Source organism: Sphingomonas sp., assembly GCF_036388215.1.
GTDB lineage: Bacteria > Pseudomonadota > Alphaproteobacteria > Sphingomonadales > Sphingomonadaceae > Sphingomonas.
Window position 1 is genome coordinate 57672 of the sequence record NZ_DASVSH010000016.1, and the last position, 57260, is coordinate 114931.

The 57260-nt window shown below is 65.1% G+C and carries 52 protein-coding genes and 1 tRNA gene (2 of these 53 cut by a window edge); 19 read left to right on the forward strand and 34 right to left on the reverse strand.

Annotated elements, in window-relative coordinates; genetic code table 11:
• The 3 genes from VF617_RS06995 to VF617_RS07005 all read right to left on the reverse strand — a co-directional run.
• Positions 1–782, reverse strand: the 5' portion of a protein-coding gene (locus VF617_RS06995) for a rhamnogalacturonan acetylesterase (RefSeq protein ID WP_331014154.1). Its footprint begins 4 nt before the window's first position; the window shows 782 of its 786 coding nt (coding positions 1–782); the start codon lies at positions 780–782; its stop codon lies beyond the left edge, outside the window.
• A gap of 37 nt (positions 783–819) precedes the next feature.
• Positions 820–1635, reverse strand: coding sequence for an IclR family transcriptional regulator (locus VF617_RS07000; protein WP_331014155.1), 816 nt, complete (start codon positions 1633–1635; stop codon positions 820–822).
• A 135-nt stretch (positions 1636–1770) separates the two neighbouring features.
• Positions 1771–4161, reverse strand: coding sequence for a glycoside hydrolase family 2 TIM barrel-domain containing protein (locus tag VF617_RS07005; protein ID WP_331014156.1), 2391 nt, complete (start codon positions 4159–4161; stop codon positions 1771–1773).
• 137 nt (positions 4162–4298) lie between these two features.
• On the opposite strand from VF617_RS07005, the gene VF617_RS07010 reads away from it, so the two are divergent.
• Positions 4299–6191 (forward strand): rhamnogalacturonan lyase, encoded by a 1893-nt coding sequence (locus tag VF617_RS07010; RefSeq protein WP_331014157.1) that lies wholly within the window; start codon positions 4299–4301, stop codon positions 6189–6191.
• A 289-nt stretch (positions 6192–6480) separates the two neighbouring features.
• Here the strand turns inward: VF617_RS07010 and VF617_RS07015 are convergent, their stop codons facing one another.
• Positions 6481–7365, reverse strand: a complete 885-nt coding sequence (locus VF617_RS07015) for an SMP-30/gluconolactonase/LRE family protein (protein ID WP_331014158.1) — start codon at positions 7363–7365, stop codon at positions 6481–6483.
• Positions 7366–7451: 86 nt separating this feature from the next.
• Between VF617_RS07015 and VF617_RS07020 the strand changes: the two genes are divergently transcribed.
• Entirely contained in the window at positions 7452–8201 is a 750-nt protein-coding gene (locus VF617_RS07020) for an SDR family NAD(P)-dependent oxidoreductase (protein WP_331014159.1), read from the forward strand.
• Here the strand turns inward: VF617_RS07020 and VF617_RS07025 are convergent.
• Positions 8198–9133 (reverse strand): Gfo/Idh/MocA family protein, encoded by a 936-nt coding sequence (locus VF617_RS07025; RefSeq protein ID WP_331014160.1) that lies wholly within the window; start codon positions 9131–9133, stop codon positions 8198–8200. The genes VF617_RS07020 and VF617_RS07025 overlap by 4 nt on opposite strands.
• A 119-nt stretch (positions 9134–9252) precedes the next feature.
• Here VF617_RS07025 and VF617_RS07030 point away from each other — a divergent pair, with 119 nt between their 5' ends.
• Positions 9253–11055, forward strand: coding sequence for an IlvD/Edd family dehydratase (locus tag VF617_RS07030; RefSeq protein WP_331014161.1), 1803 nt, complete (start codon positions 9253–9255; stop codon positions 11053–11055).
• 15 nt (positions 11056–11070) lie between these two features.
• Here VF617_RS07030 and VF617_RS07035 read toward each other — a convergent pair whose 3' ends face one another.
• Positions 11071–11805: a FadR/GntR family transcriptional regulator gene (locus VF617_RS07035; RefSeq protein ID WP_331014162.1), complete on the reverse strand. Its 735-nt coding sequence runs from the start codon at positions 11803–11805 to the stop codon at positions 11071–11073.
• Positions 11806–11974: 169 nt separating this feature from the next.
• On the opposite strand from VF617_RS07035, the gene VF617_RS07040 reads away from it, so the two are divergent.
• Genes VF617_RS07040 through VF617_RS07050 form a run of 3 tightly spaced genes read left to right on the forward strand, consistent with a single transcriptional unit; the run spans position 11975 to position 15098 of the window.
• Complete coding sequence (locus VF617_RS07040) at positions 11975–13609, forward strand: sodium/sugar symporter (RefSeq protein WP_331014163.1); 1635 nt, start codon at positions 11975–11977, stop codon at positions 13607–13609.
• Positions 13600–14469, forward strand: a complete 870-nt coding sequence (locus VF617_RS07045; protein WP_331014322.1) for a 2-dehydro-3-deoxygalactonokinase — start codon at positions 13600–13602, stop codon at positions 14467–14469. Before VF617_RS07040 ends, VF617_RS07045 begins: the two co-directional genes overlap by 10 nt.
• Positions 14466–15098 (forward strand): 2-dehydro-3-deoxy-6-phosphogalactonate aldolase, encoded by a 633-nt coding sequence (locus VF617_RS07050; protein ID WP_331014164.1) that lies wholly within the window; start codon positions 14466–14468, stop codon positions 15096–15098. Before VF617_RS07045 ends, VF617_RS07050 begins: the two co-directional genes overlap by 4 nt.
• On the opposite strand, the gene VF617_RS07055 is transcribed toward VF617_RS07050, so the two are convergent.
• The 4 genes from VF617_RS07055 to VF617_RS07070 form a co-directional block, all read right to left on the reverse strand.
• Complete coding sequence (locus VF617_RS07055; protein WP_331014165.1) at positions 15095–17374, reverse strand: glycoside hydrolase family 88 protein; 2280 nt, start codon at positions 17372–17374, stop codon at positions 15095–15097. The genes VF617_RS07050 and VF617_RS07055 overlap by 4 nt on opposite strands.
• Before the next feature lie 38 nt (positions 17375–17412).
• Complete coding sequence (locus VF617_RS07060; RefSeq protein WP_331014166.1) at positions 17413–18768, reverse strand: glycoside hydrolase family 88 protein; 1356 nt, start codon at positions 18766–18768, stop codon at positions 17413–17415.
• Positions 18769–18914: 146 nt separating this feature from the next.
• Positions 18915–20240: an oligogalacturonate lyase family protein gene (locus VF617_RS07065; RefSeq protein WP_331014167.1), complete on the reverse strand. Its 1326-nt coding sequence runs from the start codon at positions 20238–20240 to the stop codon at positions 18915–18917.
• A gap of 254 nt (positions 20241–20494) precedes the next feature.
• Positions 20495–21322, reverse strand: coding sequence for an outer membrane protein (locus VF617_RS07070; protein ID WP_331014168.1), 828 nt, complete (start codon positions 21320–21322; stop codon positions 20495–20497).
• Positions 21323–21512: 190 nt separating this feature from the next.
• Between VF617_RS07070 and parE the strand changes: the two genes are divergently transcribed.
• The gene (parE, locus tag VF617_RS07075) at positions 21513–23495 is read left to right on the forward strand and encodes a DNA topoisomerase IV subunit B (protein WP_331014169.1); all 1983 of its coding nucleotides are present in this window, start codon (positions 21513–21515) and stop codon (positions 23493–23495) included.
• A 49-nt stretch (positions 23496–23544) separates the two neighbouring features.
• Positions 23545–24870: a serine hydrolase gene (locus VF617_RS07080; protein WP_331014170.1), complete on the forward strand. Its 1326-nt coding sequence runs from the start codon at positions 23545–23547 to the stop codon at positions 24868–24870.
• On the opposite strand, the gene VF617_RS07085 is transcribed toward VF617_RS07080, so the two are convergent.
• The 7 genes from VF617_RS07085 to VF617_RS07115 all read right to left on the reverse strand — a co-directional run bounded on the left by VF617_RS07085 (position 24871) and on the right by VF617_RS07115 (position 29956).
• Complete coding sequence (locus tag VF617_RS07085) at positions 24871–25128, reverse strand: hypothetical protein (protein WP_331014171.1); 258 nt, start codon at positions 25126–25128, stop codon at positions 24871–24873.
• On the reverse strand, positions 25112–25645 hold the full coding sequence (locus VF617_RS07090) for a GNAT family protein (RefSeq protein WP_331014172.1): 534 nt from the start codon (positions 25643–25645) through the stop codon (positions 25112–25114). Before VF617_RS07090 ends, VF617_RS07085 begins: the two co-directional genes overlap by 17 nt.
• A gap of 11 nt (positions 25646–25656) precedes the next feature.
• Positions 25657–26481: a TIGR00266 family protein gene (locus tag VF617_RS07095; RefSeq protein WP_331014173.1), complete on the reverse strand. Its 825-nt coding sequence runs from the start codon at positions 26479–26481 to the stop codon at positions 25657–25659.
• A 59-nt stretch (positions 26482–26540) separates the two neighbouring features.
• Positions 26541–27425, reverse strand: a complete 885-nt coding sequence (locus tag VF617_RS07100; RefSeq protein ID WP_331014174.1) for a hypothetical protein — start codon at positions 27423–27425, stop codon at positions 26541–26543.
• A 2-nt stretch (positions 27426–27427) separates the two neighbouring features.
• Positions 27428–28219: a LysR family transcriptional regulator gene (locus VF617_RS07105; protein ID WP_331014175.1), complete on the reverse strand. Its 792-nt coding sequence runs from the start codon at positions 28217–28219 to the stop codon at positions 27428–27430.
• A 127-nt stretch (positions 28220–28346) separates the two neighbouring features.
• Positions 28347–28745 carry a Co2+/Mg2+ efflux protein ApaG gene (gene apaG / locus VF617_RS07110; protein ID WP_331014176.1) on the reverse strand — a complete coding sequence of 133 codons (399 nt, stop codon included), beginning with the start codon at positions 28743–28745 and terminating at the stop codon, positions 28347–28349.
• Between the two features lie 2 nt (positions 28746–28747).
• Positions 28748–29956, reverse strand: coding sequence for a trans-sulfuration enzyme family protein (locus VF617_RS07115; RefSeq protein ID WP_331014177.1), 1209 nt, complete (start codon positions 29954–29956; stop codon positions 28748–28750).
• A gap of 62 nt (positions 29957–30018) precedes the next feature.
• Here VF617_RS07115 and VF617_RS07120 point away from each other — a divergent pair, with 62 nt between their 5' ends.
• Positions 30019–31338, forward strand: coding sequence for a glycosyltransferase family 39 protein (locus VF617_RS07120; RefSeq protein ID WP_331014178.1), 1320 nt, complete (start codon positions 30019–30021; stop codon positions 31336–31338).
• 3 nt (positions 31339–31341) lie between these two features.
• Here VF617_RS07120 and VF617_RS07125 read toward each other — a convergent pair whose 3' ends face one another.
• From VF617_RS07125 to uvrC, 7 genes are all read right to left on the reverse strand, one after another.
• On the reverse strand, positions 31342–32445 hold the full coding sequence (locus VF617_RS07125; RefSeq protein WP_331014179.1) for a glycosyltransferase family 2 protein: 1104 nt from the start codon (positions 32443–32445) through the stop codon (positions 31342–31344).
• Positions 32442–33494, reverse strand: coding sequence for a 3-isopropylmalate dehydrogenase (gene leuB, locus VF617_RS07130; protein WP_331014180.1), 1053 nt, complete (start codon positions 33492–33494; stop codon positions 32442–32444). Before leuB ends, VF617_RS07125 begins: the two co-directional genes overlap by 4 nt.
• 49 nt (positions 33495–33543) lie before the next feature.
• On the reverse strand, positions 33544–34275 hold the full coding sequence (recO, locus tag VF617_RS07135; RefSeq protein WP_331014181.1) for a DNA repair protein RecO: 732 nt from the start codon (positions 34273–34275) through the stop codon (positions 33544–33546).
• A gap of 130 nt (positions 34276–34405) precedes the next feature.
• Positions 34406–35350, reverse strand: a complete 945-nt coding sequence (locus tag VF617_RS07140; RefSeq protein WP_331014323.1) for a GNAT family N-acetyltransferase — start codon at positions 35348–35350, stop codon at positions 34406–34408.
• Positions 35351–35355: 5 nt separating this feature from the next.
• A complete protein-coding gene (locus VF617_RS07145; RefSeq protein WP_331014182.1) occupies positions 35356–36312 on the reverse strand; it encodes a polysaccharide deacetylase in 957 nt (318 codons plus the stop codon).
• A gap of 43 nt (positions 36313–36355) precedes the next feature.
• Positions 36356–36901, reverse strand: a complete 546-nt coding sequence (locus VF617_RS07150; protein WP_331014183.1) for a DUF4760 domain-containing protein — start codon at positions 36899–36901, stop codon at positions 36356–36358.
• 186 nt (positions 36902–37087) lie between these two features.
• Positions 37088–39010, reverse strand: coding sequence for an excinuclease ABC subunit UvrC (gene uvrC / locus VF617_RS07155; protein WP_331014184.1), 1923 nt, complete (start codon positions 39008–39010; stop codon positions 37088–37090).
• A gap of 239 nt (positions 39011–39249) precedes the next feature.
• Here uvrC and VF617_RS07160 point away from each other — a divergent pair, with 239 nt between their 5' ends.
• Positions 39250–39996 (forward strand): methyltransferase, encoded by a 747-nt coding sequence (locus VF617_RS07160; protein WP_331014185.1) that lies wholly within the window; start codon positions 39250–39252, stop codon positions 39994–39996.
• A 7-nt stretch (positions 39997–40003) separates the two neighbouring features.
• On the opposite strand, the gene VF617_RS07165 is transcribed toward VF617_RS07160, so the two are convergent.
• Positions 40004–40195 (reverse strand): hypothetical protein, encoded by a 192-nt coding sequence (locus VF617_RS07165; RefSeq protein WP_331014186.1) that lies wholly within the window; start codon positions 40193–40195, stop codon positions 40004–40006.
• Positions 40196–40248: 53 nt separating this feature from the next.
• Between VF617_RS07165 and VF617_RS07170 the strand changes: the two genes are divergently transcribed.
• From VF617_RS07170 to VF617_RS07180, 3 genes are read left to right on the forward strand one after another with little or no spacing between them, the layout of a single operon-like run.
• Positions 40249–41019: a serine hydrolase domain-containing protein gene (locus VF617_RS07170; protein WP_331014187.1), complete on the forward strand. Its 771-nt coding sequence runs from the start codon at positions 40249–40251 to the stop codon at positions 41017–41019.
• On the forward strand, positions 41019–41318 hold the full coding sequence (locus tag VF617_RS07175; protein WP_331014188.1) for a serine hydrolase: 300 nt from the start codon (positions 41019–41021) through the stop codon (positions 41316–41318). Before VF617_RS07170 ends, VF617_RS07175 begins: the two co-directional genes overlap by 1 nt.
• Positions 41315–41938: a DUF2272 domain-containing protein gene (locus tag VF617_RS07180; RefSeq protein ID WP_331014189.1), complete on the forward strand. Its 624-nt coding sequence runs from the start codon at positions 41315–41317 to the stop codon at positions 41936–41938. Before VF617_RS07175 ends, VF617_RS07180 begins: the two co-directional genes overlap by 4 nt.
• Positions 41939–42677: 739 nt before the next feature.
• Here the strand turns inward: VF617_RS07180 and VF617_RS07185 are convergent.
• The 5 genes from VF617_RS07185 to VF617_RS07205 are packed head-to-tail and all read right to left on the reverse strand — an operon-like array spanning position 42678 to position 45283.
• Positions 42678–43328, reverse strand: coding sequence for a F0F1 ATP synthase subunit B (locus VF617_RS07185; protein ID WP_331014190.1), 651 nt, complete (start codon positions 43326–43328; stop codon positions 42678–42680).
• Positions 43321–43812, reverse strand: a complete 492-nt coding sequence (locus tag VF617_RS07190; protein WP_331014191.1) for an ATPase — start codon at positions 43810–43812, stop codon at positions 43321–43323. Before VF617_RS07190 ends, VF617_RS07185 begins: the two co-directional genes overlap by 8 nt.
• Positions 43813–43864: 52 nt before the next feature.
• A complete protein-coding gene (locus VF617_RS07195; RefSeq protein ID WP_044330387.1) occupies positions 43865–44092 on the reverse strand; it encodes a F0F1 ATP synthase subunit C in 228 nt (75 codons plus the stop codon).
• Positions 44093–44140: 48 nt separating this feature from the next.
• A complete protein-coding gene (locus VF617_RS07200; protein ID WP_331014192.1) occupies positions 44141–44926 on the reverse strand; it encodes a F0F1 ATP synthase subunit A in 786 nt (261 codons plus the stop codon).
• A 39-nt stretch (positions 44927–44965) separates the two neighbouring features.
• A complete protein-coding gene (locus VF617_RS07205; RefSeq protein ID WP_331014193.1) occupies positions 44966–45283 on the reverse strand; it encodes an AtpZ/AtpI family protein in 318 nt (105 codons plus the stop codon).
• Positions 45284–45445: 162 nt separating this feature from the next.
• Between VF617_RS07205 and VF617_RS07210 the strand changes: the two genes are divergently transcribed.
• Both VF617_RS07210 and radC read left to right on the forward strand, forming a co-directional pair.
• Positions 45446–46687, forward strand: coding sequence for an esterase-like activity of phytase family protein (locus VF617_RS07210; RefSeq protein WP_331014194.1), 1242 nt, complete (start codon positions 45446–45448; stop codon positions 46685–46687).
• A gap of 14 nt (positions 46688–46701) precedes the next feature.
• A complete protein-coding gene (radC, locus tag VF617_RS07215; protein WP_331014195.1) occupies positions 46702–47382 on the forward strand; it encodes a RadC family protein in 681 nt (226 codons plus the stop codon).
• Between the two features lie 165 nt (positions 47383–47547).
• Here the strand turns inward: radC and VF617_RS07220 are convergent, their stop codons facing one another.
• Positions 47548–48075 (reverse strand): hypothetical protein, encoded by a 528-nt coding sequence (locus VF617_RS07220; RefSeq protein ID WP_331014196.1) that lies wholly within the window; start codon positions 48073–48075, stop codon positions 47548–47550.
• 316 nt (positions 48076–48391) lie between these two features.
• On the opposite strand from VF617_RS07220, the gene purB reads away from it, so the two are divergent.
• From purB to VF617_RS07240, 4 genes are all read left to right on the forward strand, one after another.
• Entirely contained in the window at positions 48392–49705 is a 1314-nt protein-coding gene (gene purB / locus VF617_RS07225) for an adenylosuccinate lyase (protein ID WP_331014197.1), read from the forward strand.
• 193 nt (positions 49706–49898) lie between these two features.
• Positions 49899–50705, forward strand: coding sequence for a hypothetical protein (locus tag VF617_RS07230; RefSeq protein WP_331014198.1), 807 nt, complete (start codon positions 49899–49901; stop codon positions 50703–50705).
• 116 nt (positions 50706–50821) lie between these two features.
• Positions 50822–50908: transfer RNA gene (locus VF617_RS07235), tRNA-Leu, on the forward strand.
• A 244-nt stretch (positions 50909–51152) separates the two neighbouring features.
• Entirely contained in the window at positions 51153–52511 is a 1359-nt protein-coding gene (locus VF617_RS07240; RefSeq protein ID WP_331014199.1) for an MFS transporter, read from the forward strand.
• 45 nt (positions 52512–52556) lie between these two features.
• Here the strand turns inward: VF617_RS07240 and VF617_RS07245 are convergent, their stop codons facing one another.
• From VF617_RS07245 to VF617_RS07255, 3 genes are all read right to left on the reverse strand, one after another.
• Positions 52557–53456 carry a LysR substrate-binding domain-containing protein gene (locus tag VF617_RS07245; RefSeq protein WP_331014200.1) on the reverse strand — a complete coding sequence of 300 codons (900 nt, stop codon included), beginning with the start codon at positions 53454–53456 and terminating at the stop codon, positions 52557–52559.
• Positions 53457–53536: 80 nt separating this feature from the next.
• Complete coding sequence (kdgD, locus tag VF617_RS07250; RefSeq protein ID WP_331014201.1) at positions 53537–54475, reverse strand: 5-dehydro-4-deoxyglucarate dehydratase; 939 nt, start codon at positions 54473–54475, stop codon at positions 53537–53539.
• 184 nt (positions 54476–54659) lie between these two features.
• A protein-coding gene (locus tag VF617_RS07255) for a TonB-dependent receptor domain-containing protein (RefSeq protein ID WP_331014202.1) crosses the window boundary here: on the reverse strand, positions 54660–57260 show its 3' portion. Its footprint extends 330 nt past the window's final position; only the last 2601 of its 2931 coding nucleotides appear in the window; the start codon falls outside the window, past its right edge; the stop codon is at positions 54660–54662.

The following is a 57260-nucleotide window of genomic DNA, read 5'->3' on the forward strand; positions in this document are numbered from 1 at the left end:
CGGCAGGCGGCGCTTCCGATAGGAGTCTCGCGCGTCAGGTCGGGCCGCTCGGCGAGCACCTTTTCGGCAACCGGAAGCCGCAACCCCTTCAGTTCCCTGGCGACGATCTCAGCCATCGCCCGCGCTCCCAATTCGCTGAAATGGGTGTCGTCGGCGATCCCCTTGGGAAAGGCCTTCACGCCCTCGTTCGCGCTGTAATGGAGAAAATAGCGCTTCGCGCCCTCTTCACCCGCCCGCTCGACGAGCGCGCGCGATCGCGCCTCCAGATCGATCAGTGGCGTATTGGTGGAAACGACGAGCTCGCGCATGACCTGGCTGTATTCGGCGAAATCCGCCTTGGCGCGCTTGTCTTCGAACGACCGCCGCGCCGGGGGCGTGACGAGCACCGGGAACAGCCCCCGCCCCTTGGCTTCCCAGATCATCCGCAGCAAATTGTCGCGATAGGCGGTGTGCGCCGGCGCGTAGCGCTCCGGGCGCGAATGGCTAGCGTCGTTATGGCCGAACTGGATAAGCACGACATCGCCGGGCCGCGCATCCGCGATCAGCGTGTCCCACCGGCCTTCGCTGATGAACGTCCGCGTGCTGCGTCCGCCCACCGCGCGATTGATCACCTCGATGTCCGGCGCCAGTCCGCATTTGAGCATCATGCCCCAGCCGAGCTGCGGATATTTCGAGGCATCGTAATTGGCCGCGGTGGAATCGCTCGCGATGAAGATGCGCGGTTGGGGCGCAGCCTGCAGCATGAGCGCAAGCCCCGCCGCGAATGCAGTAAGGCCGCTCACAGCGCCGGCTCCGATTTCCACACCGAAAATGCCATCGTCAGCTTCCTCCCAGGCGGCGCGTGCGCGGCGCCTTCATGTCCGGGCTCCAGCCCAGATCGCAACTGATCCGCCTGGCCGTGCCGCTCACCGCCGAGCTGAGCTCGTCCATCCGCCCGTCGCCCATATATTGCGCGGCGCTCGACACGCTGATTGCGGCGACGATCTTGCCCGATACGTTGCGGATGGGGGCCGCCACGCAGCGGATCAGATCCTCATTCTCCTCCAGATCGAAGGCATGGCCCGACTGCGAATAGCCCCGCATGCGATCGAACCAGACTTCGCGGTCCGCCTTGGGCGCGCCATGCGCCTGGTCGGCCTGAAACAGCCTGTTCCACTCCGCTTCGCTTGAATCGATCAGCAGCGCCTTGCCCAGGCCAGTGGAAGTGAGGGGCTGGCGGTCGCCGATCCGGCTGGAGATTTCCACGCGGCGGCGACCTGAAATCTTGTCGAGATACAGCGCCCAATCACCGTCGAGCCGGCCGAGATGGACCGTATCCTCGGTGGTCGCGGCGAGTTCCTCCATTCGGGGGCGGGCGATCTGGACGATATCGGCCTGGCTCTGCGCGAGGAAGCCGAGCTGGATGAGCTTGGGGCCAAGCTGATAGCCGTCACGCGGAAGATAGGTCAAAAAACCGCGGTCGATCAGCGCGTTCGCCAGTCGGTGCGTGGTTGAGCGAGTCAGCTGCATCCGCTCCGAAAGTTCGGCGAGCTTGACCGGGCCTTCGACTGCCTTGTCGAGAAGATCGAGCCCGCGCAGCAGCGTCTGGCTTCCTGCAACCTTGGGCGCCTTCTTTCCCGGCTTTTCCGCTTCCATGACCGCCGATTTGCCTCTCATTTATCAATGGGTCGCCGCCCGTATCATATATTGACGAATTGCGAGCGAGCATTTTCACATTGTCGGCAGAAGGCTCCAAATAAACGCAAGTCGCCCGAGCACCGATCCACGTGCTCAGGGCAGGGATTTCAGTCTGGCGGTCGCGGGCTTCAGGCCCGGTGCGGTGGCGCTGACGATCATCGTCCCCGCCTCGCCCGAACCGCGAACGAAGGCGACCGCGCGCCCGCCCGCCACCGCGCGTGTCGGTGACGAGAAAAGCGTGTGATCGCTCACGCTGCCATTGTCGAACGCGGCGAGCTTGCCCGGTCCGCTTATCGTCACGGTCACCGCGTGCGCCGCGGACGGCACCAGCACGCCCCGCGCATCGACGATCTCGACGCGAACCGCGACCACATCGTCGAACCCGGAGCCCACCCCCGGGGCCTCCGCGATCAGGCGCACCGCGGCGGGCGCGCCCGCGGTCCGCAACACATCCTCGCCAACCTTGCGCCCGGCGGTGTAGCCGATCGCGCGCAGCTCGCCGGGGGCGAAATCGACTGTCCACTTGATCGCGCTGTCATCCTTGTTGCGCGGCTTGCGGCCCAGCGAGCGGCCGTTGAGCAGCAGCTCGACTTCCTCCGCGTTCGAAACCACTTCGACCGACTCGGGGTGCGCCGCGAGATTGCCGGGCGTCCAATCGCCGAGCACGCCCGGCCCTCTTGGCTGCGGCACGGCGATTCCCACCATCGTCGGCATTTCGCTTACGTCGATCACTTCGGTCACGCGGCGGCCGAGCTTGACCACCGGCTTGGTCGACCACCAGCTTGCCCGCTCCCATCCGATCGGCTTCACGCCGTCGACGCGATCCACCAGGCCAGACGGGTTGCTTATCGCAGGCCAGCCGGCGCGGTCCGCTTCGCCGAGATAATCGACGCCCGTCCACAGGAACATGCCGGCATATGCAGGGTTGTCGCGGATCGCGAGCCAGTTGCTGCGGTTCTTGCCGTTCTCGGTGCCCACGATCTTGCGGCTGGGCTTGTCGGCATGCGCCTTGGCAAGCTCGTTCTCGCGATAATTCTGGCCGACCACGTCGAGCATGTCGGCCAGCCCGTTCTGATAGTCGCCCGTCGTGTTGGGCCGGAACAGCGCCATCGTCACCGGACGAGTCGGATCCTCGTCGTGGAAGATCTTGATCAGCCGCGCGGCGATCGACTTGGCGACCAGCGGATAAGGCGTGTCGTGGATTTCGTTGCCGATCGACCAGATCACCACGCTCGGGTGGTTGCGGTCGCGCCGCACGAAATCGCGCGCGTCGATCGACGACCAGTCGGTGAAGAACAGGTGATAGTCGTGCGGGTTCTTCGAGACGGTCCACATGTCGAACGCCTCGTTCATCACCACGATGCCGAGCCGGTCGCACAGATCGAGGAATTCGGGAGAGAAGGGATGATGCGCGGTGCGGATCGCATTGACCCCGAGCGCCTTCAGTCCTTTCAGCCGCCGCTCATACATCGCGAGCGGCACCGCCATGCCGAACGGTCCGCCATCCGCGTGGATGGCCGTGCCCTTCAGCTTGATGTTGCGCCCGTTGAGCCAGAAGCCCGTCGCCGCTTCGAAACGGGCGTCGCGAATGCCGAAGGGCACGCGCTCTTCATACAGCAAGCCGCCGTCCGCGCCGCGCACCCTGACCAGCGCCACATGCATCGCGGGATCGTCAATGTCCCAGCGCTTCGGGTTGGCCAGGCTGCCCGAAGCGGCGAGCGGTGTGGCCCGCCCCGCCGCGAGTTCCTGCGTTTCACCGGTGAAGCTGGCGATCTGCCGGCCGTCGGGGCCCTGGATCACGGCCTCGAGCCGCGCCTGCACCGGCACGGCGGAACGGTTCATCACGCTGCTGCCCACGGTCAGGTCCGCCCCGCTGTCGGTAAGCTTCATGGTGCGCACCGTGGTGCCCCAGCTCTCGCCATGGACATGGCCGGTCACGATCAGGCGCACGTGCCGATAGATGCCCGCGCCCGCATACCAGCGCGACGCGGGCTGCGCCGATGTGTCCGAGCGCACCGCGATCACATTCTCGCCCGCCTTCAGATGCGGGGTCAGCTCATAGCGGAAGCTGGAATAGCCATTGGGCCGGTGGCCGACATGCATGCCGTTGATCCACACGCCCGAGCGCTCCATCACCCCGTCGAACTCGACGAAGACACGCTTGCCCGCGGCATCCGCCGGCAGCGTGAAATGCTTGCGATACCAGGCGACTCCACTGGGCAGCCATCCGCCGGAGCCGGTCGCCTTGGCGTTGCGGTCGAACGGCCCTTCGATCGCCCAATCGTGCGGCAGCGACACAGCCTGCCAGCCGCTATCCGTGAACGCGGACTGCTCGGCCCCTTCGATCTCACCCTTTGAGAAACGCCAGCCCGAATCGAAGCTCTGCGTGCCGGCAGGCTGGCTTGCGGCGGGCAGCGCCACTAGGCTCGCGAATGTCGCCGTGAATGCGATGGCTGCTCTTAGCAGGATATGCCGTGCCCACATGCAATCTCTCCCAGGCGGCCGCGACTTTGTGTCTGCGATAATTCCGCAATGTAAACTCTAGTATCATTAAATGGGACGCGGTTGACAAGGGGGCTCGTGCAAGCCAGCAAGGACGCAGATAAATATGGAGAGGTAGTATGCGCGTAATTCGCCTGACAGGCTTTATCGCTTTGGGACTCACGCTGGCGCCGGTTGCCCTTGCGCAGCGCGCGCCGCAACTGGGCGGCAGGCAGATCGAACGGCTCGATCGCGGACTGGTCGCCGTGCCCGCGGCGGGCGGCGGCAATCACGTTTCCTGGCGCTTGCTGGGCGGCGATTCGCGCGGCACGCGCTTCACGCTCTATCGCGACGGCAAGCCGATCGCACGCATCGGCGGCGGCGAGGCCACCAGCGTGCTCGACCGTGAGGGCACCGCCACTTCGCGCTACGGCCTTGGCCGCCGCGGCGGCGTGACGACGTGGACGAACAGTTACCTGTCCATCCCGCTGGCGCCTCCTGCCGGCCGTACCACGCCCGATGGCGAGGCCTATAGCTATGCCGCCAACGACGCCTCGGTCGGCGATCTCGACGGCGACGGGCGCTACGAAGTGATCGTCAAATGGGCTCCGAACATTTCCAAGGACAATGCCTTTGGCGGCTATAGCGGCGAAACGCTGATCGACGCCTATACGATGGACGGCAAGATGCTGTGGCGCATCGACCTGGGGCGGAACATCCGCTCGGGCGCGCACTACACCCAGTTCATGGTCTATGATCTCGACGGCGACGGCCGCGCCGAAATCGCGATGAAGACATCGGACGGTACGATCGACGGCACGGGTCGGGCGATCGGCAACGCCAATGCCGATTGGCGCACCAAGGACGGATCGATCCCCTCGAAGGACCGAACCGGTTCCGAGACGCTTCCGGACGGCAGCTTCGTCGCCCGGACCAAGGGCCGCATCCTCGCGGGCCCCGAATTCCTCACCGTGTTCGACGGCCGCACCGGGCGCGCACTCGCCAGCGCGCCTTATGCCCCCGCGCGCCACCCCGAGACCGACTCGCCCACCCCGGAACAGCTCGCCGCCGTCTGGGGCGACGGTTACGGCAATCGCTCGGAGCGCTACCTCGCCGGTGTCGCTTATCTGGACGGGCGCCGGCCCAGCCTGGTCTTCGGCCGCGGCTATTATGCCCGCACCGGCATCGCCGCCTATGATTATCGCGGCGGCAAGCTCAGCCTCCGCTGGCTGTTCGACAGCGCCAAGCCGGGCAACGAGAAATTCGGCGGCAACGGCAATCACCAGCTCTCGATCGCCGATGTCGATGGCGACGGTAAGGACGAGATTTTCTACGGCTCGATGGTCGTGGACGACAATGGCAAGGGGCTATGGTCGTCCGGCCTCGGCCATGGCGATGCGATGCACGTCTCCGATCTCGATCCCAATCATCCCGGCCTTGAGAAGTTCGGCGCGCACGAAGTGATGCGCATGAGCGGCAATCGCGGCGCGGCGATGCTCGATGCGAGGACCGGCGCGATCCTCTGGTCCACTCCCGCCCAGCAGGACACCGGGCGCGGCGTCGCGATGGACATCGATCCGCGCCATCCCGGCGCCGAAGCCTGGGCATCGAACAGCCGCGAGCTTTACGATGTGAAGGGCAACGTCATCCCCGGCGGCCATCCCCGCTCGGCGAACTTCGCCATCTGGTGGGACGGCGACCGCCTCCGCGAGCCGCTGGACGGCAAGCGCATCAGCAAATGGGATTGGGAAAAGGGCAGCGAAACCGTGCTGCTCGATCCCGCCGGCGCCGCCTCGAACAACGGGTCGAAGCAGAACCCGGCGCTTTCCGCCGATATCCTGGGCGATTGGCGCGAGGAACTGATCGTGCGCAGCGAAGACAGCAAGGAATTGCGCATCTACACCACGCCCATCCCCACCCAGGAGCGCATCGTCACGCTGATGCACGATCCCGTCTATCGCCTGGCGGTGGCGTGGCAGAACACCGCGTACAACCAGCCGCCGCACACGTCGTACTATCTTGGGACGAAGTAGGCCCGCAGGTCAGGCTTGGGCTAGGTTGTATCGATATTCAAATGCCGCCCTTCTTTCCCTCTCCCCTTGATAGGGGAGAGGGTTACCGCAGCTTGGCAGCTTGCTGCCTAGCGGAGGTTGGGTGAGGGGTAGATCGGCGCAAAGCGCCGAGTGTCCGCAAGTGCGGCCACACCCCCTCACCCAGCTCCAACTAAGACCGCGCTGAAGAAGCGCGGCCTAAGTTTGCGCAACCCTCTCCCCCTTGCAGGGGGCGAGGGGTGATTAGCTCACCGCTGAATGTCGATACATCCTAGAGCCCCATCTTCACCGCATAGCCAGTCTGCCCCGGCACGCTGACTTCAAACCGGAAAAGGTCGCCGGCCTCGGGGCTGGCGGCCTTTTCTTCTGCCGACAGATGCTTGTTGGCGGTGGTGGCATAGACCGTCTTCAGATCGGGTCCGCCGAATGCGATCTTGGTAATGGCATCCACGGGGAAGGCGACTGTTTCCAGCAATTCCCCGCCTGGCGAGTAACGCCGCACGGCCGATCCCATGTACAGCCCCACCCATATGCAGCCTTCGCTATCGACGGTCGGCCCGTCCGGATGCCCCTCGGCATTGGGGATGCGCGCGAACTCCCGCCGGTTTGCCAGCGCGCCATCGGAGCCGACCTCGCAGGCGTAGATTATCCCCCGCCGCGTATCGACATGATAGAGCGTGCGCCCGTCGGGGCTCAGCGCCGGCCCGTTGGTGATGGCGATGCGCGGGCTTTCGGCGACGCAGCTTCCATCGGCCGCGAGTCGATAGATCGCGCCCGTGTCCGCCGACTCCCCGTCGTCCATCGTCCCAAACCACAGCCGGCCGGCTGGATCGACCGTCCCGTCGTTAAGCCGGTTGCCGGGCCGGTCGGGCTCGGGATCGCAGAATGGCGCAAAGCTGCCGTCTTGCGGGTCGAAGCGCGCCAGGCCCGTCTTCAGCCCCGCTATCAGGCCGCCGCCCTTGGCGGGCAGCACGAAACCCACCTGGTCGGGCGCGTCCCAGCTCGTCTTGCTGCCCGCCACGGGATCGAGCCGGTGGACCTTCCGGCTCTTGATATCGACGAACCACAAAACGCCGTCGATCCACACCGGCCCTTCGAGCAACGGCGCCTGAAGATGCCAGACGCTCACTGGTTGAGAAGTCGCGACTCCACCCACATCGAACTCCTTTTTCGTGCGCGAATTTGACCGGTAAGGCCCGCGCGGCTACCCGCTCATGACCAATATATCGGACAATTAAAAGCATGCGGATCGACGATCTTGAGGGCAAGCGCGTCTTCATACTGGGCGGAAGCACCGGCATCGGCGCGGCGACGGCGCGGGCCTTCGCGGCGCAGGGCGCGCGGGTCGCGATCCATTACAATCGCAGCGCCGGGCCGGCCAATGCCTTGGCCGCGGAAATCGGGGGCCACGCCCTGGGCGGCGACCTGACCGAAACGGGCGCGGCGGCAAGCCTCGTGTCGAGGGCGATCGAAGTGCTGGGCGGCCTCGATATCCTGATCAACAATGCCGGCTCGCTGGTGGCTCGCGTTCCGATCGCCGACGCAGAGAACGCGCTGATCGACGATATCTTCGATTTGAACGCCCGCGCGGTGATCCAGGCCTCGCAAGCCGCGCGCGCGGCGCTGGCCCAGGGGCGCGATCCCTGCATCATCAACGTCGGCTCCATCGCCGCGATGGACGGCGGCGGCACCGGGGCGGGGCTCTATGCCGCATCCAAGGCCTATATCCATACGCTCACGCGGCATCTGGCCAAGGACTGGGCCAAATACGGCATCCGCGTGAATTGCGTCTCGCCCGGCGTGGTCGACACACCGTTCCACGCCGCGACTCCGCCCGAGCGCATGGCGGCGATGGAGGCTTCTGTCCCGATGGGCCGCATCGGCACGCCCGAGGACATCACCGGCACGTTCCTGTATTTCGCCTCGCCTTCGCTCAGCGGCTACGTCACGGGCCAGACGCTGCACGTGAATGGCGGGCAATATATGGGCTAGAACTCGAAGGGCGCAGTCGTCCTTCGGTCGCCCACCAGGAAAGCGTCCGCGACGATCTGGAGTGGGCGCATATCCACATCGCTCTCCCCCGCCGCGATCAATTCCGCGAAGCGCGCATAAAGCCGGGAATATTCGCGGTCGGGCGCTTTTTGCGGCGCTTCGCCCGGCAGGGTGATCACGCTCCCACCCAGCCCCAGCCGCAGCATTCCGGCATCGGTGTCGATCTCGATGTCCCAGGTCTGGTCGCCGGTCTGCAGGAAATCCAGATCCGCGGTGACGCTGGCCTCGCCCGAACGCATCGTCAGCCCCGCGGCCAGCGGCGCCCCGCGCCCCTCCGGCACGTCCATCCAGGCGTTTTCCAGGATCAGCGGCTCGGGCAATATCCGCGTGGCGATCGACAGCGCGTTGATCGCCGGATCGAACACGCCAAAGCCCCCCGCCGCCAGGATCCATTCCTGCCCCGGATGCCAGCGGCGAATATCCTCGCGCCACACAATGCGCACCGCATCGATTCGCTTACCCGCCAGCCATTGGCGCGCCGGCTCCACCGCCGCGGCTTCGCGCGAATGCCAGGTGGCGAACAAGGTCACGCCGGCCGCGCGCGCCTTGGCTTCGAGCGCGGCGATTTCGGATACCGTCGCGGCGGGAGGCTTTTCGAGCATCACATGCAGCCCGGCCTCGATCGCGGCCGCCGCCTGGGCGTATCGGCCTTCTGGCGGCGTGCAGAGCGACACGGCCTCCAGCCCCTCTCCGCCCGCGATCATCGCCTCCACGTCGTGATAGCCGGGCACGCCATCCACCTTGGCATTGCGGCTGGCGGCGGCGGCGAGCGCGAAGCGCGGCTCGCCCGCAAGCGCGGGCAAATGCTGGTCCCGCGCGATCTTGCCGATCCCGACCAATCCCAATCGGATCGCCTGCGAGACTTCAATCATTCCGCGCCCTTTTATTTATCGTATATATAGGTTCCTATTGCCGAGCCTTGCCGATATCAAGCAGCGCTTGGGGAAGCGCCGGGGATCATGCGAGCGCCGGGATCGATTCGGAGAATGCAATGAGCGGTGGAGAGGATTCGAACGACAAGCGCCCGCCGCTGAGGTCGCGGGCATGGTTCGACAACCCTGCCAATCCCGACATGACCGCGCTCTATGTCGAACGCTATCTGAATTACGGCATCAGCCTGGAAGAACTGCAATCGGGCCGCCCGATCATCGGCATCGCGCAGACCGGCAGCGATCTGGTTCCGTGCAACCGTCACCATATCGAGCTGGCCAAGCGCGTGCGCGAAGGCATTCGCGACGCGGGCGGCATCGCCATGGAATTTCCCACGCATCCGATCCAGGAAACGGGCAAGCGGCCAACGGCCGGGCTCGATCGTAACCTGAGCTATCTGAGCCTGGTCGAGACGATCTACGGCTATCCGATGGACGGCGTCGTGCTGACGATCGGCTGCGACAAGACCACGCCTGCCTGCCTGATGGCGGCGGCCACGGTGAACATCCCGTCGATCGCCTTGTCGGTGGGCCCGATGCTCAACGGCTGGTTCAAGGGCGAACGCACCGGCAGCGGCACGATCGTGTGGAAAGCGCGCGAGATGCTCGCGGCGGGCGAGATCGACTATAAGGGCTTTATCGAGTTGGTCGCCAGCTCCGCCCCGTCGACCGGCTGGTGCAATACGATGGGCACCGCGACCACGATGAACTCGCTGTGCGAAGCGCTCGGCATGTCGCTGCCCGGATCGGCGGCGATCCCCGCGCCCTATCGCGACCGCCAGGAAAACGCCTATCGCACGGGGCTGCGGATCGTCGAGATGGTCGCCGCGGACCGCAAGCCCAGCGACATCCTGACGCGCGAAGCCTTCCTCAACGCGATCCGCGTGAACTCGGCGATCGGCGGATCGACCAACGCCCCCATCCATCTGAACGCGATCGCGCGCCATATCGGCGTCGAGCTCAGCCTCGGCGACTGGGAGGCGCACGGCTCCGACATTCCTCTGGTCGTCAACCTGCAGCCCGCGGGCAAATATCTGGGCGAGGATTTCTACCGCGCCGGCGGCGTGCCCGCGGTGATGGGCCAGCTGCTGCGCGCCGGGCTGATCGACGGCAGCGCGCTCACCGTGAACGGCAAGACGATTGCCGACAATGTCGCCCATGCCGAAAGCGGAGACGCCGACGTCATCTTCCCGCTCGACGCGCCGATGAAGCCCGCCGCGGGCCTCACTGTGCTGTCGGGCAATCTGTTCGACAATGCCGTGATGAAGCTGAGCGTGATCTCCGATGCATTCCGCAGCCGCTATCTCAGCAATCCGGACGATCCCGAGGCCTTTGAGGGCGTCGCGGTCGTGTTCGACGGGCCGGAGGATTATCACCACCGCATCGACGATCCTTCGGTCGGCATCGACACCAACTCGATCCTGATCATGCGCGGCGCCGGACCGGTCGGCTACCCCGGCGGCGCCGAGGTAGTGAACATGCGCCCACCCACCGCGCTGATCCAGGCGGGCGTTCACGCGCTGCCGTGCCTTGGCGACGGGCGCCAATCGGGCACCAGCGGCAGCCCGTCGATCCTGAACGCGGCACCCGAAGCGGCAGTGGGCGGCGGGCTGGCGATCGTGCAGACCGGCGACCGCATCCGCATCGACCTGAAGAACCGCACCGCCGACATGCTGGTCGAACCCGCCGAGATCGAACGCCGCCGCGCCGCGCTGGCGATCGATTACATCCCCGAATCGCAGACGCCGTGGCAGGAGATCCACCGCGATCTGGTCGGCCAGTTCGATACCGGCGCGGTACTCGAAAACGCAGTCAAATATCAGCGCATCGCCCAGACGAAGGGCGTGCCCCGCGACAGCCACTAGGCCTGGAGCCGCGCGCTAGGGATTCACCGCGGCATCATCGATCAGTTCCAGCACGTCGGCGATCAGCGTCCGCATCGCGGCTCGCGCGGCGTCGGGGTCGCGCGCGGCAATCGCGTCGCGCACTGCGGCATGATCCTCGACGCTTGCGGATCGCCCCGCGATCCGATTGGTGAAGCGGATCGAGGTCCTGAGCGCAGTGCTCACCACGTCGCGGAACTGCGCATAGAATGGATTGCCCGAGGCGCGCAGGATCGCGACGTGAAAAGCGATGTCAGCCTCCAGCGTGTCTTCGAGGCCGCGCTCTGCCGCATGCATCCGCTCCAGCCCTAGTGAAATACTGCGAAGGTCTGCTTCGTCCGCGAAGCGCGCGGCAAGCGCCGCGGCCTCGGGCTCTATCGCCACGCGCAATTGATTGAACTGGCGCAGCAGTTCGAGCGAGAATTGCCGCTCCAGCAGCCAGCGCAGCACGTCGGTGTCGAACAGATTCCACGAATCGGTCGGCTGGATCACCGTGCCCTGGCGCGGGCGCGCGCTGAGCAGGCCCTTGGCGGTGAGCATCTTCACTGCCTCGCGCGTGACGGAGCGGCTGACACCATGCTGCTTGGCGAGTTCGGCCTCGGTGGGAAACGCTTCTTCGTCGTAGCGGCCGGTCACGATCGCGCGGCCCAGGCTGTCGAGCATGCCATAGGTCAGGTTCCGGCCCAGTTGCGGAAGCAACTGCTCGGTTCCGAGTCGCGAATGGGTCGCCATATATCCCCGCCTTGAGCCCCGCGCACTGTGTGCGTTCTAAGCGCCTTGCTTAAGCCGATCCGATGGCTGGACAAGTGCAATAAATAAGATAATTGATTGGCAACGCCGCTGCGCACCTGTGCGCGACGAGTGGCAAAAGCCACCGTGCAGCCATCCGGAAGGGGAAGCCGTGACCAGCCTATCGCAGATCGACCTGATCGTCGTCATCGTCTACGCCATCGGCATTTTCGGCCTGGCGCAATGGGTTAGCCGCGAGAAAGCGGGGCACGAAAAGGACACGTCGGACTATTTCCTGGCGTCCAAGTCGCTTCCCTGGTGGGCGATCGGCGCATCGCTCATCGCGGCGAACATTTCCGCCGAGCAGATCGTCGGAATGTCCGGCTCGGGCTACAAATTGGGCCTGGCGGTCGCTTCCTATGAATGGATGTCGGCGCTGACGCTGCTGATCGTCGGCAAATATTTCCTGCCGATCTTCCTCAAGAACAAGATCTACACGATGCCGCAGTTCCTGGAGCAGCGCTACGGGCGCGTGCTGCCGGTGATCATGGCGGTGTTCTGGCTGGCGCTCTACGTGTTCGTGAACCTCACTTCGATCCTCTGGCTAGGCTCGATCGCGGTGCACCAGGTCGCCGGAGTGAATCAGAACGCGGCACTGATCGGCCTGGGTGCCTTCGCGCTGCTCTATCAGCTATATGGCGGCCTCAAAGCGGTCGCGCTCACCGACATCGTCCAGGTCACCTTGCTGGTCCTGGGCGGTCTGGTTATCTCCTATCTTACCCTGGACCAGATCGGCGGCGGCCAGGGCGTGATCGCGGGCTTCGACGTGCTTACCCAACGCGTTCCCGGCCATTTCAACATGATCCTCGAGCCCAATCATCCCTTCTATAAGGATCTGCCGGGCATCGCCGTGCTGGTCGGCGGGATGTGGATCGCCAACCTCTCTTATTGGGGCTTCAACCAGTATATCATCCAGCGCGCACTCGCCGCCAAGAATATCGGCGAAGCGCAGAAGGGCGTCGCATTTGCCGCCTATCTGAAGCTGCTGATGCCCCTCCTGTTCGTCCTCCCCGGCATCGCCGCGGTAATCCTGGCACCCGGCCTCGCGGTAGGCGACGAGGCCTATCCCACGATGATGAAGCTGCTGCCGACCGGCCTGCTCGGCTTGGTCTTCGCGGCTTTGGTGGCGGCGATCGTCGCCTCGATGGCGTCCAAGATCAATTCGATCGCGACGATCTTCACGCTCGATCTCTACGCCAAGGGGCGTGGCATGAGCACGCGCGCCGAGGACGGCGTCGCCGTGGTCGAGGGCCAGGAAAAGCATCTCGTCCTCGTCGGTCGCTTGGTCGCGGCGCTTGCCGTCGTGATTGCCCTGATCGCCACGCGCCCGCTGCTCGGCAATTCGGATCAGGCCTTCCAGTTCATCCAGGAATTCTCCGGCTTCTTCACGCCCGGCATCACCGTGATCTTCCTGCTGGGGCTGTTCTGGAAGCCGGCGACCGAAGCGGGCGCGATCGTCGCGGCTGTCACCTCGGTGCTGCTCTCCTACATACTCAAGATGAGCATCCCGTCGGCGATGCTCCCCGATGCACTCAACGCCTATCTCTTCCCGTTCATGAACCGGATGATGTTCGTGTTCGTCGTCAGCCTGTTCCTGGCGATGGTGGTGTCGCTGCTGGTTCGGGGCCGCGGTGACGCCAATCGGGTTACGATGGAGGGCGTCACTTTTCGCACCACCACTGCGTTCAACGTGGCAGGCCTGGGCGTGATCCTCATCCTGATCGCGCTCTACGCGACCTGGTGGTGAGTTTCGGCGCGCGCTTCCTCGCCGTCGATTGGGGCACGACCAACCGTCGTGTCTTCCTGATCGAAGGCGGAGAGGTCGCGCGCACCGAGCGTGACGGCAAGGGAGTCACGACCGTCGAGGATTTCGCGGCCGAAGCGGCGGAGATGCGCGGGCGCTTCGGCGACTTGCCGATGCTGCTCGCGGGAATGGTTGGCTCAAATATCGGCTGGCGCGCGGCCCCCTACGTCCCGGCCCCCGCCGGCCTCGATGAACTGGCCGACGGCTTGCTCTGGATCGACGACCGCACCGCGATCGTCCCCGGGGTATCCAATGCGGCCCCCGCCGATGTGATGCGCGGGGAGGAGGTCCAGCTGCTCGGCGCCGTCGAGGCCGGCCTGGTGCCCGGCGATGCGCTGCTCGCCCAGCCGGGGACTCACTGCAAATGGGCCGAGATGGCGGGCGGGCGCATCCACAGCTTCACTACAGCCATGACCGGCGAGCTCTTCGCCCTGCTCCGCGCCCACGGACTTCTCGCCGCCCAGCTCGGCGCGGAAGTATCCCTGGGGCCGGCCTTTCGCGATGGCCTTGCCGAGGGCGCGAAGCGCGATCTCGCCGCGTCCCTGTTCGGCATCCGCGCCGCCAGGATGCTCGGGCAGCGCGACGACGCCGACGCGGCGAGCTTCGCCAGCGGTCTGCTGATCGGCAGCGACGTCGCCGCTCGGCTGGCGGTGGCCAACCACGACACGGTTCATATCCTCGCCGATCCGGCGCTTGGCGGGCTTTACGCCGCTGCGATCGAAGCGCATGGCCGCGCCGCGCGACTTGTCGACAGCCCCGCTGCGTTTGCCGCGGGAATCATTGCCATCGGAAGCCGATCATGAGCCATATCGCCGAATTCGACGCCGCCTTCGCGCGCTGCCCGCTCGTCGCCATCCTGCGCGGCGTGAAGCCCGAGGAAGTCGAGCGCATAAGCGAGGCGCTTGTCGAGGCTGGGTTCACGCTGATCGAAGTCCCCCTCAATTCGCCCGACCCGCTCGACAGCATCGCACGCCTGGCCAAGCGCTTCGAAGGCCGCGCGGTGATCGGCGCGGGCACGGTGTTGCGCGAAGCGGACGTAACCGCCGTTCGCGCTGCGGGCGGCACGATGATCATTTCGCCCAATGCCAATTTGCGGGTGATCGCCGCCAGCTCCGAGTCGGGCCTGGTTTCGCTCCCCGGCATCGTCACGCCGAGCGAAGCCTTTGCCGCGCTCGACACCGGAGCCACCGCGCTCAAGCTTTTTCCAGCGGAAGGATCGAGCCCCCAGGTGCTCAAGGCAATGCGCGCCGTCCTGCCCTCAAGCATTCGCGTCCTGCCCGTGGGCGGGATCGATCCGGGTAATATGGGTCCGTGGCGCGCGGCGGGGGCCGCGGGCTTCGGACTCGGCTCGGCGCTCTACAAGCCTGGCCTCACCGCCGAAGCAGTAGGCCAAAACGCCCGAGCCTTCATCTCCGCGCTGGCCGCGCTCTAATCACGCCGCGCCACGAAATCCGCCTTGACCCCCGCGACATAGGCTTCCCACGCCGCGCGGTCGTGGAAGTGCAGCCCTTTGCTCCACGCGCCGCCGGTATAATAGACGAACGGCTTGCCCGGGGTCACGCGGAGCAGGATGATGTAATTGTCCGCGTCCTGCACCACGTCGGCGATCATCGCGGGATCGACCAGCACGCCGACTCCCATCGCGCCCTTGTCGGGGTCCTCGGGGGTCCAGAAACTGAACCGGCCATTTGCCCGATCGGCGGTGAACACGCCCTGGCCCGGGGTGACGGTCGGCTTTTTCTGGATGCCGATACCGACCAGCATTTCGCCGGGCTGATCGGACCCGATCGTGGAGACCATCCGCGTGAAATTCGTGCCTAGCGGCAACGTGAAACGCCGCGTCTCCCATGCCTTGCGCGCGGTATCGACTGGCCAGGGCGCGTAATCCACTTCGAAATCGGCCACGTCCGGGCCGTCCTTCAGGATGCGATATTTAGCCCAGTTGCGTGAGGCCCAGAGCTTGTTGTTGGCCCAGATGCCCAGTCCGCCCGCCCCGCGCGTCGTGCCCACATTGTAGAAGTCGATCCCGTCGCCGTGATAATCGTGCTGCTTGCCGGTGCGCAGCTGGCGTTCCATGAACGGCCAGGCGACATTCTTGCCCCAGGCGTCGATGCCCGAGGTCGAGGGCGGCTCCTCTTTCTCCAGTGCAGGCCCATAGATGCGATGCGCGGTGCGGTCGTTTTCCCAGAGCAGGTCGTCGAAACGATAGGGGGCGAATTTGATGCTCGCGCGCGCGGAGCGGTCCGCGGGCGGAGTCAGCGGCAGCGTGATCTTCGGCATCACGATGCCGTCTGCGCGCGCGGCGGGGGCATCGGCGGGCGCTTGCTGCTGCGAAGGATTATAGGCCAGGTCGATCATCGCCTGGCGCTCGGCCATGCCGCGCTCCCAGCTCTTGATCGCTGCGGGATCACCATTTTCAGGCCGCGGGCGCAGCGCGATCGGCATCCGGACCGGCCCCGGCGGGTCGCGTTGCGGCTCGGCGATCGGCAGTGCGCTCACCGGCTTGCCCAGGTTCATTACCTCCACGCCGGCGAGCAACAGCCCGCCCGTGCCATATAGCGCATGATCGGTGGCGCGTGACGGCTCGGGCTGGTCCCCTGTGCGCTGGGCGAAGCCGAGCAGGCCATTGGGCTGGATGCGCTCCGCCAGCGCCGCCCACCCGCGTTGCACGCGCGGCAGATAGGCGGCGCGGTCGAGGATCCCGTGATTGATCCCCCAGGCCATCGCATAAGTGAAGAATGCCGAAGCTGTGGTCTCGCCGCCCGGCGGATCATTGGGATCGAGCAGGCTCGCGGTCCACAGCCCGTCGCCGCGCTGGAGCCTGGCGATGCTCGCCATCATCTTCTGGAAGACTTCCACATAGCGCGGGCGAGTCTGGTAGTTTGCCGGCATGGTATCGAGCAGGCGCGCAAGCCCGGCGACAACCCAGCCGTTTCCGCGGCCCCAGAATACCGGCTTGCCGCTTGCGGTCTTGCGCGTGACGAAGCGCTCGTCGCGATAGAAGAGATTATGCTCGGCCGACCAGAGCCGGTCGTAAACCCGCCACCATTGGACATCCATCGCCTGTAGATAGCTGTGGTCATGCGTGAGCGCCGCCATTCGCGCATAGACTGGGGGAGCCATGAACAACGCGTCGCACCACCACCAGACAAGCTTCGCCGGCGCGGGATCGGCCTGGAGCGACGGCAGCCCGAAATCCAGCCGCGCGCGCAAGGGCGCGATCTCGCCCGCCTCGCCGCTGCGTGCATAAAGCTCCTGATAGACATCGCCGATCGCGATATTGTCTGCGTCGAGCATGTTGTGCGTGGACCACGCGCCGAGCAGCCCGAAATTATAATGCTCGGCCACGTCGCGCAGATATTGCCGGGCGCCGGTCTCGTCGGAGACGCGCGCCAGCCGCTGGAGCCCGATGAGGAAAGTCGCCGAAATCCAGTTGGTGTTGATCGCGCCCATATTGCGCGGTCCGGGGCCGCGCTGGCCCACATAAAGCGGGCGGGCCTTGAGCAGCGCCATCTGCGCGGCGGCGCTGTGGTTTACCAGCGCGAGCACGCGCGCCGGATCGGGCATCGCCGCGCGATCGAAGCGCAGCGCTCCGGGCGGCAGCGGCGCGATTGCCGCCGGGGCGACCGGGGGTTCCGTCTGGGCAGATGCGGCGAAGGCGAGCAGCATCGCAGTGGCGGTGGTCAGGCAATGGCCAAAACGACGCATCCGGCTGATTTCCTTCATATCGTGGGTCTGCCTTGCTCTCATTCGCGCCCGGCGCCCGGCACGACCAATTGGAGCCCGCCATTTCCGGCATAGCGATGCTTGCGCGAGAGCATCACCATCTCCGCCCCCGCCAGCAGGACGGGGCCATAGCCGTGCGCCGCCAGGACGTTGACCGGCCGGTAATAATAATATGCGGGATCGAAGCCGATGCCTGTGCCGACGCACACATCCTCGACCTGCCCGTCCTTGTTCACCTTGGTGGTGATCGCGTGCCAAGCCAGGATCGCCATCGGGCCATAGGCCTTGGCATCCAGCCAGCCGCGGTTGATCCCGCGTGCGATCGAATAGGCGTACATCGCCGTCGCCGATGTCTCGAGATAGGAGTCCGGGCGATCGAGCAGCTGGTGCCACATGCCGTTGCCCGATTGATAACGCGCCAGTCCAGCGGCGTGCGCGCGATACTGTTTGAGCACTGCGGCACGGCCGGGATGGTTCTGCGGCAGCACGTCCAGCAGTTCGGTCATCGCCAGGATCGCCCAGCCATTGGCGCGCGCCCAATAGATCGCGGGGTGCGGGTCCATCGCCTGGACCCAGCCATGAAGGTACAGGCCCTTATCGTTCTGGAACATCCGCTTGGAGAATTGCAGCACCTGCTTCACCGCGTCGTCGAAATAACGCCGCTCGCCGGTCAGCGCCCCCATCTGCGCGATCGCCGGTATGCTCATATACATATCGTCGAGCCACAAGGTGTCGGCAAAGGGCCGGTTGCGGGCCAACGTGCCATCGGTCAGGCGAAACTGCTTGGTCGAGACGTAATCGAGATAATGGCGGATCATCGGCGTCAGGTCGCTGGCGCCGCCGCGCCGCTGCATCTTGATCACCGCCGCCGCCATCGCGCCCGAATCGTCGAGCGCGGCGGGAAACAATATCTGCTTCACCGGCACGTTGGCGGCGTTCGCGCCCGGCATCTGGCGGTAATGACCCGAGACTTCGGCGAGGAAGTTCAGCCGGTCGCGCACATATCCCGCATAGCGCGGATCGCCCGTGGCGTCGGCGGCGGCCAGCATTCCCGAATAGGTGACGCCCCATTCATAGCTGGTCAGGCTGAAATCGCCCTTGCGGATCGCCGTCCCCAGACCCGCATCCGCCACGCGACCGATCGCGCGGCCGCTCTCGCGATCCATCAGCCCCGTGGGCGTGGTCCGATCGACATAGGCGTGCACGCGATTGAGCACCTCGACGACCCTCGCTTCGTCGAGCGGCCCATAGGGCACCGGATATTTGGCCGGATTCCGGTGGATCGAGACGCTGACCGGCTCGGCAGCCTGCTGGGCTAATGCGCCGCCCGCCAGAAATAGCCCGAACCCCGCAATGGCGGCCGACAGCTTGCGCATTTCTCTCTCCTTCGCTCGTGCGCCGGCTTTCCCGCCCCATTCGAAGGGGGAGGCTGCGGCGTCGTTCTAGATAGCAATGCGTCGTTTGCGCATATGGATCAACGGGACAGCCATGCTCGCGCCGCCCCGTCCATGGCGAGTCTCACCTATTGAGCGGGCGCCAGCTCCACTGCGTAGATGTGCGGCACGCCTTCCATATTCGATCGGAAGATCAACCATTTGCCGTCCGGCGTGAAGTGGACGTTCGGCTCCAGCCGGTAATCGTGCTTCGACATGTCGACCAGCTTCTCGCTGTCGAACCGTCCCGGCGCGATCAGGCTTTCGGCATTGGGCGCGCGGATGCCCGCGACATCGGGGATGCCGCGCGGGCGGAACAGATAGATCCATTTCCCGTCGGGCGCATGCGCGACCATCTCGCTGTCGCCGCCATCGCCGGCGAACAGCTTCTGGTCCGGCGAGATATTGAAATGGACGGACCATTCGTTGCGATCGAGCGCATACCAGCGGCGCTTTTGCGTCTCCATGTCATAGCCGGCCACCCAGAAGACTTCGCCGCGCGGAGTCTGCAGGTCATACCAGATCGTCTTGCCATCGGGCGACCACCATTCATGCCCGGCGATCTCCATGTTCATCGTGCGCGTGTGGATCTTGGTGAGCTGGGTGCCGTCGGTGCGGATCGTCCAGATGCGGTCCACCTTGTGCCAGACGCCCTCGTGACAGAACATCAGCAGGTTCGGATCGGTTGGCGAAAATTGGAGATGGTTGAGCCAGTCGGTCGCGCGGCGGACCGTCTTGCGTTCGCCCGTGGCGATGTTGATCGTGAATATCTCCATCGGGATCTTCGCTTCGAGCCGGTCGTTCAGCCGCACTTCCTTGGCTTCGGCAAAGGTAAGCGGTTTCCCGTCCGGACCATTGGCGGCATATGCAGCTTGCCCGAAATTGGCCGCGGCGGCCCGCGAGCCGCCGGGTTGGAGCGGCATGTCGCGCTCGGCGCGCACGCCGGCGAGCAGCGTCTCGTCGGCATTCAGCGCCGCGATCCCGCCGCGCACTTCGGCGATCATCCGCGTCTTGCCCGTATCCATATCGGCGACCCACACTTGAGTCATCCGCGCGCCCGCGCCGCTGCCCGCCGAGGCGCCCGGCGGGGTGATATCGGCGCGCGTGTAATAAACCGTGCGGTTCTTGCGCCCGGTAAACAGGAGTCGAAGTCGCTCGCCGGAAACGATCGGGCGGATCGCCCATGTCTTGAGATCGACCGCGGCAATGCCCTCAGCCGTCGAGATCGCCATCAGGTCCCCCTGCGGCGTGAAGGCGTTCTCATTGAAATAAAGGCTGGCCATGCCCGGGGCGGTGGAGATGCGCACGATACGGTGCTTGGTCTTGGCATCCACCCATTCGCGCGGGGCCTGTGGCTGCGCATGCGCAAGCCCGGCGAATAGCAATGCCGCCGAAAGCAATCCCAGAAACCTCATATTCGCCTCTCCACTCAACCGGACCACGAAGCCGTCCTTTGGCGTGCGGAGAGAATCGAGCCTGCCCGCTTGGGGTCGAGATTAGCAGAACCGCGGCGGAGCGGCAGCCCCGCATTGCTGGCGCCGCTCATTTAGCGAGGTCAGGCAGTCGCCACGCAAGCGAAAGGGCGCTCGATGCCTGGCATGAGCCGGATCATCGAGCGCCCGTACGCAATGCAACGTTATGCCGCCCCTAAAGGGGTAGCCGCCCCCGGTCAGAACCCGAAGGACAGCGTGGTGCGGATGCCATGAAAGTCGAACTGGCTCGCGCTGCGGCGGAAATCGGTGCCGCCGGCGCCCGCGAGCAGGAACGGGTTGTTAGGCAGTGCAGTGCCCGCGCCCACGCGAACGCGATAGTCATCATCGTCGTAGCGCGTGTAGAGATATTCGAGGCCCATCGAAAGACCGCCGCCGAGCTTGTGCTCGACGCCGCCGCCCACGGCCCAGCCCCACACATCGTCCTTGCCGCGTCCGGTGAACGTGTTGGTGACGTTGGTAGTGCGGAAGCTGTGATCGACCTTGGCATAGGCGACGCCGCCGGTGACGTAGAACAGGGTGTTGTTGCCCGCGACATAGCCTGAGCGCACGCGCAAGCTCGCATTGTAATCGATCTTGCGGGTCATGGTGTAGGTGGCGGGCGTAGTGCTGAACGCGCTCACGCTGTCACGAATGCGCGATCGACCCACTTCGCCGACCAAGCCGACCGCCACGTTGGAATCTTGAATGTCAAAGCCGACGCGCGCTGAATATTCGGCATTGTCGCGGTCGTTCTCGCAGCCGCCGGCGACGGAGTTGGTCCGCCCGCGGCCGTTGCAGAAGCCGGGCGAAAACGCATTCGGCGCGCCGGCGGCGGACGTGACGACCGTATCTCCGAAGCTGCCGTTCAAGTCGCGATCGAACTGGATCGTCTCGCCTACGTCGTTATTCTGCGCCGAATAGCCGAAGGTGCCGCCGACATAGACGCCGCTGAAGGCTTCGTCCTGGGCAAAGGCGGGCGCGGTGGTCGCGATCAAACTGACGGCGCTGAGCAATAGAATCCGCATGAGGTTCTCCCTTGTTGATTGGAATGGCGAGGCAGATACGTTCGAGAAGGGCGAGCGGCTTCAAAGCTCAGGAGATCGTTCGGTCCTGTTGCCTCAGGGCAACACATGCGGTTGCCGGCAGCGAACGCCATGTGGATAAGTCCGGGCGGTCGCCTTGCGCCGCGGACTCTCCGCCCCCTATAGTTTGCGCATGGCCGAAGACCTGTTTGCTGCCCCCAACGCCGTCTCCGGCGCCTATGACGCCTCGTCGATCGAAGTGCTGGAAGGGCTGGAGCCCGTCCGCCGCCGCCCGGGCATGTATATCGGCGGCACCGACGAGCGCGCGCTGCATCATCTAGCCGCCGAAGTGCTCGACAATGCGATGGACGAAGCCGTTGCCGGCCATGCCAATCGCATCGAGATCACGCTGGAGCCCGGCAATCGCCTGACGGTCATCGACAATGGCCGCGGGATTCCGGTCGATCCCCATCCCAAATTTCCCGACAAATCCGCGCTCGAAGTCATCCTCTCGACGCTGCATTCGGGCGGCAAGTTCGATGGGAAGGCCTATGCAACGTCGGGGGGCCTCCACGGCGTCGGCGTCAGCGTGGTCAACGCGCTTTCGATCGACACTGTCATCGAAGTCGCGCGCGATCGGCAGCTCTATCGCCAGCGCTTCAGCCAGGGGCTGACCCTGGGGCCGCTCGAGCATCTGGGCGGCACGCCGAACCGTCGCGGCACGTCGGTCGCCTTTACCCCCGATCCCGAAATTTTTGGCCCCGAGATGCATTTCAAGCCCGCCCGCCTTCACAAGCTTGCGCGCTCCAAGGCCTATCTGTTCGCGGGCGTCGAGATCCGGTGGAAATGCGCGCCCGAGCTGATCGCGGACGACACCCCCGCCGAGGCGGTGTTCCAGTTCCCCGGCGGCCTGGCCGATCATTTGAAAGAGCAGATCGCCGGGCGCGAATGCGCCACCGCCGAATTCTTCGCGGGATCGCAGGACTTTCCCGGCGTCTCGAACGGGCGGGTCGAATGGGCCGTCGCCTGGCCGCTGTGGAGCGACGGCTCCTATAGCTGGTATTGCAACACCATCCCCACCCCCGATGGCGGCAGCCACGAACAGGGCCTGCGCACCGCGCTCACCCGCGGCATCCGCGCATTCGGCGAGCTCGTGGGCCAGAAGAAGGCCAAGGAGATCACGGCCGACGACGTGATGACCGGCAGCGAGCTGATGCTGTCGGTCTTCATCCGCGATCCGCAATTCCAGTCGCAGACCAAGGATCGGCTGACATCGCCCGAGGCGACGCCGATGGTGGAGCGCGCGGTCCGCGATCATTTCGATCATTTCCTTGCGGACAATATGGATCGCGGCAAGGCGCTGCTCGGCTATGTGCTCGAGCGGATGGACGATCGCCTCCGCCGCAAGCAGGAGCGCGAGGTCAAGCGCAAGACCGCCACTTCAGCGCGCAAGCTGCGCCTGCCCGGCAAGCTGACCGATTGCTCCGCCGACGATCCGGCCGGCACCGAGCTCTTCATCGTCGAGGGCGATAGCGCCGGCGGTTCGGCCAAGCAGGCGCGCGACCGCAAGACTCAGGCGATCCTGCCGATCCGCGGCAAGATTCTGAACGTCGCCTCGGCCACCTCAGCGAAAATCCTGGCGAACCAGGAAATCGCCGACCTCGTCCTCGCAATGGGCTGCGGAACGCGCAAGGACTGCGTGCCCGATAATCTGCGCTACGAGCGGATCATCATCATGACCGACGCGGACGTGGACGGGGCGCATATCGCCACGTTGCTGATGACCTTCTTCTTCCAGGAAATGCCCGATCTGGTGCGCCAGGGGCATCTCTACCTGGCGCAGCCGCCGCTCTACCGCCTCGTCTCGGGAAGCAAGAGCGCCTATGCCCGCGACGACGCGCGGCGCGCCGAGCTGGAAGCCACCGAGTTCAAGGGCAAGAAGGTCGAAGTCAGCCGGTTCAAGGGCCTTGGGGAAATGAACCCCAACCAGCTCAAGGAAACCACCATGGACCCCAGGACCCGCGGGCTGCTGCGCATCACCCTGCCTCAGGAATATGAGGAGCGGATGGGCGTGAAGGACCTGGTCGATCGGCTGATGGGCAACAACCCGGCGCACCGCTTCGCCTTCATCCAGGAAAACGCCGCGCGGCTCGAGGAAGAGGCAATCGACGCCTGACGCGCGGCCGGGCTTGGAGGGGCAACGGCATATGTAATGGGGGGACTTGATGCGCTACCTGATCCTGGCTTTTGCAGCCCTCGGCATCGCGGCACCCGCTTTGGCCCAGGCCCCGCCCGCTTCTACCGAAGCGGCGCGGGCCGCACCTGCCTTCGACGCGCGTGTGCGGGAGTTGCTCGGCATCTTGGGCGGCACGGGCAGCTACGAGGCCTATTTCACGCCCGGCTTCCGAACCGCGGTGCCGAAAGCCACGTTCGATCAGATCGGCGCGCAGGTCGCTGGGGAATATGGCAAGCCTCTCGCCATAGAGGCTACCGCGCTCGCCACTCCCTGGTCCGGCACGGTCCATGTCCGCTTCGAAAGGGCAATTCTGGCGCTGCGGCTGAATGTCGAGGCGGCGGAGCCGCATCAAGTCAGCGGGCTGCGCATCCTGGGGCCGGTGTCACGGGAAAAGACCTTGGCCGAGGTTGCCGCCGCGCTTGACGCGCTGCCCGGAACCACCGGCTATGCTTTCGCCAAGCTGGGTTCTGGCGCGCCTCGGCTCACGCTCAAGCACAATGCCGACAAGCCCCTCGCCGTCGGCTCGGCCTTCAAGCTCGTCATCCTCGCCGAACTGGTCCGCGCCACCAATGCGGGGCAGCGCAAGTGGGACGACATGGTCACGCTCGACGGCCGCGAGCTGCCCGGCGGAGGCTATACGATGAAGCCCGCGGGGGCCCAGGTAAGCCTGCGCGAGCTTGCCACGAAGATGATCTCGATCAGCGACAATAGCGCCACCGACATCCTGCTCGGCCATCTCGGCCGCGAGAAGGTAGAGGCGATGCTGGACCGAATCGGAGTCCGCCCCGATCCGCGCAACCGCCCCTATCTGTCCACGCTAGAGGCCTTCAAGCTCAAATGGCTTGAGGACGGCGCGCTTGCCGACAGGTTCAACACGCTCGACGAAGCCGGACAGCGCCGGATGCTCACGCGCGAAGTGGCCGCCGCGGATATCACGCCGCTGATGCGGATGACGGGACTGCCCGAGAAGCCCAGCCGGATCGACACGATCGAATGGTTCTTCACGCCCGCAGACATGATCCGCGTGATCGACTGGCTCCGCCGCAACAGCGAAGGCCCCAACGGCGCCGACGCCCGGGCGGTGCTCTCGAAGAACCCGGGCCTGGCGATCGACAAGGCGCAATATGGCTGGGTCGGCTTCAAGGGCGGATCGGAGCCCGGGCTGATCAATCTGACGCTGCTTCTCCAGGGCGCGGACGGCGCCTGGTATGCGGCCACAGGGACCTGGAACAACGTGGCCGCATCGGTGGATGACCAGCGCTTCGTCGGATTGATGACCGCGCTGGTGAAGTTCGCCGGGCCGGCAAAGCCCTAGCTAGCCCCGCATCCTTAGCGCGTGGTATCGCGTGCGCGCCGCGATGCCGGTGATCATCAGCATAATGCCGATGCCGGCCACTGCCCAGGCCAACCACATGGGCACCTCGAACCATTGATAGCGCCGCGCGACCAGCATTCCCGCCCCCGCCGTGGCGAACCACAACCCGGCCAGCCGCACCCCGCGCGCCACGCCGTGCAATTCCCGGGCATAGGCGGCGCGCTCCGCCGGGTCCTTCAGGTCAGGCGGCGACGTCATGGCTATTTGGCCATTCCTCGCGGAGCAGCCCGTAGAGGGTGGTGTCGCGCACGCCGATATGCGTTTCCCATTCGGCGCGCAGATAGCCTTCGAGCTTGAAGCCCAGCCTTTCGAGCAGCGCGCGCGACGCGATGTTGTCGGGATCGGTATCGGCGAAGACGCGGCGCTGCCCTTCCGAGAAAATCTGCCCGATCATCCGCTTCACCGCTTCGGCGGCGAACCCCGCCCCCCAATGCTCGCGCGCAAGGGCATAGCCGATCTCGGTGACGTTGCCCTGCCGCTTCTCGCCCGCCGCGACAAAACCGATCGCAGTGTCGTCGCCGCGCCGGGTTATCGACCAGCAGCGCCAGTCCGGCGATTTGTCCGCCATCCGCGTCCGCGTCTCCGCCAGCGTCGCATGGGGCCCGTGCGACCACCAGCGCATCAGCCGCTCGTCGGAATATATCTCATGCAGCGCCACGGCGTCGTCCGGGCGGCGCGGGCGCAGCACGAGCCGCTCGGTTTTCAGCACGGGCATGGCGCGCGCGCTCAACGGTTCCCCTGCACGAAATCCCCGAGCGATCCCAGCGCGGAGCCCTCCCCGCGATTGGGCGGAACCATCGCGATGATACGCCCCGCGAGCCGCCCGAACGGCAGCGACTGGATCCAGACCTTGCCCGGCCCGGTGAGCCGCGCGAAGAAGAAGCCCTCGCCGCCGAACAGTGCGTTCTTCACGCCGCCGGCGGTCTCCAGATCGAAACCCACGCTGGGCGTATACGCCGCAAGGCAGCCGGTATCGACATGCAGCTGCTCGCCCGCGGCCAGTTCGCGTTCCACGATCGCCCCGCCGAACTGCACGAACACCCAGCCGTCTCCCTCCAGCTTCTGCATGATGAAGCCTTCGCCGCCGAACAGCCCGGTCATGATCTTGCGTTGGAACTGGATGCCGATCGAAACGCCCTTGGCCGCGGCCAGGAACGAGTCCTTCTGGCAGATCAGCGTGCCGCCCACGTCGGAGAGCTTCAGCGGCACGATCGCCCCCGGCACCGGCGCCGAAAACGCTACCCGCGCCTTGCCCGATCCATTGTGCGTGAATACGGTGGTAAACAGGCTCTCGCCGGTGATCAGCCGCTTCCCCGCGCCAAGCAGCTTGCCCATGAAGCCGCCACCCTGGCCGCCCGCGCTGCCGTCCCCGAATACGGTGGTCATGCCGACGCTGGCATCCTTCCAGACCAGCGCTCCAGCTTCCGCGACCGCGCTCTCGCCCGGATCGAGCTCGATCTCCACGAACTGGAGCTCCTGCCCCTTGATCTCGAAGTCGATATCGTCGGCCACGCCGGCGCTCTTGCTATGCGACCAGGGTGAATTGGCCATGAATATTCCCTCCAGATTCCAGGGCAAGCGATAGCCGTTTCGGCTACGCTGGCTAGTAGCTAGGACCCAGCCTTGGCTTGCGTGCGATATTTCGCACGCGCTTCGCGGGCCTTTTCGATTTTCGGCTTCATCCCCTCTCGCGCGCAGAACTCAGCCTCGAAGGCCGTCAGCGTGAGTGGCCGGCTGCCTTCCAGTGGATCGAGGGCGTTGAGGCAGCGGGACACCGCCATCCTCTCGTCGGCAATGTCGATCGGCTCGCGGCTGTTATCCTTCCGTGCGATAGGCGGCGCGAGCCTGGCAAGGTAGTCGCCCCAGCCTTCGCGGTTCCTCTTCCCTTCGGGGCCGCCGGCATCGGGCGCCATGGTAACACTCGCGCGCATGGCCTCCGCCTCGTCGAACCGGCCAAGTTCGCGCAGCGCATTGGCGGCACGGGCGCGCAAGGCGATCGACGGGAACGACGATGCATCCGCTGGCAGCCCGCGTACGATCGCCACGAATTCGCTATTGTAGCGCCGCGCCTGCTCACCCGTGGGATCGGTCTTCTTGGCTTGCCATGTAGCCGAAAGCAGCAGCCACGCGGCCTGCTCGGAATTGCCCGCGGACTTCGCCAGCCAGTGTGCCCGATAATAGCTAGTCTCGCTGTCACGCATCGCCTTATATGCCGGGCTGGCGACGAAGGGCGCGAGCTTCGTCGCATTTTCGGGCGTGAACTTGTCGTAGATAATCATTCCGTTGCCCGGGCATTCGGGCATCAGGACGGGGAAGTCGATCGATCCGATGGGCTGGCCGTCCGGCAAGGCGCCGAAAGTCGAATAATGCATCAGCGAGGGCCCGGTAAACGCCTCTCCGCCCACCGGACAGGTCATCGGCACGCCGCCATAATGCGGCGGAAATTTCAGCATGTCCTGCCCGAGAAGCGCGAGCGCAATCAGCCCCATAGCCATCGTCACTCTCCCAGTTTCTCGACGAGCGCCTTCACCTTCTTCTGCCGCCACTGCGGCAGCGGCGCGACCAGCCAATAGCCCAGGCGCGATGCCTTGGCCTCGCCGACGATGGCCAGCCGCCCGCTGGCGATGTCGCCCCGCGCAAGCAGCTCGGGCACGGTTGCCCGGCCCAGCCCCTCGGCGGCCGCGTCGAGCGCGAGGCCGGCATCGGACACGCGCACGAGGCAAGTCGCGTCCTCCTCCGGGCAACCGGGCCACGCGATGCACACGTCCTGACCCCCGCCCGGCCGCTCGACGGTGACCATGCCGTCGCTTTCCAGCGCCTCGCCTTCATGCTCGCCCGGCCCCTCGCCCCAGCGGATCGCGAGGTCTAGATTTGCCTCCGTGAAGTCCACGCCTTCATCGGCCGGCACCAGCATGAACCGGATTTCGCCGTCCCCCCGCGAAATCGCCGCCAGCCGCGGCATCAGCCATTTAGCGGTCAGGTCGCGCGGCGCGGCGATGGTCAGCGACTTGGACGATTGCCCCGCCTGCATCGCGCGCACGCTTTCCTCGAATTGCAGGAAGCCGGCCCTGAGCGCCGCCAGCCCCGCCTCGCCTTCCGGAGTCAGTTCAAGCCCCTTGGTCGTGCGCCGGAACAGCACTGCGCCCAGCGTATCCTCCAGCGCCCTGATCTGCTGGCCGACCGCGGCAGGCGTCACCGCGAGCTCGTCGGCCGCGCGCGTGAACGACAGATGCCGCGCCGCCGCGTCGAGCACGCGAAGGCCGTTCAGCGGAAGATGCGTGCGCTTCATTGCTGCTCCCCTCCCGCTTGCGGGAGGGGTCGGGGGAGGGCATGTCCACAAATAGCGCGTTCAGAGGAAGACAGGCCCTCCCCTAGCCCCTCCCGCAAGCGGGAGGGGAGCAAGGTAGCCCGCCCCTTCACCCCGCCACCGCCGGCGCGAGCAGCGCGAATTTCGGGATAGCCACGTCGAAGGTCGCGCCGTCCTCCGCGATCATCCGATAGGTGCCCTGCATGTTGCCCGCAGGGGTGGCGAGCGGACAGCCGGAAACATAATCGAAGCTGCCTCCCGGCGCGATCAGTGGCTGTTCGCCGACGACGCCTTCGCCCTCCACGCTGTGGCGCGCGCCCCGACCGTCGGTGATCACCCAATGCCGCGTGAGCAATTGCACGGTGACCGGGGAATGGTTCTCGATCCGGATATGATAGGCCCAGAACCAGCGCCCCCGGCCGGGCTCGGACTGTTCGGGAAGGTAGCTGACCGACACGCGCACGGTGATGCCGTGCGTCTCCGCCTCTTCGTTGAAGAGGGCCTTCATGATCACAAGCCGGCCACCCGCAGCGCCTGATCGAGATCGGCGATCACATCCTCGGGGTCTTCCAGGCCCACGTTGATCCGCAGCATGCCCTCGGTCACACCCATCTCGATGCGCTTCTCCTCCGCTACGCCCGAATGCGTGGTCGACGAAGGATGCGTCATCAGCGAGCGCGAATCGCCGATATTGTTCGAGATGTCGATCAACTCCAGCGCGTCGAGCAGCGCATGCGCCTGATTGCGGCCGCCATGCACTTCGAATGCGAAGATCGGCCCTGCCGCGTCCATCTGGCGCATCGCCAGATTATGCTGTGGGTGGCTGGGAAGCCCGGGATGCAACACGCGCGGGACCCGCGTTTCGAGGAAACGGCCCACCTGCAGCGCATTCTCGCTCTGGCGGCGCGCGCGCAGGTCGAGTGTCTCCAGCCCCTTGAGCACCACCCAGGCATTGAACGCGCTGAGCGTCGGGCCGGTATTGCGGGTAAACGGCAGCAGCACGTCGTTGATAAAGGCCGAGCTGCCTGTAACCGCGCCCGCGAGCACCCGTCCCTGCCCGTCCATCATCTTGGTCGCCGAATACGCGACCACGTCGGCGCCGAATTCCATTGGCCGCTGGAGCACCGGCGTTGCGAACGCATTATCGACCACGCTGACGATGCCGTGCTTGCGCGCGATGCCGCACACGGCTTCCAGATCGACCACGTCCATCGTTGGATTGGCCGGCGTTTCGAAGAAGAACACCTTGGTCTTGTCGGTGATCGCATCCTCGAACTGTTGGGGATCCCGCGCATCGACGATCGTGGTCGAGATGCCGAACTTCGGCAGCAGCGTATCGGTGAGCCAGCGGCACGATCCGAACGCCGCGCGCCCGCCCACCAGGTGATCGCCGGCCTCAAGCTGGCAGAGCAGGGCCGCGGTCATCGCCGCCATGCCGGTGGCCATCGTCCGGCATGCCTCGGCGCCCTCCAGCAAGGCGATCCGCTCTTCGAGCATCTGTACCGTCGGGTTCTGCAGCCGCGAATAGGTCATGCCGGTTTGCTCGCCGGCAAAGCGCGCCGCAGCGTCGGCGGCGCAATCATAGGCATAGCCCGAAGTGAGGAACAGCGCCTCGCTGGTCTCGCCATATTCCGAACGCGCGGTGCCGCCGCGCACCGCCTGGGTCGCGGGCTTCCACTTCTGCGTGACGCTGCGGTCCTGTCCGGTGTTGCGCTTCATGGCGCACGCTTTGCCGGGCCGGAACGGCCCGCGTCAACCAACTCCCGCATGACGGCAGCGAAATGATCGTTTATCGCCCCTGGATGCTCGAACGCGTCAAGGCTCTCCGCACCCGTCCCTGGATCGTCGCGTTGCTCATCGGCCTCGCCGCGCAACTCCTGTTCACGGTGCATCTCGACCGGCCAAGCCGGATCATGTTCGACGAGGTCCATTATGTCCCCGCCGCGCGGGCGATCCTGGAACTCGAAGGTCCGCGCAACATCGAGCACCCGATGGTCGGCAAGGAGCTGATCGCGGCGGGCATGGCCGTGTTCGGCGACAATCCCTTCGGCTGGCGGATCGTGCCCGCTTTGGCCGGCACCGCCACCGTGCTCGGAGTCTTCGCGTTTCTCTGGCTGCTGCTCGGCGCCATGCGCCCGGCGGTGATCGGAGCGGCGCTGGCGCTGCTGAACCAGACGATCTTCATCCAGGCGCGCACCGCCATGCTCGACATATTCCTGGGAGCGTTCCTGCTCTGGGGGCTGGTCGTGATGCTCTGGGCGATGCGGGGTGAGGGCAGGCAGGTTTGGCATCGCTGGATTGGGGCGAGTGCCCTGCTCGGCCTCGCCACCGGCGTCAAATGGTCGGCCATTCCATATATCGCGCTGGCCGCCGCCGCCTTCCTCATCATTCGCGCCCGCGATGCGCGGATCGCCGGGAAGCCGCTGTCGGCTGGGCTTTGGGGCAAGGACCAACCCCATTGGAATGGCCTGCCCGCGATACCCGCGCTGGCGCTCCTCGGCGCCGTGAGCATTGCCGTCTATTTCCTCACTTTCCTTCCCGCGTTTTTCTATGCGCGCGAGCCGCTCGGCCTTGCCGGCCTCTTCACGCTCCAGGCCGAGATGTATGCCCTGCAGACGCAGGTCCTCCGCCCGCACACCTACCAGTCCGATTGGTGGAGCTGGCCGCTGCTGCTGCGCCCGATCTGGTATTTCTATGAGTGGGATAATGGCGCGCAACGCGGCGTGCTCCTGATCGGCAACCCCCTCGTGATGTGGGGCGGGCTGCTCGCCGTGCTGGCCTGCTATTGGGCGTGGTTCAGGGAAAAGGCGATCCGGCCGCTGGCGGTCGCCCTTCTGTGGACCGCGAGCCTTGCGATCTACGCCGTCATCCCAAAGTCGCTGGGCTTCTATTATTACTATCATCTGTCCGGCATTTTCGTCTGCGTCGCGCTGGCGGTGGCCTTCCACCATTTCGATCGGGGCCGGGATCGCGGCTGGGAAGAATGGTTCGCCGCGGCCAGCCTCGTGGCCTTCATCTATTTCTACCCGATCATCGCCGCATCGCCGCTGGGCCGCGAAGACGCATTCCGCCGCTGGATGTGGATCCCGAGCTGGGCGTGACGCCTAGTACCGTCCCCACGTAAAGCGCGAGGACAGCGCGAAATTCCACACGGCCGCGACGACGATCCCCGCCAGCGCGGACAGCCGCCAGTCGCCGTGCTGCACATCGTGGAGGAACGCTGCCACGCCGACATTGGCCGCCGCGCCGACCGAGCAGACGATGCAGAAGCTCACCCAGCCGGCCCACATCTCCCCCGCGCCCTTCAGCCGCTGGCCGCGATAGGTCAGCGCATTGTTGAGGAAGAAATTGAACGTCATCGCCACCAGCGTGGCCGCGATCGTCGCCGCCACGAAGGGCGCCGCCATCATCCGGAACATCACCCCGAGCACCAGGAAGTGTACGCCCGCCCCCAGTGCTCCGATCGCGGAAAACATCGCGAAGCGCACCGGCACGACCTTGCCGAACATCCGGTCGTATATCGCGATCAGATATTCCATCGCGACTACGTGATCGAGCTTGCTCTCGCCTTCGGTGCGCGTGCGGAAAACGTAGGGCAATTCCCTGAACCTGAGCGGGTGCGGCGCCGCCGTCATGATATCGAGCAGGATCTTGAAGCCGATGCCCGACAGGGTGGGCACCAGCCCGCGAACGATGTCTGTCCGGATCATGAAGAATCCGCTCATCGGATCGGTCAGATCGGCCTTGAGCACCTGGCGCGAAAGCCTAGTCGCAAATGCGGACTTGGCGACGCGCTCGCGGTCCCATTCGCCGGTGCAACCGCCTTCGCAGAAGCGCGAGCCGATCACCACTTCGAGGGCGTCGTCGCCCTCCAGCGCATCGAGCATCGCCGGCAGGATCGTCTCGTCATGTTGCAAATCGCCATCGATCACAGCGACGAAGGGCGCGGCGGTCGCGCACATCCCCTCGATACAGGCGCTCGAAAGGCCCCGCCGGCCGATCCGCTGGATAACCCTCACACGCTTGTCGATCCGCCCCAGCTCCCGCACCGCCAGCGCGGTGCCGTCAGGGCTGTCGTCATCGACGAAGATCGCTTCCCAATTGCGCCCTGCCAGCGCCGCATCCAGCTTGGCGACGAGCGCCGCGACGTTGCCGCGCTCGTTGAAGGTCGGAATGATGACGGCAAGTTCGAGCAGGTCGGGAGTCACTTGAGCTCCCGGAGCACCGCATCGCCCATTTGCCCGGTCGTCAGGCTGCCGCCCAGGTCCGCGGTCCGCGCGCCCGCCACCAAGGCCTTCGCTACCGCGTTCTCGATCCGCGCCGCGCAAGCATCCTCCCCCAGCGAGTGCCGGAGCAACATCGCGGATGAGAGGATCGCGGCGCACGGATTGGCCCTGCCCTGGCCGGCGATGTCGGGCGCGCTGCCATGGATCGGCTCGTACATGCCGTTCGCCCCGCTCCACGCGCTGAGCGATGCGGAGGGCAGCATCCCGATCGATCCCGCGCACATGCTCGCCTGGTCCGAAAGCACGTCGCCAAACAGGTTTCCGGTGACGATCACGTCGAAATCGGCGGGGCGGCGGACGAGCTGCATCGCGGCATTATCGACATACATGTGCGTCAGCTCGACATCCGGATATTGCGCCGCGACTTCGCCCACCACATCGCGCCAGAGCTGCGAAGTCTCCAGCACATTGGCCTTGTCGACCGAGCAGAGCTTGCCCCTGCGCCTTCTGGCCATTTCGAAGCCGACGATGGCGATCCGCTCGACCTCGGCTTCGTCATAGCCCATCCAGTCATAGCCCTGGCGCAGCCCTTCATGCGTGCTGCGCCGGCCCTTTTCGCCGAAATAGACGTCTCCGGTCAGCTCGCGGACGATGACGATGTCGAGTCCCGCGACGACTTCCGGCTTGAGCGGCGATGCGTCTTCCAGACCGGGAAACAGAGTCGCCGGTCGGATATTGGCGAACAATCCGAGTTCGCGCCTCAGCCCCAGCAAGGCGGCCTCGGGGCGCAGCCGGCGTTCGAGCCCCTCGAAGCGCGGATCGCCGATCGCGCCGAACAGCACGGCATCGGCGCGCTTGGCCAGCGCCAGCGTCTCGGGCGGCAGCGGCCGGCCCGAAGCGAGATACCCCGCCCCGCCGACCGGGGCCTCCTCGAACTGAAGGTCCAGCCCCAGCGCTTCCAGCACACGGCGCGCCTGTGTGGTAACTTCGGGCCCGATCCCGTCACCGGGCAGAACAGCAATCAGCGGCATTCCCGCTCCCCCAATAATCGTCCGGGGCGCTTTGCCGATCCCTTCGCGCTTACGCAACCGCGCGCTTGAGCCGGTCTACCAGCCGCGACCTTGCCGCGATCACATCCGCGCCCTTTCCGATCAGCAAGTCGCGCTCCAAGAAGTGCCCGGTGAGCTTGAGCCCGTCGAATATATCGTCCCACTCCGCCGCCCCGCCCAGCGCGAGGAAAGGGGGGAGCCGCAGCAGCCGGCTCTCATACCCGGCAGCGCCGATCCGGCTCACCGCCGTGCCGCTCTTTGGGCTCACATAATGCAATTCCTGCGTCGCTCCGGTCGCGGCGCACCGCTCCAGATCGAGTCCGAATCCTAGTTCGGCGAGCAGCAGCAATTCGTAGCGAACCAACGCCACCGCCCAACCCCGCGCCGCGGGCGCGGCCTCGATCGCCGAGAGCACGCCGTCCAGCGCGCTGTGCACCTGGGGATATGCCTGCCCCTCGGGCAGCACCGAAGCAGCGAGCGCGGTCGCCCATTCGAACGCCGCGGCGGGCAAAGCCTCGCCGAACATCGGCGCGCGGCTGTGGATCAGCTCCACCGTAAGCCCCGGCAATTGCTCCTCGGTCCGCGCCCGCCATTCGCCGAGCACAAGGTTCGCCGGCTGCAGCACCGGCCGCATCGCCCGCGACCGCCCCCCGCGCACATAGCCCGCCTGCAGCCCGTCGCTCTCGGTAAGCGCGCGCACCACCGCCCCATGCTCGCCATGCGCGCGAACGCTCAGGATGATGGCTTCGGCGCGGAGATGCATGGGACCGCTATATCAAGCCCCTCCCCTTCAGGGGAGGGGTTGGGGGTGGGGCCTGTCCGTCTCACCGAGCCTGGCGCCTGAGGCACTGCCCCACCCCAACCCCTCCCCTGAAGGGGAGGGGCTTAAAGAGTCAGCCACCCCGCCGAACCCTCTTCGCCAGCTTCCCCAACCCCGCCTTCTCCACGCCGCCCTTGACCAGCGCCACGCTGCGGTTGAACCCGCCGAGCGCCGCCATCGTCACGCGGTTCGCCAGGCTGGGCCGGAGCAGCAGCAGATCGACGCATGCCACTCCGCCGGTCGCGAACTGGCGCTTGTGCTGGCCCTCGCCCTCGGTGAAATCGAAGCGCGCGAAGCGGTTTTCGTCGAACAGGTCGCGCATCGCCTCCAGCTGGAGCACCGCGCCGGGTGAGAGATCGTTGAACGCCGGATCATGGCCGACATGGGCGTAGATCACATTGTCGCCCAGGATCGGGCAATAGAGATACGCCGCCGGTTCGCCCGCGATATAGAGCAGCCAGGCGCGCACGCGATCCTGGGCGGACATCGCGACCATCTCGCGGAGGAATTCGGGAGTGTCGGGCAGTCCCGATCCCAGCAGCCGCTCCTGATAAGTGCGCAGCGAGATCCGCCGCGCGACATCGTGGAATTCGTCCAGCTCGCTCGGTCGCGAGAAGCTGCGGATGTCGAGATCGCCGCCGCTCTCCGCCGCGATCTTCTTCGCCTTGCGCTTCAGCCCCTGGCGGGCATTGGAGGAAAGCCCGTTCCACCACCCTTCGAAGCCCGCCGAAAAGTCGATGAAGTAGCGCGTATAGCGCTGGCGCACGAAGGGGAGCATGTCGCCCGACGCCGCCACCATCACCTGCTGTAGATTCTCGGGCAGCGACATGATCGCATAGCCATGCGCCTCTCGCTCCAGCGCAGGCAATTCGGGCAGCATGCCGCTGCGCGCATCCTCCAGGCTCAGCGGAATGCGAACCAGCGAGCGCTGGATCGCCATCAGCGTGCGTGCCCCGATCTCGAACTTGAGCTGGATCGGCCGCGCGCTGCTGGACTGGGGGATGGCAATGTCGCTCATCGCATTCACGCGGCGCGCTCCTCGATCAGGTTCGACCAGAGTTGTTCGGCCTGCCTCAGCCGGGTGCGGAGGATGCTCGGCCCCAGCGGCTGATCGTTCCGGTCCAGCGCCAGCGCCGGCCGGTCCGCGAAATGTGTCGTCACCAATACCCCCCGGCGATTGGCCAGCATGCCGCACAGCGCCTCGAAGCGGCGGACATGCACGGCGTTAGGCCGCGTGCCGGCGCGATTTGCAAGCTCGAAGCCATGACTCACCACCGTCACCGCGGCGTGGTCGTTTGCCACGGCATGATCCAGCGCGTCCTTCATCTCCGCGGCGGAGAGCGCGCAGATCTGGAAATGGCGCAAATGGCCTTTCTGGTCCTCGATCAGGGTAACCGGAACTTCGATCAGCCCCCGATGCTCGACCGGCGCGATCTGCGTCCGCCCCAGCGAAATCGCGCTCGGCCAGGGATATTCGGAGCCGTTATGGCTGCTGTCATATTCGAAGCCGAGCTTCGCCAGCGCCCCCAGCGTGTCGTCGCTCGCCGAATAGCTGCCCGAGCGGAACGCGATCGGCTCGGGCGCGCCCGCCGCGGCCAGCATGTCGCTCGCGCCGCGCAGCAGCTCCAGTTGCTCATCGAAGCTGTAATCGATCAATTCGAAAGGCCCATGCGTCGCGCCCTTGTCGCCTGCATGCGCACCGGTCCAGTTGGGATGGAGATGGAGTTGCACTTCCTGCCCCGCCTCCAGGATCGCCGCGACGACGCGCTTGATTGGATCGAGGCCATAGACCAGCGCAGGCATCGGATCGACGAAGAAGCAGGCCTTCAGCCCGTGCGCCTTAAGCTGTGCAAGCTGCCAGCCCACGCCCACGCCCGCGGGCTCCAGCGAGCGCTGGACGACGATGTCCATGTCGAGGCCCGCGACGTGGTGCCGCCACATGAGCTCGGTATCGATCGTGATGAAGACGCGCGTCGCCATATTGGTGGGTGTATCGCGCGGGCGTGAAGGAAGTGGAAACGGCTCAGTCAGTCTCGTCTTCGCGATCGTTGAGCTCGGGAAGCGGATCGTCGCCTGGGCTAGCGGGTACGGGAGTGGACGGGGGAGGATTATGTACCTGTTTGCTCAAGCGAACTGCCTCGCGCGACCATTTGCACGCAATCTTCTCGTAATGCGCGAAAACCGTTGGATGATATTTCCACGAACCGTCCGGCTGCTTTCGCCACCGTTCCTGCTCGATCCATATCGCTGCCTCATTCCAATCGCGCACGAAGGATTTTCCCATCCAGGCGCGGTAGAACTTTCCATCGAGAACACGGCGCTGGATACCAAGCGCAATTAGTTCGTAATGATTAAGGTAGTCGATGAGTTGGCCGCGCAGTTCATCCGATGGCGGCGATACCAGCAAGCCGGCAAACCCGCCCTGACCCCGCCGCGTGCTGGAAAATGCGGCGTTTATCTCGCGATAATGCTGGGTCGATTCGGTTTTTTCGATCAGATCGATCGTAGACTTTTTGCGTGCTAAATCGCGGGCATTAAGGAGCGCAAAAAAGGCGACGACTGCGGACAATGCCGCTATTCCCGGGATTACGTAGAAGCGCCAGTCTATCGGCGGCTGCGATACACATATAGCGAGGTCATGCGCACGGATTGCCAGCGAGCAGCTCAAGGGTTAGTCGCGAACGCCTTCATTACGCATATCGATCTCCTGTCCTCTATCTACCTAGCCGATCCTTCCAAAAAGTCAAGATTCAGGCTAGCGCGCGTGGAAATAGTCATGGAGCATCTGCGCCATCGCCTTGCTCACCCCCGGCGCCTTTTGCAGATCCTCAAGGCTGGCGCCGCGCACCGCGCGCGCGGTGCCGAAATGCATCAGCAGCGCCTTTTTCCGCGCGGGGCCGATGCCGGGCACCTCGTCGAGCGGCGAGGCGCCGATGGCCTTGGCGCGCTTTTGCCGGTGTGCGCCGATCGCGAAGCGGTGAACCTCATCGCGCAGCCGCTGGAGATAGAATAGCACCGGGGAATTGACCGGCAGCGTGATCTCGCGCCCGTCCAGCAAATGGAACACTTCGCGCCCCTCGCGGCCATGGTCCGGTCCCTTGGCCACGCCCACCAGGCAGACATCCTCGATCCCCAGATCCTCGAGCACACCCTTCACTGCATTGAGCTGGCCGCGCCCGCCATCGATCAGCACCAGATCGGGCCAGTCGCCCTGCGTGCGGTCCGGGTCCTCCGCCTGGGCCCGTGCGAACCTCCGGCCGAAGACTTCGCGCATCATCGCGAAATCGTCCCCCGGCACGGTATCGGGGTTCTTGATGTTGAACTTGCGATACTGCCCCTTGCGAAAGCCCTCCGGCCCAGCGACGACCATCGCGCCCACGGCGTTGGTCCCCTGGATGTGGCTGTTGTCATAGACCTCGATACGGTCCGGGCTCTCGGGAAGCTCGAACACATCGGCCACTTCGCGCAGCAGCCTTGCCTGCGTCGTGCTCTCGGCGAGTCGCCGATCCAGCGCCTCGATTGCGTTGCGCGTCGCCTGCTCCATCAGCCGCCGCCGGGCGCCGCGCTGCGGCATGCTGAGCTCGACCTTGTGCCCCGCGCGCTCGCACATCGCCTCCGCCAGCAGCGCCGCCTCGTCCAGCTCGCGATCGACGAACACGTTTCGCGGCGGCGGAACCTCCTCATAGAATTGCATCAGGAAGGCGCTGAGCACTTCATCCTCGGGCACTTCGTTGGTGTGCGCGGGGAAGAAGCTGCGATGGCCCCAATTCTGGCCGCCCCGGATGAAGAAGGCCTGGATGCCCATCACGCCGTTGCGGTTGGCCATTGCGAAGATGTCGGCGTCGCCCATGCCTTCGGCGTTGATCGCCTGGCTGCCCTGGATGAAGGTCAGAGCCTTCAATCGATCGCGCAGCACCGCGGCCTGCTCGAAGTCCATCGCTTCGGCGGCCGCCTGCATCGCCTCGCCCAGCCTGGCCTGCACCTTGGTGGATTTTCCCTGCAAGAAATCGCGCGCATCCTGCATCAGCTCGGCATATCCCGGCTCGTCGATCCGGCCCACGCACGGCGCCGAGCAGCGGCGTATCTGATAGAGCAGGCAGGGCCGATCGCGCGTCGCGAAGAAACCGTCGGTGCAGCTCCTGAGCAGGAACAACTTTTGCAGGGCGTTGAGCGTCTTGCGCACTTGCCCCGCCCCCGCGAAGGGCCCGAAATAATCGCCCTTGGCCCGCCGCGCGCCCCGATGAAGCTGCACGCGCGGAAAGCTGTGATCGCCGCGCAGCAGGATGAAGGGGAAGCTCTTGTCATCGCGAAGCAGCACATTGTACGCCGGGCGATAGCGCTTGATCAGCTGCGCCTCGAGCAACAGCGCCTCAGCTTCGTTGTTGGTCGTCACGATCGTCATCGATCGCGTCTGCGCCACCATGCGCTGGAGCCGCTTCGAGAGCCGCGTCACATGGGTATAATTGGTGACGCGGTTCTTCAGCGCGCGCGCCTTACCGACATAGAGCACGTCGCCCCGCGTATCCTGCATCCGGTACACCCCCGGCCGCGCAGGCAGCGTCTTCACGACATTGCGGATCGCAGCCACGCCCGCCTCAAGGTCGGGAGTCTCCGAACCCCGAACGGCGTAGGTCGCTTTTTCCTCGTTGAAGCGATTGGGGGAATTCGGGTCCGACATCGGCATCCATATAGCCCTCTCCCGCCTTCGCGGGAGTACCCTGAGGCATATGGGTACGAAATGCCCCCGGCATTTCGTATATCGTGCCGGGGGCACGATCGACCCATCTGCTTCAGGGTACTGGTTGGTGAGGGTTTCTTCTTTTCTTGGCTGCGCCCAGGGGCGACCCAGCCACGCGTCCAACTTGATCCCGCGCCGCTACGTGCCATAGTGCAGTCAGACACCGGGAGAGACTCGCCATGAAGCTGTTCGTCACCACCGCTTTGCTAGCCCTCGCAACGCCCCTCGCCGCACAGGCCCAGGCCGTGCCGCCTGCGGTCACCGCCGCATTGGCCGATCCGGCCCGCCCGGAGGCGCAGCGCGCCCGCGATGCCGCGCGTCATTCCGGCGAACTCCTCGCCTTCGCCGGCATCAAGCCGGGCGACAAGGTCGCCGATTTCCTGATGGGCGGCGGCTATTGGACTCGCATCCTCGCGCCGCTGGTCGGCCCGCAGGGGCATGTCTATGCCTATCAGGCGGCCGAGTTCATCCAGTACCGCGCGGCCTATGGCGACGAGCAGAAGGCCGCGGTTGCGGACTACAAGAACGTCACCGCCAAGAGCGAGTCGCTGGGCGCGATCTCCTTTCCCGAGCCGCTCGACGCGATCATCACGGTGCAGAATTATCACGATCTGCACCTGAAATTCGCGCCTCCGGGCGCTGCCAAGGGCATCGCCGCCCAGCTGTTCGCCGCGCTCAAGCCCGGCGGCGTGCTGCTCGTGATCGATCATGCGGCCAATGCCGATCCGGGCTTCACGGCAGCGGACACGCTGCACCGCATCGATCCGGCCGCGGCCCGCGCCGAGATCGAAAGCGTGGGATTCAAATTCGAGGTGGAGAGCCAATTGCTGCGCAACTCGGCCGATGACCACACTGCAAATGTCTTCACGCCCGCGATCAGGGGCAAGACGGACCAATTCGTCCATCTTTACCGCAAACCGAAATAAGTACGGGCTAGCGCGCGGCGTTACGTTCCATTTCGGCGGCGCGCGCTTCGATGCGCTGGATTTCCGCCAGGGTGCGGGCGCGGATCTCGTCGGCGGAGAGCGGGTCGGGATTGGCGCTCCGCCATGCGGCGACCAGGGCCAGGAGGATGAGCGCGGCGGTGAGGATCGCGGCGAGCTGGAGCCAACGCTGAGTGGTCATGGCCAACGCTTAGCACGCCGCGCCGGGTCATCAATCAAGTCACGGATGCGATCATGCTCAAATATGTGCTTCCCCTGCTGATCGTCTCGACGCCGGCCGCCGTCCAGCTCGATCCGCGCGAAACTGCGCTGGCCGCCCGCCTGGCCGCCGAGCCCGTGCCGCTCGCGGTCTATGTGATCGGGGACGGCAAGGGTTATGGGGCTTCGGCGGGCATGGCCGACGTGGACGCCAAGCGGCGCTTCACCAGCGACACGCCGGTGCGCGTCGCGAGCAACACCAAGACCTTCGTCGCCGCGACCGTGCTGCGGCTGTGGGAGCAAGGGAGGATCGACCTCGACGCGCCGATCGCCGGCTTGGTCACGCCCGCGCTCGATGCCAGGCTCAAGGCGGACAAATACGATACCGTCAGGATCACGGTCCGGCACCTGCTCAGCCACAGCGGCGGGCTTTACGATCATGGCAATGACAAGCGCTTCGAGGAAGCGTTGTACAACGATCCCAAGCATCGCTGGACGCCCGATGCGCTGATCGGGTTGATGACCGACTGGGGCGATCCGCTCAGCGCGCCTGGCGCCGAGTTCAAATATGCCGATGCGGACTACATCCTGCTCGGCGACATCATCCAGCGGATCACGGGCAAGACCCTCGCCGCGGCCATGCGCGAGCAGCTCAAGCTCGACAAGCTCGGGCTCAAGTCGCTTTACTGGGAAGTGTTCGAACAGCCGCGCAAGGACGCGCCGCCCCGCGCACGGCAATATATCGGCGAGCGTGAAGTCACCGGCGTGGATGCCAGCTTCGATCTCTATGGCGGCGGGGCCTGGTGATGTCGGCGCGCGATCTGGCCGCTTTCTTCAAGGCGCTGTTCGACGGCCGCCTGTTTGAAAACAGGCGCACGCTCCAGGTCATGCTGAGCGAAGGCCCGCACAAGAACGGCGACATCTATCGCTTCGGCCTGTTCGTGAAACACACGCCGCGCGGCGATATCTACAGCCATAGCGGCTTCTGGGGCACCGCGGTCGCTTATTCGCCGGAAACGGGGATCGTCGCCGCTGTCCTGTCGACCCGGCAACAGGCATATCCCACCATCCTCAAGCTTAGCGCCGAGCTGGCGCAGCGTCGTTGACGCGCATTGCCGAAAGGCTGGTCGAGGTCGCGACGCAGGAGTGGGAGTATTTCCGCCGAACCTGGCGCCGGATCGACGATAGCTGGCGTCTCGGGGCAAACCTCGACGAGCAGCCGTTCACAGCGCGGATCGGCGACTATTGGGACTCGGTCGGCCGCCCCGATTGGGACGGGCTGACCGACGAGCCCTGGTCGGCGGCATTCATCAGCTGGTGTTTCGTCCAGGCCGGCGCGGGCGACGTCTTCTGGGGCGACGAGACGCACTCCGTCTATGTCGACCGCATCCGCCGCCATGACGGGATGAGCGGGAAGCTGACCCTCCACGATCCCGCGCTCGCGATTCCGCGTGTCGGCGACCTGATCTGGAATTCGCGAGGCGAACGCGACCCACCAGCAAGCTATGCCCAGGCGCTCGAACAGCTCGACACAGGGCGCTTCTTCGATTCGCATGTCGATGTCGTGGTCGAAATCGCCGAGGGCCGGTGCAGCAGCATCGGCGGCAATGTCTGGTTCCAGAAGGTCGGCGGCTCGGTCACCCGCTCGGACTGGCGGACGGATGCCGAAGGGCGGCTGGCGGACGATCGAAAGGTATGGATCGGGGTTATTCGGAACGAGCTTTAGCGCCGATGGCAACTGACTGCTTTCCAACTATTGCGGTCATTAGCTGTATCATACATCTATTAGCGCGAAACCTAGCATGCGCGGAGTGCGATCCTTGGGCCGGTTGCGGAACTATCATGCGAGCCGCCTCGCAAAGATTTACGAAGGCTCGCTCTATGGCGGTGCAGACAAGCTGGATACGCTTTGGCCCATGTTTGTTGGTGGCGCTATATTCGCAGCTATCGATATCAACTTCGGATTAGCGGACTCCCTCCGCTTGACACTGCTCGCAGTCCTTGTCGGCCCCGGCGCTGGATGGGCGGCGTATGTCCTTTTCCACGAAGCAAGGTCGTTTCCAAGACGGCTACGACGGCACAGAGGGGTCTTGGACAGCGAACGAGAGCAATGACCGCCTTCCACCAAAAGCGGCCCTTCGTCCCCTGTTGCAATGTAGGATTTCAAATGCTTGGCTGGGCCGGTCGGCGATGCTGACCGCTCTTTGACATCATGAAACGATCAGACGCGCCAAACCGCAGTCTTGGCCTAACCTTTACTAACCTTTCGCGCGACGCCGGCGGTGAAACGTGCGCATGAGCGCGAACATTGGGAACATTCGCGCCCTTCGACAAGCTCAGGGTGAGCGGGGTTTGAGAGGTCCCTTCCACCGCTCACCCTGAGCCTGTCGAAGGGCCCGTGCTGCAAACGAAAAACCCCGGCACAATGGCCGGGGCTTCTCAAACTCAGCGATTCCAAAGCAAGCTCAGTTAAGCCGGCCCAGCCCCGCAATCGCGTTATCAACCATCGCCTTGTCGGCACTCGCGTCATGCTTCTGCGCAATGATCGCGGCAGCGGCCTTCGTAGCCGCTTCGGCGGTCTTCGCGCGGATCTCCGCAATCGCGCTGCGCTCGGCGGCGGCGATCTTGTCCTCGGCCATCCTCGCGCGGCGCGCCGTCAGGTCCTTGGCGTCCGCCTCGGCCTTGGCCAGCACGCCCTTTGCCTCTTCGTCGGCGTGCGCGATCATCGCCGCAGCCTCGGCTTCGGCGCCGGCGATCTTCTTGGCATATTCGTCGCGCAGCGCTTCGGCCTCCGCGCGAAGCTGCTTGGCTTCATCCAGGCGCGTGCGGATCGCCGCGATCTGGTTGTCCAGGCCGCGCGTGATCAGCGACGGGACCTTCTTCCAGATCAGGATGGCGATGAACACCGCCATCGCGATGGAAACCCAGATCGTCGCGTCGAGCCCGAAGATGGCGGGATCGGCGTGATGCCCTTCGGTCGGGCCGACGCCGCCATGCTCGGCGGTCAGCGCCTCGGTGCCGGTGTGCGGCACCGCCATGCCTTCGCCCTGCTTGGCTTCGGCCAGGTTATGCTCGACCGCGGCATCGCCGGGGGTCTTGGCGTGGGTATCAGCCATTGAGCGCCGCCTTCACTGCGGCCCGCGCCTCGGTCGCGCTGACCGATGCGCCAGAAATGCGCGCTACGATGTCGGCAGCCGCATCGGCGGCGACCGCTTCGATATCGGCCATCGCGGCTTGGCTCGCCGCGCCGATGCGCGCTTCGGCCTCGGCCAGCTTTGCGTCGTTCTTCGCGTTGCCTGCCGCAAGCGTCTTTTCGCTCTTGGCCGCACCCTTGGCGCGCGCCTCGGCGATGCGCTTCTGGGCGGCTTCGCGCGCCGCATTCTCCTGCACCCGCCAATTCTCTTCGGCCGCATCGGCAGCCGCACGTGCGGCTTCCGCCGCGGCGAGATCGCCCGCGACCGACCGGTCACGCGCGTCGACCGTCGACAGCACCTTGGGCAGCATCATCTTGCCGACCACGAAGAATACGAAGCCGAACGTCAGCAGCAGCCAGAAAATCTGGGAGGCAAACGTCTCGGCGAGCTGGGAGATCTGGGGCATTTCAATCCTGTCCGGATGCGGGCCGGCTCATCACCGGCCCGGATCGGAAAAGTTACGCGACGAAGATCAGGATCATCGCGACGACGAACGCGAGCAGACCGAGAAGCTCGGCGGCCGCGAAGCCGATGAACAGGCGGCCCTGCTGGCCATCGGCCGCGCCCGGATTGCGCAGCGCGCCTTCGAGGAACGAGCCGAACACGTTGCCCACACCGATGGCGGCCATGCCGGCGCCGATGGCGGCCAGGCCTGCACCGATCAGCTTTGCTGCTTCTGCGTCCATTTCAAAAACTCCTGCTTCAATTCGTTTGGTTGGTTGGTACGGAAAAACTCAATGCAGATGCTCGGCGTCGTGGATGTACAGCGACGTGAGCAATGCAAAGACATAGGCTTGGATGCCGGCAACCAGCACTTCGAGCGCCGAGATGCCGATCATCAGCGCAAAGCTGGGGATGCCGACGCCGAGGCCGGGAATCAGCCCGGCGTTACCGGCATTGATCACGAAGCCGGCAAGCACCTTGAGCAGAATATGCCCCGCGATCATCGCGACGAACAACCGGAGCCCCAGCGAGAATGGACGGACCATGAACGAAACCAGCTCGATCGCGGGGATCAGCCAGATCAGCCACAAAGGCGTGCCATGCGGCACGAACAGCGAGAAGAACTTCAGCCCATGCTTCCAGAAGCCGACGATCAGCACGATCGAGAAGCTCATGATCGCAAGCACGCCGGTGACCGTGAAGTGGCTGGTGAAGGTGAAGGGATGCAGCCCGATCAGCCCCAAAGGCAGCAGGCCGAGGAGGTTGGCGAACAGGATGAACATGAAGAGTGAGAAGACGTAGGGGACGTATTTGCGCCCGCCATGACCGATATTGTCGTCGACCAGCTTGGTGACGAAGCCCGTGAAATTCTCCACCAGCATCTGGCCGCGCGTCGGGATCACCTGGCGCTTCATGCCGAGCAGCATGAAAGCCCATAGCGCCAAAGCCGCCGCCAGCATCCACACCGCCGAATTGGTGAGGACGATCGGGTGCCCTGCGATGCTGAAGCCCGGATCCCAGATCGTCTGGATCTGGAACTGGTGCATCGGGTCGATCTTGCCAGATTCAGCCGCCACGCTTGTTCGTCCGCCTCATTAGCCAAAGCGCCCGAAGAATCACTTCGAGCGCTGGTTCGAAATCCGAATGATGTTCCTGAACGCCACGATGATGCCCAGGAAGAGCAACGCGAGCAGGAGCCAGGGGGAAGTGCCCAGAAACCTATCGAGCACCCACCCGATCAGCGCACCTCCGGCCATACCGCCGATCAGCTCGGCCAGCACGCGATTGCCCAGGTTGTAATCATCCTGGCCTTTATCGGTGCCGCCGCCGTTCCTGATCGCCTCTTCCGATTTCGCTCGCTGCAATCGCTCGTCGAGCGAGTCCAGGCGCGCATCCTCGGGCAAGGGGTCCAGTCCGGGCTTTTCTTCGGCCAAATTGCTTCTCCCAGGAGCCGTTTCCGGCAGGGCCAAGCGCTTGTGCCCAAAGGCGAGCCCGCCAAGGCACGGGCGCTTTAGCAGGGTGCAGGGTCGAGTCAACTCTTGCGAACCACTCCTATTCGCTTGCGGGGAGACCAGCGGGGGACCAAGCACCGGGCGATGAAAAGCCCCATCGCAACCCGCCTGAAATACACCGACGAGTTGCTGGACACGCTCGATCTCCCGCTGCGCCCGCTCCGGATCACGCGCGGCATCGGCTCGGGGCTGGCGCGCCGCTCGGGCGATCCCGAGGGCGTGTTCTGGGCGGTCGGCGATCGCGGGCCGAACCTCAAGGTGAAGCTCGCGGTGGGCCGATTGGGGCTCGATCACCTGGCGGAACACGCCGACAGCGGCAGCGCGAAGGTCATGACCAGCCTCCACATCGGCCCCGCGATCTCCGAGCTCCGCATTCAGGGCGATCAGGTAACGCTCCTGCGCACGCTCCCGCTGCGGGGCACGGGCGGCGCGCCGATCTCCGGTCTACCCCCGCCCTTCGGCCTGGCCGAGGAACGCGAGCCGGCAATCGCACTCGACGGCAGCCTGATCGCGCCCGATCCCTCCGGCGCCGACACCGAAGGCATCGCAGTCGCGCCCGACGGAAGCTTCTGGATCGGTGAGGAATATGGCCCGTCCCTGCTCAGGGCGAACGCCGACGGCACGATCGAGGCGCGGCTGGTGCCCGAGGGATGCGTTTCCTGGTTCGAAGGCGCGACCTATCCGGTCCGCGACACGCTCCCCGCGATCACCGCGCGCCGCCGGCTCAATCGCGGGTTCGAGGCGCTCGCGCTCTCCCCCGACGGCGGGACTTTGTACTTCGCCTTCCAGAGTCCCCTCGCCCATCCCGATCTGTGCGCCCACGAAAGGGCATGCCACATCCGCCTCTGGGCCTTCGACACCGCAAGCGAGCGCGTCACCGGGCAATTCCTCTATCCCCTCGACGCACCGGACACCTTCTTGCGCGACAGCGCAGCGGGCGATCTGGACCGCTCGGACATCAAGGTGAGCGAGATGCTGCTGTTGGGGCCGGGCACGCTGCTGGTCCTTGAGCGCGGATCACGGACCACCAAGATCTATGCGGTCGAGCTGGATGCGGCTTGCGCGCTCGGAGCGGAGCATCTCGATCCCGACACCCGCCCAACCGTCGAGCAAATGAGCGCCAATGACGAGTTCGCGCTGCCCGTCCTCTCCAAGTCGCTGATCCTGTCGACCGACGACTTCCCCCAGATCGATCCCGATCTCGAAGGGATGATCCAGCTCTCGCCGCGCCAATTGCTCCTGGTCAACGATAACGACTTCGGCACCGAGGGGGTCGAGACTCGTTTCTGGCGCATCGACTTGCCCGTGGATTTGCCGACGCGCTGACTTATAGTCGCTGCATGTCCGACGTTCCCGACAATTCCGGCCACCGCGAGCGCCTGCGCAAACGGCTGTTTGAGGGCGGACCCGATGCATTGCTCGATCATGAGCTGATCGAATATCTCTTGGCCCTTGCCATCCCGCGCCGCGACACGAAGCCGCTGGCGAAAAAGCTGCTCGACGAATTCGGCGGCATAGGCGGGCTCTTTGCGGCCGATGCCGAAGCACTGGCCCGCATTCCCGGAATGGGCGAGACCAGCGTCGCGGCGCTAAAGGCCGCGCACGCGACCGCCCTCCGCTTGCTCCGCGCCGAAGTCGCGGAGAAGCCCGTCCTCGCCAACTGGCAGGCGCTGCTCGATTATCTGCGCGCCGACATGGCCCACCACGCGATCGAGCGCTTCCGCGTGCTCCACCTCAATTCGCGCAACATGCTGATCCGCGACGAGCTCATGTCAGAAGGGTCGATCGATGAAGCTGCGGTCTATGTCCGTGAGGTCGTCCGCCGCGCGATCGATCTCGGCTCGGCGGCCGTCATTCTCGTCCACAATCACCCTTCGGGCGATCCCTCCCCCAGCCGCGCCGATATCGAGATCACCCGGAGCATCGCCGAGGCCGGGAAGCGGCTGAACATCACAGTGCATGATCACATCGTCATCGGCAGCGAGGGGCACACCAGCCTGCGTGCGCAGGGGCTGCTTTGATGGCGCGCCGCCTTGCGTGGTTTGCGGGGCTCTGGCTGGCTGGTGTGCTGGTAGTTGGCGCTGCGGCATATTTTCTGCGCTTGATCCTGTGATGACCAAACGCCCGCCGGAGGCAAGTCCGGCGAGCGTGGGGAGTCGCGCCATGCGTACGGCGTCAGGGTAGCGTCAGGCGGGCTTCGGCGTCAGGAAAATCGTCAGTTCCTGCTTGGTTACCGAAGCGCTCTTGTCGGCATCGGCCGTAGTGAATGCCTGGCTTTCCCAGGTATTCGCCTCTGGCGACCCGGCGACGAAGTTGGGTTCGGCGGCCTTGCGCAGGGTGCTCATCCAGGCGCCGAATTCCGCGGCACTGAGCTGGCTGTTGCCATCCTTGTCGAAAGTGGCCCAATCCCGGGTGACGGCCTGTGCCACTTGGTCCTGCGTTGCGGCGGGCGCAGCGGCCGGTGCCGCCTGGGCGCTCTGCGCAGGCTGGGCCGCAGTGGTGGTGTCCTGCGCGGGTGCAGCCTGAGTTGCAGTCGCGGTTTCCTGCGCGGGTGCACGCTCGGCGGCCGGCTGCGCCGTCTGATCCTTGGCCGCGTCGGGCGCTGCGTCATCCGTTGCTGGCGCCTGTGCGGTTGTCGCGGGCGCAGTCTGCGCTGGTTGCGATTCCGAAGTCGCAGGCTTGTCCTGCGCAAAGGCGGGTACAGCAACAAGCATAGATGTAGCAAGAACAACTGATTTAAGCATTAGAGTTCTCCTCTGAAATGCAGCATAGCAATCATAAGCCCAAGCATACGAGCGTGGTTAGTTCAAAGTTAGAACCACCTATTTAGGTGTGTTGTTCCGTCTTTCAGTAGCTTTAGCCTCAGTTTATCCCTGTAGAATGCCCACTCATCGCATTTTCGTTGCCGTGCGACTCTTGTGCATCACCCTGAGCCAGGATCTACCCTAGGCCAACGGTCACGGGCGATACCGCTGGCCGGTCGGAAGGCGGCTTGCTATCGGCGCGGCGACATCCAGCGAAAGGCAACCGATGGTCCCGCGCTACTCCCGCCCTGAGATGACTGCGATCTGGTCACCCGAGACGCGCCTTGGAATATGGTTCGAGATCGAAGCGCACGCGACCGAGGCGCTGGCCGATCTGGGCGTGGTGCCCAGGGCTGCGGCGGACGCGCTGTGGAAATGGTGGGCCACCAAGCCCGTGATCGATGTAGCCGCCATCGACGCGATCGAGGCCGTCACCAAGCACGACGTGATCGCCTTCCTCACCTGGGTTGCCGAGCAGGTGGGTGACAAAGCCCGATACATGCACCAGGGCATGACAAGCTCCGACGTGCTCGATACCGCGCTGGCGATCCAGCTCGTCCGCGCCGCCGATATCCTCATCGCCGACATCGACAAGCTACTCGCCGTGCTCGAGCGCCGCGCACACGAGCACAAGCTCACTCCTACGATCGGCCGCAGCCACGGGATCCATGCCGAGCCGGTGACTTTCGGGCTCAAGCTCGCTCAGGCCCATGCCGAGTTCGCACGCAACCGAGCCCGCCTGATCGCCGCGCGTGCCGATATTGCGACCTGCGCGATTTCCGGCGCGGTCGGCACCTTCGCCAATATCGATCCGCGCGTGGAGGCGCATGTCGCGGCGAAGCTCGGCCTCACGCCGGAGCCCGTTTCCACCCAGGTGATCCCGCGCGATCGCCACGCGATGTTCTTTGCCACGCTCGGCGTCATCGCCTCCTCGATCGAGCGCCTGGCTACCGAAATCCGCCACTTGCAGCGCACCGAAGTGCTCGAAGCAGAGGAATATTTCTCACCGGGCCAAAAGGGCAGCTCGGCGATGCCGCACAAGCGCAACCCGGTGCTGACCGAGAACCTTACGGGCCTCGCGCGCATGGTCCGCAGCGCCGTCATGCCCGCGATGGAGAACGTGGCGCTGTGGCACGAACGCGACATCAGCCACTCCTCGGTCGAGCGCTATATCGGCCCCGATGCCACCATCACCCTGGATTTCGCGCTGGCCCGGCTCACCGGCGTAATCGACAAACTCCTGGTTTATCCCGAGCGCATGCGGAAGAATCTCGATCGCATGGGCGGCCTAGTCCATTCGCAACGAGTGCTGCTCGCATTGACTCAGGCAGGCGTCAGCCGCGAGGACGCTTATGCCCTCGTCCAGCGCAACGCCATGAAGGTGTGGGAGAGCGACGGCGAGCTTTCGCTGCTCGAGCTCCTCAAGGCGGACCCGCAGGTAACCGCCGCGCTCTCCGTGGCCGAACTCGAGGATAAGTTCGACCTCGCCTATCACTTCGCCCAGGTCGATACGATCTTCGAGCGCGTTTTCCGCTCCTAACTTCCCCTCCCTGCAAGGGAGGGGATTGAGGGGTGGGTGGCGTCCGGGCGATACGGATACCGCGGCGCAGTCCGGCTCAGTACCGCCAAGCATCTACCCACCCCCAGCCCCTCCCTTCCAGGGAGGGGAGCACAGGCCTTCCAATGTAGGAAATCGCCGGTTACCCCTGCCTGGGGACTTGGGGAGGGCGGGCATGGCGATCGGCGCACCGGTGGGCAAAAGCGGGGTCAACGATCTCGCCGACGTGATCGTCGTCCAGCATCTCCTAAACGATTGGCTCGCCGCAACCGGCCAGCCGCTCCTGCCCACCGATGGCGATTGCGGCCCGCGCACCATCGCCGCAATCACTGCCTATCAGGCCCAGGTCGTCGGCATTGCCAAGCCCGATGGCCTCGTCACGCCCGGCGGCAAGACCTGGATCGCTTTGTCGAGCGGCCAGGGCTCGGCAGCATCGCTGAGCGGCGCAACGTGGTGGCACGCCAACCAGGCCAGATATCCGAACAGCGAGAAGGTCGCCGATCTCGCCTCGCCTTTTCGCGATCGGGCGTCCGCCTTCATCGACGCGCTCAAGGCCGCTGGGGCGAAGGTCACCGTCTCCGCCACCCGGCGAAACCGCACCCGCGCGCATCTGATGCATTATAGCTGGCGCGTCTCCCGCGGCGAAATGGCGCCCGGGCAAGTCCCGGCCCTCGCTGGCCTGGCGATCCGCTGGGATCATGGCGACCTCGCCAAATCGAAAAAGGGCGCGCGGGAGATGTCCGACCTGTTCGGCATCGCCTTTCAGCCCTCACTCACGTCGCTCCACATCGAGGGCCGGGCGATCGACATGACGATTTCCTGGACCGGCACGATCGAAGTGAAGGACAAGGCCGGCAGGAAACGTCCCCTGGGCGCGCCGCGCAGCGGCGACACCAACACGGAACTCCACGCGATCGGCGTGACTTACGGCGTCCTGAAGCTGCTCAGCGACCCGCCCCATTGGAGCGACAACGGCCACTGAGACTGTTTTGGTCCGGCAGGACTGCCGACAATTATGGGGGGCCGGGTGGCGGACCGCGTGGCCCTTCGCGGTTGACAAGCCCAGACCCCCTCCGTAGGGGCCACCGCCTACCCCGTGCCCAGATGGCGGAATTGGTAGACGCACCAGCTTCAGGTGCTGGCGGTCGCAAGGCCGTGGAGGTTCGAGTCCTCTTCTGGGCACCATTTCCAAACAGAAATATCGGACCAGGCATTCCCCCGGCGGGGCGTCCCACTTCAGCCTGTCACGCGATACCGCGAACGCATTGGCCGATGTTCGATTTGGCTTGGACAGCCAGCCCAGCGCCGCATAGCGTGGCTTCGACTTGGCAGAGATCAAGGGAGTGGCGCACCAGATATGCGACATGCGGACGCCCTTGCGGTGGCGGCCGGATGCGGCTTCCGCGCCAGCTAATATAGGGAGAGGCTGGTGGGCCCGACGAACGCTGCGACTGATACGATCGGTGCTTCCGAAGGGCCCCGCACCAATGTGCGCTGGCAGATCATCGTGCTGCTCTTCATCGTCACGACGATCGCCTATGCCGACCGCGCGACATTCTCGATCGCGGGCGCCGCTGCATCCAAGGAGATGGACCTCTCGCCCGTAGCGATGGGCTATATCCTGTCTGCGTTCGCATGGGCATATGTGCTCGGACAGGTTCCGGGCGGCGCCCTGCTCGACCGGTTCGGCTCCAAGCGGGTCTATGGCCTGGCGATCGCGCTCTGGTCGATCTTCACGCTCCTCCAGGGAGTGACTGCCGGGTTAATCGGCTTCACGGCGGTAGTCGTCCTCTTCGCACTGCGCTTCCTCGTCGGCCTGGCCGAGGCGCCGTCCTTCCCGGGCAACGCGCGCATCGTCGCCTCATGGTTCCCCAAGAGCGAGCGCGGCACGGCTTCGGCGATCTTCAATTCAGCGCAATATTTTTCGCTCGTCGCCTTCGCTCCCCTGATGGGCTGGATCGCCCACAGCTTTCACTGGCGCTGGGTGTTCATCGTGATGGGCGTGTTCGGCCTGGTCGCCGCGGTGGGCTTCGTGCGGTTCCTCCATTCCCCCTCCGCGCATCCGAAGGTCAACAAGGCCGAGCTGGACTATATCGAATCCGGCGGCGGCCTGGTGCACATGGACGAGGTCGGCCACACCTCCACCAGCGCGCCCTCGCTGTTCACTTGGTCCAACGTGCGCCAATTGCTCACCAACCGGATGATGATCGGCATCTACCTGGCGCAATATTGCATCAACGTGCTGACCTATTTCTTCGCCACCTGGTTTCCGATCTACCTGGTCAAGGAGCGCGGGCTCAACATCATGGAGGCGGGCTTCGCCGCCGTCGCGCCGGCCTTGTGCGGCTTCGCGGGCGGCGTGCTCGGCGGCTTCATCTCGGATCGGTTGCTCAAGCGCACCGGCTCGGTCACCTTCGCGCGCAAGACGCCGCTTTTGATCGGCATGCTGCTCGCCTCATCGATCATCGCCTGCGTCTATATCGAGCAGGAGTGGCTGGTCGTCACGGTCATGGCGATCGCCTTCTTCGGCAAGGGCCTGGCCTCGCTCGGCTGGGCAGTGGTCTCGGATACCGCCCCGCCCAGTCTGGCGGGCGTCACCGGCGGCGTGTTCAACACCTTCGGCAACATCGCCGGAATCGTGACGCCGATCGTCATCGGATACATCGTCCAGGGCACCGGATCGTTCGATGGCGCGCTCATATTTGTAGGCGCGCATTGTGCGCTGACCATCTTCGCCTATTTCGTGATCGTCGGCAAAATCGAGCGGTTGGAACTGAAGCCGGCCTGAGATGGCTTCAGTCAGACGGCGCCGATTCAGCCTGGATGAAACGACTCAGATCCCGATCGTCTCGCCGCAGCTGGCGCAAAGCTCCAGCACGGGTTGGAGCGCCGGATTCATGTTGTCGCGTCGCCACGCCATGTAGAGCTTGGCCGGCCGCTCGGGCACGGTGGTGAGTGGGCGAAACTGGACGTCCTCGAAATGGAGCTCGGACGCGGAGGCTGGCACGAGCGCGGCGCCCAGGCCCGCCTGGACCATCCCGAGCATCGAATGGATCTGCGTCACGTGCTGCACATAATTGGGCTTGATGCCGGCGGCGTCGAACAGGGCGACCAGCATGTTATGGAAATAGCTGGCTCCTTCGCGCGAATACATGATCAGTGGCCGCTCGTCGAAATGCGCCAGCTCCAGCCCCCCTTCCGCCAATAGCGGATCGCCCGCGGGGAGGGCCGCCAGCAGCGGCTCGGCCAGCACGCTGCGCGTGTCGAATTCCTGACGCTCCAGCGGCGGGCGGACGAAACCGATATCGATCAGCCCCGTCAGCAGCCCTTCGACCTGCGCGCCGGTCACCATCTCGTGCAGCTCGCATTCGATATTGGGCAGGCGCGCGCCGGCGGCCGTCAGGATCTGGGGGAGGAAACGATAGCCCGAGACGGCCGTGAAGCCGATAGAAATGCGGCCCGCATCCCCCTTGGCCACGCGACGCGCCGCCAGCGTGGCGCTCTCCGTCAGCTTGATGATGCGGCGTGCCTCGATCAGGAACACGCGGCCTGCGGGGGTCAGCCGCACCAGCCGGCTGGTGCGCTCGAGCAGCGACACTCCCAGAATATGCTCTAGAAGCTGGATCTGCCGGCTGAGCGGCGGTTGCGTCATGTTGAGCCGCGCCGCGGCGCGTCCGAAATGCAGTTCTTCCGCCGTCGCTATGAAGCATCGCAACTGGCTTAGTTCGAACATGCCCCCGTGTAGCGGCGAACGTGACGGCGCGCCAGCATCAGGGTCGGTACTCGACACCGGCAACGTATCGGGCGCCGACCCTAGGCGGCGCTCTGCCTCTGGGCCGGCCGCGCGCGATCGATGAGCACGCGCAGTTCCTCTATCTCGGCGGGCTTCAGGTCGGTAAGCGGCGAGCGGACCGGGCCTGCGTCCTGGCCGATGATCTTCATTCCTGCCTTGACGATCGAGACGGCATAGCCTCGGCCCCTGTTGCGCAAGGCAATATAGGGGAGGACGAAATCGCGCAGGCCCGCCATCACCGCCTGATGATCCTGAGCCCGCACCGAGGCGTAGAATTCGAGCGCCCATTCGGGCAGGAAATTGAAGATTGCCGAGGAATAAGTGGTGACCCCCATCTGGAGATAGGCGGGAGCGAAGGTTTCCGCGGTGGGAAGCCCGCCGATATAGGTCAGGCGATCACCCATCCGCGCGAACACGCGCATCATCAGTTCGACGTCGCCGACCCCGTCCTTGAAGCCGATCAGATTGGGATTGCGGTCGCACAGGCGGGCCAGCGTGTCTTCGTCGACCACGGCGTTGTCGCGATTATAGACGATCACGCCCAATGACGTGGAGCGGCATACTGCCTCGATGTGATTGGCCAGCCCTTCCTGGCTGCAGGTGATGAGATAGGGGGGAAGGAGCAGCAGCCCGTCGGCGCCGCGCTTCTCCGCGTCACGGGCGATCTCGACTGCGATCGCGGTGCCATAGCCGCAGCCGGCGATCACAGGCACCTTCCCCGCGCCTTCGGCCACTGCGGCGGCGACCACGTCGCCCACCTCCTTGGGCGTCAGCGAGAAGAATTCGCCGGTTCCCCCGGCAGCAAAAAGGCCTGCAAGCGGAAAGCTTGCCATGTAATTGCAATGCTCGCGATAAGCGCCCTCGTCGAACCGCCCCTCCGCGTCGAAATGGGTGACGGGGAAGGAAAGAAGTCCTCCTCCGATCGACTTGGCCAATTGACTGGGCGCGAACTTGCTCATGTTCGATATTCCTGTTGTCTTGGTTGTCCGACGCCTGACATTTTCCGGTCTTGGGAACTCAGGCGGGTTGGTCTGTGCCTATCCGCCTGACGATCTCCGGTCCAAGCCAATGGCGCTATCGCTCGATGCAATGTCCCTCTCGATGGGCGGCCCCGGAAGGGGACCCGGGACCGCCCCGGCCTCTTCAGAACTTTGCCTGGAGGCCAATCGAGATCACACGCCCCAGCGGATTGGCGACATAGCCGTCATATCCGGAGGCGTTGTTGTAGAAGGGTGGCTCCTTGTCGAAAAGATTGCGGATGTTGAGCGTAATTTCCTTGTCCGCCATGAACCCGCTCTTGAACTCGTAACGCATGTTGAGGTCGAATACGAAGTTCGATTTGACGAGGTCGCCGCCGCTGACCGGGTTTCCGGCTGAGTCCTTGCCCGTCGGGAGCACCGAACTTCCCCCGAAATTCCGGTACTTGCCGGTATAGTTCATGAAAAGATTCGAGCTGAACCCCTCATACTCCCAGCCCAGATTCGCGCGTCCCTGAAGCTGGACCGACGGGAAAACGCCGTTCGCGCCGGTCGAATTCAGCACGCTATATTCGACGCCGTCAGCGCCATAGGACTGTTTGAAGCGCGTGAAATAAGTGATCGAGTTGCCGATCGAGAATGTGCCGGCTCCGTTGGTCACCACATCATAGTTCACGTTGGCGTCGATGCCCTGGACGTTCAGGTTCAGATAGTTCGAGTTGATCACCTGCAGGATGTACGAAGTTACCGAAGGGAGCGGAGTCGCCGGCGGTATGTAGCGGGTGGCCTGCTCGATCTGGGCGGGAGTCGCGCCGCCCGGATAGAAGTTGAGCAGATAGGCCAGCGATGGCGTGTTCACCACGAACCCGATCTGCGGCCCGGTGACCGCACCGGTCACCTTCGCATTCCACAGGGTGGCCTGCAGCTTGAAGCCGGGCATGGAGCGCGGGGCGAGATCGAAGCCGATCGCCCAGCCCTTGCCCTTTTGCGGCCCGGCATCGTGATCGCCGGTATTCACGCGCAATCCCTGGAGCGAAGAGATGTTGCAGGTCTTGGACGTGGCGGTGCAGCCGGCAATGCCCATTTGCGGCAGGGTCGGATAGATCGAGACCGGGACTTCGATGTTGTTGGTGAAGGTCTCGTAGCGCGAGTTGACGTACACGCCGTTCGCGTCGCCGATGATGCTGAGCGGCGGGGCCACAAAGGAAGTGGACACATTGCCCCGGAACCGAAGACCCGGCACCACGTCCCAGCTGAACGCCGCCTTGGGGTTGGAGGTTGTCCCGAAGTCGCTGTAATTGTCGATGCGTCCGGACAGGTTGACCTTGAAGCTGTCGACGAGCGGCACGCCCATTTCGGGCCCGACGATCGGGATGTTGATCTCGCCGAACACCGACTTCACCGAGCGGACGACTTCGAGCTGGAAGGTGGTCGATTGCGTGCTCGCCGGGCCGGCGCCGTTCCCGCCGAACTTGAACTGGTCAAGCGTGAAGCGCAGCAGCTCCCCGCCGATCGCGACGCCCACGTCGCCGCCCGGGAGCGAGAACAGGTTGCCGTCGGCCACCAGGCGCAATTGCCGCAGCCCGTGGATCTGGCGAAGGTCGTTCTTGTTGTCGAGCAACGCCGTGCGCACCGCGGCCGAGGTGCGATTGGTCGCGGCCGGGTTCCACACGTCGAGTGCGTTGGCGGCGGTGAGCGGTAGCTGCGTCACGAAGATGTTCGTACCTGGCAGCGATGCCGTGGTCAGGCTGCCATTGGCGTAGACGGTGCCGTTGAGCGCGAGGTTCGCGACGGCGCCGTTGATCGTGCCGGTCGTGCGATCATAGCTCTCGTCGCGGCCGGCGAGGGCCAGGAAGCTCAGGTTGAACCGATCTCCGATGCGATAGCGCAGTTCGATATCGCCATAGAAGCTGTCCGAGCCGCTCAGGGTTTTCGCCCCGCGGCCCAATAGCTCGTCGGCCTTCCAGCGCACCGTCTGGCGAGTGGCGGTCCCCGTATATCCGGCGGGAGTGATATAGAAGGGATTCGCCTGCGCGCCCGTGCCGAAGACGGTGGTGGTGAGCGTGCCGCGCGACGTATTGGCGTCGCTGCGGCGGACGCCGTAGACCATTTCGGCAGTGACGGTCAGGTTGCCGATCTCCTGGATGCCCTTGACCATCGCATTGTTGCGGACCTCGTGCGGCACCAGGCTGCCATATTCCCAGGCGCTGCATGGCGAATTGACGGCGCTGTTGGCCACCTGCTGGCCGGACGTCGCGTTCAGGAAGATGTTGCCGGCGCCGTTCGGCTGCAGGGTAGCCGTGTCGCAGTTGAAATTGCGGAAGTTCGTGCCGCCCTCGTCGATATGATAGGGATCGGTGAAGGGCCGCGCGGTATTCGCCAGCGCCTCCAGGTCAGAGCGCGAATAAGCGGCGATGATCGAGCCGTCGTCCCAGGTTTTGCCGATCAGGACCGAGGCGTTGTAGCCAAAGGCGCCGTCCTTGAAGGCGGCCTGCCCGGCAAGCTGGATACCGTCGAAGCGCTTGCGCGTGATGAAGTTCACCACGCCCGCGACAGCGTCCGAGCCATAGGTCGATGAAGCGCCCTCCGCGAGGACTTCGACGCGCTCGAGCATGTTGATCGGCAGGATGCCCGGATCGGTATTCGTATGATTGGTGCCGCCCGACGAGGTGCGGTGGCCGTCGATCAGGATCAGCGTGGTAGTGCTGGCGCTGGAGCCGAGCTGATGGATCTGGGGCTGATAATAGGAACCCTGGATCTGCCCCTG

Coding starts and splice junctions, on each gene's coding strand:
- VF617_RS07100 (WP_331014174.1), bottom strand. CDS start 27,425: ATGGCTATGGGGCTGATTGCGCTCGCGCTTCTCGGGCAGGACATGCTG.
- VF617_RS07050 (WP_331014164.1), top strand. CDS start 14,466: ATGAGCCATATCGCCGAATTCGACGCCGCCTTCGCGCGCTGCCCGCTC.
- VF617_RS07025 (WP_331014160.1), bottom strand. CDS start 9,133: ATGATTGAAGTCTCGCAGGCGATCCGATTGGGATTGGTCGGGATCGGC.
- VF617_RS07145 (WP_331014182.1), bottom strand. CDS start 36,312: ATGGCGACGCGCGTCTTCATCACGATCGATACCGAGCTCATGTGGCGG.
- VF617_RS07020 (WP_331014159.1), top strand. CDS start 7,452: ATGCGGATCGACGATCTTGAGGGCAAGCGCGTCTTCATACTGGGCGGA.
- VF617_RS07185 (WP_331014190.1), bottom strand. CDS start 43,328: ATGGCTGATACCCACGCCAAGACCCCCGGCGATGCCGCGGTCGAGCAT.
- VF617_RS07210 (WP_331014194.1), top strand. CDS start 45,446: ATGAAAAGCCCCATCGCAACCCGCCTGAAATACACCGACGAGTTGCTG.
- VF617_RS07115 (WP_331014177.1), bottom strand. CDS start 29,956: ATGAAGCGCAACACCGGACAGGACCGCAGCGTCACGCAGAAGTGGAAG.
- uvrC (WP_331014184.1), bottom strand. CDS start 39,010: ATGTCGGACCCGAATTCCCCCAATCGCTTCAACGAGGAAAAAGCGACC.
- parE (WP_331014169.1), top strand. CDS start 21,513: ATGGCCGAAGACCTGTTTGCTGCCCCCAACGCCGTCTCCGGCGCCTAT.
- VF617_RS07175 (WP_331014188.1), top strand. CDS start 41,019: ATGTCGGCGCGCGATCTGGCCGCTTTCTTCAAGGCGCTGTTCGACGGC.
- VF617_RS07230 (WP_331014198.1), top strand. CDS start 49,899: ATGGCGATCGGCGCACCGGTGGGCAAAAGCGGGGTCAACGATCTCGCC.
- radC (WP_331014195.1), top strand. CDS start 46,702: ATGTCCGACGTTCCCGACAATTCCGGCCACCGCGAGCGCCTGCGCAAA.
- VF617_RS07085 (WP_331014171.1), bottom strand. CDS start 25,128: ATGACGTCGCCGCCTGACCTGAAGGACCCGGCGGAGCGCGCCGCCTAT.
- purB (WP_331014197.1), top strand. CDS start 48,392: ATGGTCCCGCGCTACTCCCGCCCTGAGATGACTGCGATCTGGTCACCC.
- recO (WP_331014181.1), bottom strand. CDS start 34,275: ATGCATCTCCGCGCCGAAGCCATCATCCTGAGCGTTCGCGCGCATGGC.
- VF617_RS07220 (WP_331014196.1), bottom strand. CDS start 48,075: ATGCTTGTTGCTGTACCCGCCTTTGCGCAGGACAAGCCTGCGACTTCG.
- VF617_RS07195 (WP_044330387.1), bottom strand. CDS start 44,092: ATGGACGCAGAAGCAGCAAAGCTGATCGGTGCAGGCCTGGCCGCCATC.
- VF617_RS07190 (WP_331014191.1), bottom strand. CDS start 43,812: ATGCCCCAGATCTCCCAGCTCGCCGAGACGTTTGCCTCCCAGATTTTC.
- VF617_RS07080 (WP_331014170.1), top strand. CDS start 23,545: ATGCGCTACCTGATCCTGGCTTTTGCAGCCCTCGGCATCGCGGCACCC.
- VF617_RS07245 (WP_331014200.1), bottom strand. CDS start 53,456: ATGTTCGAACTAAGCCAGTTGCGATGCTTCATAGCGACGGCGGAAGAA.
- VF617_RS07120 (WP_331014178.1), top strand. CDS start 30,019: ATGATCGTTTATCGCCCCTGGATGCTCGAACGCGTCAAGGCTCTCCGC.
- VF617_RS07055 (WP_331014165.1), bottom strand. CDS start 17,374: ATGCGTCGTTTTGGCCATTGCCTGACCACCGCCACTGCGATGCTGCTC.
- VF617_RS07140 (WP_331014323.1), bottom strand. CDS start 35,350: ATGAGCGACATTGCCATCCCCCAGTCCAGCAGCGCGCGGCCGATCCAG.
- VF617_RS07035 (WP_331014162.1), bottom strand. CDS start 11,805: ATGGCGACCCATTCGCGACTCGGAACCGAGCAGTTGCTTCCGCAACTG.
- VF617_RS07070 (WP_331014168.1), bottom strand. CDS start 21,322: ATGCGGATTCTATTGCTCAGCGCCGTCAGTTTGATCGCGACCACCGCG.
- VF617_RS07000 (WP_331014155.1), bottom strand. CDS start 1,635: ATGGAAGCGGAAAAGCCGGGAAAGAAGGCGCCCAAGGTTGCAGGAAGC.
- kdgD (WP_331014201.1), bottom strand. CDS start 54,475: ATGAGCAAGTTCGCGCCCAGTCAATTGGCCAAGTCGATCGGAGGAGGA.
- VF617_RS07005 (WP_331014156.1), bottom strand. CDS start 4,161: ATGTGGGCACGGCATATCCTGCTAAGAGCAGCCATCGCATTCACGGCG.
- VF617_RS07095 (WP_331014173.1), bottom strand. CDS start 26,481: ATGGCCAATTCACCCTGGTCGCATAGCAAGAGCGCCGGCGTGGCCGAC.
- VF617_RS07160 (WP_331014185.1), top strand. CDS start 39,250: ATGAAGCTGTTCGTCACCACCGCTTTGCTAGCCCTCGCAACGCCCCTC.
- VF617_RS07090 (WP_331014172.1), bottom strand. CDS start 25,645: ATGCCCGTGCTGAAAACCGAGCGGCTCGTGCTGCGCCCGCGCCGCCCG.
- VF617_RS07170 (WP_331014187.1), top strand. CDS start 40,249: ATGCTCAAATATGTGCTTCCCCTGCTGATCGTCTCGACGCCGGCCGCC.
- VF617_RS07165 (WP_331014186.1), bottom strand. CDS start 40,195: ATGACCACTCAGCGTTGGCTCCAGCTCGCCGCGATCCTCACCGCCGCG.
- VF617_RS07065 (WP_331014167.1), bottom strand. CDS start 20,240: ATGAGGTTTCTGGGATTGCTTTCGGCGGCATTGCTATTCGCCGGGCTT.
- VF617_RS07030 (WP_331014161.1), top strand. CDS start 9,253: ATGAGCGGTGGAGAGGATTCGAACGACAAGCGCCCGCCGCTGAGGTCG.
- VF617_RS07060 (WP_331014166.1), bottom strand. CDS start 18,768: ATGCGCAAGCTGTCGGCCGCCATTGCGGGGTTCGGGCTATTTCTGGCG.
- VF617_RS07105 (WP_331014175.1), bottom strand. CDS start 28,219: ATGAAGCGCACGCATCTTCCGCTGAACGGCCTTCGCGTGCTCGACGCG.
- VF617_RS07010 (WP_331014157.1), top strand. CDS start 4,299: ATGCGCGTAATTCGCCTGACAGGCTTTATCGCTTTGGGACTCACGCTG.
- apaG (WP_331014176.1), bottom strand. CDS start 28,745: ATGAAGGCCCTCTTCAACGAAGAGGCGGAGACGCACGGCATCACCGTG.
- leuB (WP_331014180.1), bottom strand. CDS start 33,494: ATGCCGCTGATTGCTGTTCTGCCCGGTGACGGGATCGGGCCCGAAGTT.